The organism is Streptomyces sp. WAC05292 (assembly GCF_003949955.1).
Classification (GTDB): Bacteria; Actinomycetota; Actinomycetes; order Streptomycetales; family Streptomycetaceae; genus Streptomyces; species Streptomyces globosus.
Genome location: NZ_RPSE01000009.1, coordinates 1 through 51,724 on the forward strand (window position 1 = coordinate 1; position 51,724 = coordinate 51,724).

The 51,724-nt window shown below is 71.7% G+C and carries 48 protein-coding genes, 1 tRNA gene and 2 pseudogenes; 39 read left to right on the top strand and 12 right to left on the bottom strand.

The genetic code is table 11. The annotated features are described in order from the left end of the window. Nucleotides 1–522 (bottom strand): DUF6325 family protein (locus tag EF903_RS02060; RefSeq protein WP_260614709.1); only part of this gene is annotated, 522 nt, incomplete at its 3' end. Between the two features lie 95 nt (nt 523–617). On the opposite strand from EF903_RS02060, the gene EF903_RS02065 reads away from it, so the two are divergent. From EF903_RS02065 to EF903_RS02085, 5 genes are all read left to right on the top strand, one after another. After that, nucleotides 618–1,994, top strand: a complete 1,377-nt coding sequence (locus tag EF903_RS02065; protein ID WP_125540859.1) for an FtsW/RodA/SpoVE family cell cycle protein — start codon at nt 618–620, stop codon at nt 1,992–1,994. Continuing rightward, the gene (locus EF903_RS02070) at nt 1,991–3,457 is read left to right on the top strand and encodes a penicillin-binding transpeptidase domain-containing protein (RefSeq protein WP_125540860.1); all 1,467 of its coding nucleotides are present in this window, start codon (nt 1,991–1,993) and stop codon (nt 3,455–3,457) included. Before EF903_RS02065 ends, EF903_RS02070 begins: the two co-directional genes overlap by 4 nt. Nucleotides 3,458–3,650: 193 nt before the next feature. Continuing rightward, nucleotides 3,651–4,598 (top strand): diiron oxygenase, encoded by a 948-nt coding sequence (locus tag EF903_RS02075; protein WP_125540861.1) that lies wholly within the window; start codon nt 3,651–3,653, stop codon nt 4,596–4,598. Between the two features lie 41 nt (nt 4,599–4,639). Further along, a complete protein-coding gene (locus EF903_RS02080; protein ID WP_125540862.1) occupies nt 4,640–5,353 on the top strand; it encodes a TetR/AcrR family transcriptional regulator in 714 nt (237 codons plus the stop codon). Between the two features lie 43 nt (nt 5,354–5,396). Further along, entirely contained in the window at nt 5,397–5,666 is a 270-nt protein-coding gene (locus EF903_RS02085) for a hypothetical protein (protein WP_125540863.1), read from the top strand. Nucleotides 5,667–5,706: 40 nt separating this feature from the next. Here EF903_RS02085 and EF903_RS02090 read toward each other — a convergent pair whose 3' ends face one another. Further along, nucleotides 5,707–6,309, bottom strand: coding sequence for a hypothetical protein (locus EF903_RS02090; protein ID WP_125540864.1), 603 nt, complete (start codon nt 6,307–6,309; stop codon nt 5,707–5,709). A 191-nt stretch (nt 6,310–6,500) separates the two neighbouring features. Here EF903_RS02090 and EF903_RS02095 point away from each other — a divergent pair, with 191 nt between their 5' ends. Next, complete coding sequence (locus EF903_RS02095) at nt 6,501–7,316, top strand: nuclease-related domain-containing protein (RefSeq protein WP_125540865.1); 816 nt, start codon at nt 6,501–6,503, stop codon at nt 7,314–7,316. Nucleotides 7,317–7,323: 7 nt separating this feature from the next. Here EF903_RS02095 and EF903_RS02100 read toward each other — a convergent pair whose 3' ends face one another. Next, nucleotides 7,324–8,406, bottom strand: a complete 1,083-nt coding sequence (locus tag EF903_RS02100; RefSeq protein WP_125540866.1) for a Ku protein — start codon at nt 8,404–8,406, stop codon at nt 7,324–7,326. A gap of 31 nt (nt 8,407–8,437) precedes the next feature. Between EF903_RS02100 and ligD the strand changes: the two genes are divergently transcribed. Together ligD and EF903_RS02110 are read left to right on the top strand one after the other, a co-directional pair. Beyond that, complete coding sequence (ligD, locus tag EF903_RS02105; RefSeq protein ID WP_125540867.1) at nt 8,438–9,334, top strand: non-homologous end-joining DNA ligase; 897 nt, start codon at nt 8,438–8,440, stop codon at nt 9,332–9,334. After that, on the top strand, nt 9,334–10,221 hold the full coding sequence (locus EF903_RS02110) for an ATP-dependent DNA ligase (RefSeq protein ID WP_125540897.1): 888 nt from the start codon (nt 9,334–9,336) through the stop codon (nt 10,219–10,221). The genes ligD and EF903_RS02110 overlap by 1 nt, the downstream gene beginning before the upstream one ends. A 41-nt stretch (nt 10,222–10,262) precedes the next feature. Here EF903_RS02110 and EF903_RS02115 read toward each other — a convergent pair whose 3' ends face one another. Beyond that, the gene (locus EF903_RS02115) at nt 10,263–10,667 is read right to left on the bottom strand and encodes a DUF6479 family protein (protein WP_125540868.1); all 405 of its coding nucleotides are present in this window, start codon (nt 10,665–10,667) and stop codon (nt 10,263–10,265) included. A 131-nt stretch (nt 10,668–10,798) separates the two neighbouring features. On the opposite strand from EF903_RS02115, the gene EF903_RS02120 reads away from it, so the two are divergent. Next, nucleotides 10,799–11,122 carry a plasmid stabilization protein gene (locus EF903_RS02120; RefSeq protein WP_125540869.1) on the top strand — a complete coding sequence of 108 codons (324 nt, stop codon included), beginning with the start codon at nt 10,799–10,801 and terminating at the stop codon, nt 11,120–11,122. A 3-nt stretch (nt 11,123–11,125) separates the two neighbouring features. Here the strand turns inward: EF903_RS02120 and EF903_RS02125 are convergent, their stop codons facing one another. After that, nucleotides 11,126–11,524: an XdhC family protein gene (locus EF903_RS02125; RefSeq protein WP_125540870.1), complete on the bottom strand. Its 399-nt coding sequence runs from the start codon at nt 11,522–11,524 to the stop codon at nt 11,126–11,128. A gap of 143 nt (nt 11,525–11,667) precedes the next feature. Here EF903_RS02125 and EF903_RS02130 point away from each other — a divergent pair. The 3 genes and pseudogenes from EF903_RS02130 (at nt 11,668) to EF903_RS02140 (ending at nt 16,495) form a co-directional block, all read left to right on the top strand. After that, nucleotides 11,668–12,962, top strand: a pseudogene (locus EF903_RS02130) (phosphoribosyltransferase family protein). A 475-nt stretch (nt 12,963–13,437) separates the two neighbouring features. Continuing rightward, the gene (locus EF903_RS02135) at nt 13,438–14,013 is read left to right on the top strand and encodes a hypothetical protein (RefSeq protein WP_125540871.1); all 576 of its coding nucleotides are present in this window, start codon (nt 13,438–13,440) and stop codon (nt 14,011–14,013) included. Nucleotides 14,014–14,638: 625 nt separating this feature from the next. Next, nucleotides 14,639–16,495: a DUF262 domain-containing protein gene (locus tag EF903_RS02140; protein WP_125540872.1), complete on the top strand. Its 1,857-nt coding sequence runs from the start codon at nt 14,639–14,641 to the stop codon at nt 16,493–16,495. Between the two features lie 454 nt (nt 16,496–16,949). On the opposite strand, the gene EF903_RS02150 is transcribed toward EF903_RS02140, so the two are convergent. Next, nucleotides 16,950–17,327, bottom strand: a complete 378-nt coding sequence (locus EF903_RS02150; RefSeq protein ID WP_125540873.1) for a hypothetical protein — start codon at nt 17,325–17,327, stop codon at nt 16,950–16,952. Between the two features lie 77 nt (nt 17,328–17,404). Between EF903_RS02150 and EF903_RS02155 the strand changes: the two are divergent. Next, nucleotides 17,405–18,001 (top strand): annotated as a pseudogene (locus EF903_RS02155) (transposase); the annotation flags it as partial. A gap of 439 nt (nt 18,002–18,440) precedes the next feature. Here the strand turns inward: EF903_RS02155 and EF903_RS02160 are convergent. Continuing rightward, nucleotides 18,441–18,512 (bottom strand) — tRNA-Arg (locus EF903_RS02160). 105 nt (nt 18,513–18,617) lie between these two features. Between EF903_RS02160 and EF903_RS02165 the strand changes: the two genes are divergently transcribed. The 25 genes from EF903_RS02165 (at nt 18,618) to EF903_RS02285 (ending at nt 44,461) form a co-directional block, all read left to right on the top strand. Then, the gene (locus tag EF903_RS02165) at nt 18,618–19,085 is read left to right on the top strand and encodes a response regulator (protein ID WP_125540874.1); all 468 of its coding nucleotides are present in this window, start codon (nt 18,618–18,620) and stop codon (nt 19,083–19,085) included. Nucleotides 19,086–19,166: 81 nt separating this feature from the next. Beyond that, nucleotides 19,167–20,135: an ArgS-related anticodon-binding protein NrtL gene (gene nrtL / locus EF903_RS02170; RefSeq protein WP_125540875.1), complete on the top strand. Its 969-nt coding sequence runs from the start codon at nt 19,167–19,169 to the stop codon at nt 20,133–20,135. Nucleotides 20,136–20,154: 19 nt separating this feature from the next. Next, on the top strand, nt 20,155–21,546 hold the full coding sequence (gene lysA, locus EF903_RS02175) for a diaminopimelate decarboxylase (RefSeq protein ID WP_125540876.1): 1,392 nt from the start codon (nt 20,155–20,157) through the stop codon (nt 21,544–21,546). A gap of 125 nt (nt 21,547–21,671) precedes the next feature. Beyond that, nucleotides 21,672–22,964, top strand: coding sequence for a homoserine dehydrogenase (locus EF903_RS02180; protein ID WP_125540877.1), 1,293 nt, complete (start codon nt 21,672–21,674; stop codon nt 22,962–22,964). Between the two features lie 6 nt (nt 22,965–22,970). Then, the gene (gene thrC, locus EF903_RS02185) at nt 22,971–24,041 is read left to right on the top strand and encodes a threonine synthase (RefSeq protein ID WP_125540878.1); all 1,071 of its coding nucleotides are present in this window, start codon (nt 22,971–22,973) and stop codon (nt 24,039–24,041) included. 377 nt (nt 24,042–24,418) lie between these two features. Continuing rightward, entirely contained in the window at nt 24,419–25,345 is a 927-nt protein-coding gene (thrB, locus tag EF903_RS02190; protein WP_125540879.1) for a homoserine kinase, read from the top strand. A gap of 424 nt (nt 25,346–25,769) precedes the next feature. Next, a complete protein-coding gene (gene rho / locus EF903_RS02195; RefSeq protein ID WP_125540880.1) occupies nt 25,770–27,839 on the top strand; it encodes a transcription termination factor Rho in 2,070 nt (689 codons plus the stop codon). 235 nt (nt 27,840–28,074) lie between these two features. Beyond that, nucleotides 28,075–29,175 (top strand): LCP family protein, encoded by a 1,101-nt coding sequence (locus tag EF903_RS02200; RefSeq protein WP_125540881.1) that lies wholly within the window; start codon nt 28,075–28,077, stop codon nt 29,173–29,175. A 169-nt stretch (nt 29,176–29,344) separates the two neighbouring features. Then, a complete protein-coding gene (gene rpmE, locus EF903_RS02205; protein WP_030153765.1) occupies nt 29,345–29,563 on the top strand; it encodes a 50S ribosomal protein L31 in 219 nt (72 codons plus the stop codon). A gap of 109 nt (nt 29,564–29,672) precedes the next feature. Further along, complete coding sequence (gene prfA, locus EF903_RS02210) at nt 29,673–30,758, top strand: peptide chain release factor 1 (protein WP_125540882.1); 1,086 nt, start codon at nt 29,673–29,675, stop codon at nt 30,756–30,758. 48 nt (nt 30,759–30,806) lie between these two features. Then, nucleotides 30,807–31,652 carry a peptide chain release factor N(5)-glutamine methyltransferase gene (prmC, locus tag EF903_RS02215; RefSeq protein ID WP_125540883.1) on the top strand — a complete coding sequence of 282 codons (846 nt, stop codon included), beginning with the start codon at nt 30,807–30,809 and terminating at the stop codon, nt 31,650–31,652. 46 nt (nt 31,653–31,698) lie between these two features. Beyond that, nucleotides 31,699–32,346: an L-threonylcarbamoyladenylate synthase gene (locus tag EF903_RS02220; protein ID WP_125540884.1), complete on the top strand. Its 648-nt coding sequence runs from the start codon at nt 31,699–31,701 to the stop codon at nt 32,344–32,346. Further along, entirely contained in the window at nt 32,343–33,029 is a 687-nt protein-coding gene (locus EF903_RS02225) for a protein-tyrosine-phosphatase (RefSeq protein ID WP_390335492.1), read from the top strand. Before EF903_RS02220 ends, EF903_RS02225 begins: the two co-directional genes overlap by 4 nt. 79 nt (nt 33,030–33,108) lie before the next feature. Continuing rightward, nucleotides 33,109–34,338, top strand: coding sequence for a serine hydroxymethyltransferase (gene glyA, locus EF903_RS02230; protein WP_125540885.1), 1,230 nt, complete (start codon nt 33,109–33,111; stop codon nt 34,336–34,338). 105 nt (nt 34,339–34,443) lie between these two features. Continuing rightward, on the top strand, nt 34,444–35,778 hold the full coding sequence (locus EF903_RS02235; RefSeq protein WP_185902495.1) for an MraY family glycosyltransferase: 1,335 nt from the start codon (nt 34,444–34,446) through the stop codon (nt 35,776–35,778). A 275-nt stretch (nt 35,779–36,053) separates the two neighbouring features. Then, nucleotides 36,054–36,491 carry a hypothetical protein gene (locus EF903_RS02240; protein ID WP_125540887.1) on the top strand — a complete coding sequence of 146 codons (438 nt, stop codon included), beginning with the start codon at nt 36,054–36,056 and terminating at the stop codon, nt 36,489–36,491. A 210-nt stretch (nt 36,492–36,701) separates the two neighbouring features. Further along, the gene (atpB, locus tag EF903_RS02245; RefSeq protein WP_162793326.1) at nt 36,702–37,538 is read left to right on the top strand and encodes a F0F1 ATP synthase subunit A; all 837 of its coding nucleotides are present in this window, start codon (nt 36,702–36,704) and stop codon (nt 37,536–37,538) included. A gap of 75 nt (nt 37,539–37,613) precedes the next feature. After that, nucleotides 37,614–37,865: an ATP synthase subunit C gene (locus tag EF903_RS02250; RefSeq protein ID WP_018535366.1), complete on the top strand. Its 252-nt coding sequence runs from the start codon at nt 37,614–37,616 to the stop codon at nt 37,863–37,865. Nucleotides 37,866–37,903: 38 nt separating this feature from the next. Further along, nucleotides 37,904–38,449, top strand: coding sequence for a F0F1 ATP synthase subunit B (locus EF903_RS02255; RefSeq protein WP_125540888.1), 546 nt, complete (start codon nt 37,904–37,906; stop codon nt 38,447–38,449). Further along, nucleotides 38,446–39,261 (top strand): F0F1 ATP synthase subunit delta, encoded by an 816-nt coding sequence (locus EF903_RS02260; RefSeq protein ID WP_125540889.1) that lies wholly within the window; start codon nt 38,446–38,448, stop codon nt 39,259–39,261. Before EF903_RS02255 ends, EF903_RS02260 begins: the two co-directional genes overlap by 4 nt. A gap of 128 nt (nt 39,262–39,389) precedes the next feature. Beyond that, complete coding sequence (gene atpA / locus EF903_RS02265) at nt 39,390–40,976, top strand: F0F1 ATP synthase subunit alpha (RefSeq protein WP_125540890.1); 1,587 nt, start codon at nt 39,390–39,392, stop codon at nt 40,974–40,976. Between the two features lie 20 nt (nt 40,977–40,996). After that, the gene (locus EF903_RS02270) at nt 40,997–41,914 is read left to right on the top strand and encodes a F0F1 ATP synthase subunit gamma (protein ID WP_125540891.1); all 918 of its coding nucleotides are present in this window, start codon (nt 40,997–40,999) and stop codon (nt 41,912–41,914) included. Nucleotides 41,915–41,926: 12 nt separating this feature from the next. Continuing rightward, nucleotides 41,927–43,363, top strand: a complete 1,437-nt coding sequence (atpD, locus tag EF903_RS02275) for a F0F1 ATP synthase subunit beta (RefSeq protein ID WP_399419958.1) — start codon at nt 41,927–41,929, stop codon at nt 43,361–43,363. A 149-nt stretch (nt 43,364–43,512) separates the two neighbouring features. Continuing rightward, a complete protein-coding gene (locus EF903_RS02280; protein WP_114054201.1) occupies nt 43,513–43,887 on the top strand; it encodes a F0F1 ATP synthase subunit epsilon in 375 nt (124 codons plus the stop codon). Between the two features lie 127 nt (nt 43,888–44,014). Beyond that, nucleotides 44,015–44,461 (top strand): DUF2550 domain-containing protein, encoded by a 447-nt coding sequence (locus tag EF903_RS02285; protein ID WP_125540893.1) that lies wholly within the window; start codon nt 44,015–44,017, stop codon nt 44,459–44,461. 171 nt (nt 44,462–44,632) lie between these two features. On the opposite strand, the gene EF903_RS02290 is transcribed toward EF903_RS02285, so the two are convergent. From EF903_RS02290 to EF903_RS02300, 3 genes are all read right to left on the bottom strand, one after another. After that, nucleotides 44,633–46,447: a glycoside hydrolase family 18 chitinase gene (locus EF903_RS02290; protein ID WP_125540898.1), complete on the bottom strand. Its 1,815-nt coding sequence runs from the start codon at nt 46,445–46,447 to the stop codon at nt 44,633–44,635. Nucleotides 46,448–46,655: 208 nt separating this feature from the next. Beyond that, nucleotides 46,656–47,309: a response regulator transcription factor gene (locus tag EF903_RS02295; RefSeq protein ID WP_125540894.1), complete on the bottom strand. Its 654-nt coding sequence runs from the start codon at nt 47,307–47,309 to the stop codon at nt 46,656–46,658. Beyond that, the gene (locus EF903_RS02300) at nt 47,306–48,526 is read right to left on the bottom strand and encodes a sensor histidine kinase (protein ID WP_125540895.1); all 1,221 of its coding nucleotides are present in this window, start codon (nt 48,524–48,526) and stop codon (nt 47,306–47,308) included. Before EF903_RS02300 ends, EF903_RS02295 begins: the two co-directional genes overlap by 4 nt. Before the next feature lie 200 nt (nt 48,527–48,726). Here EF903_RS02300 and EF903_RS02305 point away from each other — a divergent pair, with 200 nt between their 5' ends. After that, nucleotides 48,727–49,323, top strand: a complete 597-nt coding sequence (locus tag EF903_RS02305) for a hypothetical protein (protein WP_125540899.1) — start codon at nt 48,727–48,729, stop codon at nt 49,321–49,323. A gap of 7 nt (nt 49,324–49,330) precedes the next feature. Here EF903_RS02305 and EF903_RS02310 read toward each other — a convergent pair whose 3' ends face one another. Together EF903_RS02310 and EF903_RS02315 are read right to left on the bottom strand one after the other, a co-directional pair. Then, on the bottom strand, nt 49,331–49,858 hold the full coding sequence (locus EF903_RS02310; RefSeq protein WP_125540896.1) for an NADAR family protein: 528 nt from the start codon (nt 49,856–49,858) through the stop codon (nt 49,331–49,333). A gap of 128 nt (nt 49,859–49,986) precedes the next feature. Further along, a complete protein-coding gene (locus EF903_RS02315) occupies nt 49,987–51,675 on the bottom strand; it encodes a beta-1,3-glucanase family protein (RefSeq protein ID WP_260614715.1) in 1,689 nt (562 codons plus the stop codon). Nucleotides 51,676–51,724 lie beyond the last annotated feature (49 nt).

Consider the following 51,724-nt stretch of genomic DNA (forward strand, 5'->3'; position numbering starts at 1 on the left):
CGACAGCACGCGCCCCGTCCATGTCACCCCACCCCGAACCACGCCCCCCCACGACGACCGACACGCGCCCGTCGAGGGCCGCAAAGGCGCCCAGGTGACCTTCGTCGCCGCCGCAGACCGTGACGAAGTCGTCAAGGTCGCCCCCAGCCGTTCGGCCGGGATGCGGACCGAGCCCGCGATCCGGCCGCCCGCCGCGCGGACGGCGATGGCCGCGTCCTCGGCCCACACGTGCTCGACGACCAGGAGGAGGGCGCAGCTGCCGCGTTCGAGGAGGTCCGCGGCCTCCTTGACGTCCTCCGGGCCGATCAGCGGGGCCGCCTCCCGGTGGGCGAGCAGCCCGTGCAGTTCGACGTACTCGTCGAACTCGGCGGCCATCACCTCGCCCTGCGCCGTCTTGGTCGCCACCAGGCCGTCGATCAGCCGCACATTGCCGGTCTTGCGCAGCCCCAGCACCGCCTCCACCGCCGGCACGCGCAACTGCTCCTCGGGGAAGGCGAGGACGATGAACTCCACAGGTCCCATGTGCCGAGGCTCCCAAGTCCGACCGTTCATGACTATTCGTCGGCACACTATGGCATAAGCGGACATGTCACCCGTTCACTTGCTACGTTTCCCGTATGACCGCTCTGACGGCAGAGGTGGCGGAGCCCGCCCCGCCTCCGCCTCCCGGCGCCCGCGCACCCCGGGGCAGGGGGGCCGAGCTGATGCTCCTCGCCGGGGCCGTCGCGATCTCCGTCCTCGGCCACCTCCACGTCGGCTTCGCGCTGACCGGCGCACCGCCGCCCGGCGCCGACCGCTACGCCGCCGGGCTCGCCTGCGCCGCCCTGCTCGCCCACCTCGCCGTCCGCTTCCGGGCGCCGTACGCGGACCCGCTGCTGCTGCCGATCGCGTTCCTGCTGAACGGGCTCGGGCTGGTCCTCATCCAGCGCCTCGACGCCACCACCCCGCACCACCTGGCGGCCGCGGACCAGCTGCGGTGGTCCGGGCTCGGGGTGGTCCTGTTCGTCGTCGCCGTGGCCGTGCTCCGCGACCACCGGGCGCTCCAGCGCTACGCCTACCTGGCGGTGGCCGCGGGCCTGGTGCTGATGCTCGTCCCCGTGTTCTTCCCGCCGGTCAACGGGGCGCACATCTGGATCCGGTTCGGGGGGCTGTCGTTCCAGCCGGGGGAGTTCGCGAAGATCCTGCTCGCGGTCTTCTTCGCCGCCTACCTCGCCGCGAACCGGACCGCGCTCGCCCTCACCGGCCGCCGCCTGTTCTGGCGGCTGCGGCTCCTGCCGGGCCGCGCCCTCGGGCCCGTCCTGGCGATCTGGCTGCTGAGCGTCGGCATGCTCGTGCTGGAACGGGACCTCGGGACGTCCCTGCTCTTCTTCGGCCTCTTCGTCATCATGCTGTTCACCGCCACCGGGCGGACCGGCTGGATCGCCATCGGGCTCGCCCTCGCCGCGCTGGGGGCCTACGCGGTCGGCGCCCTCGAACCGCACGTCCACAGCCGGGTCGAGGACTGGCTGAACCCCCTCGCCTCCATCGAGCGCGGCGAAGGCCCCGGCCAGCTCGCCCAGTCGCTCTTCGCGTTCGGCGCCGGCGGCCTGCTCGGCGCCGGCCTCGGACACGGCCAGTCCTTCCTCATCGGATTCGCCGCCAAATCCGACTTCATCCTCGCCACCGCCGGCGAGGAACTCGGCCTCGCCGGCCTCACCGCAATCCTGCTGCTGTACGGGATCCTCGTGCACCGCGGCTTCCGCGCCGGGCTCGCGCTGCGCGACCCCTTCGGGCGGCTGCTGGCCACCGGCCTCGCCTCGATCATCGCGCTCCAGGTGTTCGGCATCGCCGGGGGAGTGACCGGCCTGATCCCGCTCACGGGCATGGCCATGCCCTTCCTGGCGCAGGGCGGCTCGTCCGTCGTCACCAACTGGATCACCGTCGCGCTGCTCGTCCGGCTGAGCGACAGCGCGCGCAGGCCGCTGCCGGACGAGGGGGCGGAGGCCGACGGGTGATCCGGCACATCCGCTGGTGCGCCTGGTTCTGCGCGCTGCTCCTCGCGGCCCTGCTCGCCAACGCCGCACGCGTGCAGGTCTGGGAGGCCGCCGCCTACCGTGACAACCCGGGCAACAAACGGCCCGCCGTGGAGCGGTGGGCCCAGCCGCGCGGCGACATCCTGGTCGAGGGGCGGCCCGTCACGGGCTCCCGGGACAGCCGGCAGCTGCTGCGCTGGGAACGCACGTACGCGGACGGCCCGCTGTACGCGCCGGTCACCGGGTTCGCCTCCCAGACGTACGGGACGAGCCTGCTGGAGCGCGCCGAGGACGCCCTCCTCGCCGGGACCGACCCGGGGCTCACCGCCTTCCCCCTCTGGTACGACCTGGCCCGCGGCCGGCCCGCCGGCGGGAACGCGGAGACCACGCTCGTGGCGGCCGTCCAGCAGGCCGGGTACACCGCCCTGGAGGGCAAGCGGGGTGCGGTCGCCGCCCTCGAACCGGTCACCGGGCGGATCCTCGCCCTCGTCAGCAGCCCCTCCTACGACCCCGGTGAGCTGTCCGGAACCGGCGCGGCCGTCACCGCGGCCTGGACCCGGCTGAACGAGGACCCCGCCCGGCCCATGCTGAACCGGGCGCTGCACGAGACGTACCCGCCCGGATCCACGTTCAAGATCGTGACGGCGGCCGCGGCGCTCGACGCGGGCATCGTCACCGACGTGGACGCGCCGACCCGGACCCCCGACCCCTATCCGCTGCCCGGCACGCGCACCCTGCTCCCCAACGCGGCCTCCGGCTGCGAGGACGCCTCCATGGCCGACGCGGTGCGGTGGTCCTGCAACACGGTGATGGCCCGGATCGGCGTCCGGGTGGGGCTGCGGGGCATGGCGGAGGCGGCCCGCCGGTTCGGGTTCAACGACGCGGGGCTGCGCGTGCCCGCCTGGGTGTCCCGGTCGAACTTCGACACCGACATGAGCCCCGACCAGCTCGCCCTCTCCTCCATCGGGCAGTTCAACACCAAGGCCACCCCGCTCCAGATGGCCCGGGTCGCCGCGGCCGTCGCGTCCGGCGGGGAACTGCCCGCCCCGTACCTCGTGGAGCGCGCCACCCGCGCCGACGGCACCCAGATCCGCACCGGCGGCCGCCGCGGCGGATCCGGGCGGGCCATGACGCCCTCGACGGCCCTGCGGCTGCAGGAGCTGATGGCCGGCGCCGTCGAGGACGGCACCGCGCGCAACGCGGCCATCGCCGGAGCGGTCGTCGGCGGCAAGACGGGCACCGCCCAGCACGGCGTCGGCAACGCCGGCACCCCGTACGCCTGGTTCATCGGCTGGGCCAAGGCCGAGGGCGAACCCCTGCCGGGGGTCGCGGTCGCGGTGGTGGTCGAGGACGCCTCCGGGGACCGCGGCGACATCAGCGGCAACAGCGCGGCCGCGCCGATCGCCCGCGCGGTGATGGAGGCGGCCCTCCGGGCCGGTCCGTGACCACTTTCGGCACGGGAGGCGGGCGTTGGCGGCGCCCCGAGTGGTAGACGCATCGTCAACAAGTCGTGCGCAGGGGATTGACGGCCTTGCTGACAGGCAGTCTCATAACTGGTGGCCGCCGCGCGGCGATTCCGACCGGCGACGACCGACGACGACGACCGCCGCCAACCCAATCAGGGCGAGGTGCCCCGCCATGACGACCACCACGACCACCGACGGCACGGACCACGGCCGGGTCCTCCAGGACGCGCTCGGCCTCCTCAAGGACCGCGAGCAGATCGCCGCGCGGCTCCTCGAATCCTCGGCCAAGCACTCCTTCGACCCCGACACGGAACTCGACTGGGACGCCCCCCTCGTCGACGGCGCGTACTACTGGCCCCCGGAGCTGCTGTCGCTGTACGACACCCCGCTCTGGAAGCGCATGGGCGAAGAGCAGCGCATCGACCTCTCACGGCACGAGGCCGCCTCCCTCGCCTCCCTCGGCATCTGGTTCGAGATCATCCTGATGCAGCTCCTCGTCAGGCACATCTACGACAAGTCGCTGACCAGCAACCACGTCCGCTACGCCCTGACCGAGATAGCCGACGAATGCCGGCACTCGATGATGTTCGCCCGCATGATCCAGAAGGCCGGAGCCCCCGCCTACCCCGTCTCCCGCCTCAACCACAACCTCGCGCGCATCCTGAAGACCGTCTCCACCACCCCCGGCTCCTTCGCCTGCACCCTCCTCGGCGAGGAGATCCTCGACTGGATGCAGCGCCTCACCTTCCCCGACGAGCGCATCCAGCCCCTCGTCCGCGGCGTCACCCGCATCCACGTCATCGAGGAGGCCCGCCACGTCCGCTACGCCCGCGAGGAACTCCGCCGCCAGATGCTGACCGCACCCCGCTGGGAGCAGGAACTGACCCGCATCAGCTGCGGAGAAGCCGCCCGCGTCTTCTCCCTCGCCTTCGTCAACCCCCAGGTGTACGAGAACGTCGGCCTCGACCGCCGCGAAGCCGTCGCCCAGGTCAAGGCCAGCGGCCACCGGCGCGAAGTCATGCAGACCGGCGCCGGGCGGCTCACCGACTTCCTCGACGACATCGGCGTCCTGCGCGGAGTCGGCCGCAGGCTGTGGCGCAGCTCCGGCCTCCTCGCCTGACCGCCCCCCGGACGGCGGCCCCCGGAAGCTAACCTGCGGACATGACCGCACCCGCGTACCGCCGGCTGAGCGTCGAGGAGCGGCGGGCCCAGCTCCTCGACGCGGCCCTGTCGCTGTTCGCGCACCGGGCACCCGAAGACGTCTCGCTCGACGGCGTCGCCGAGGCCGCCGGCGTCTCACGGCCCCTGGTGTACCGCTACTTCCCCGGCGGCAAGCAGCAGCTGTACGAAGCCGCGCTCCGCTCCGCCGCCGACCGGCTCGACCAGTGCTTCGCCGTACCGCAGACCGGTCCCCTCACCCGCCGCCTCGCCCTCGCCCTCGACCACTACCTGGCGTTCGTCGACGAGCACGACACCGGCTTCGCCGCCCTCCTGCAGGGCGGCAGCGTCGTCGAGACCTCCCGCACCACCGCCACCGTCGACGGCATCCGCCGCTCCGCGGCCCAGCAGATCCTCCTCCACCTCGCCGTGCCCGCCCCCGGGCCGCGGCTGCGCATGATGGTCCGGACGTGGATCACCGCCGTCGAAGCCGCCTCCCTCATATGGATCGACGAAGGCAAACACCCCGACGCCGCAACCCTGCGGGACTGGCTCGTCGACCAGTTCATCGCCCTCCTGGCCGCCACCGCCGCCACCGACCCCGAAACCGCCGCAGCCGCCCGCGCCGCCCTCGCCCTGGAAGAGGCGGACGGGCCGGCCGGGATCCTCGCCCGACGGGTCATCCCCGTCGTCTCCGAGGCCGCGCACCTGCTGTGAGCCGGGCGGGGCCGGGCCCGAAAGGGTGGGGGACACTGGAGGCGTGAGAAGCGAACCCACCCCCTTCGAGGGCGGCCCGATGGACGGCCGGGTCCTGCCCGTCCTCGTCGGCCCCACCGGCCACCCGCCGAAGTGGTACGAGATCCCGGTCCCGGCGGCCGACGGCGGCGACCCCGCAATCCTGCTGTACGAGCGCGTGCCCGCCGGGTACAGCAGGCGGCTGGGGCTGCAGAAGGGGTGGAAGTACGACTACCGGCCGGGCGGCGAGAAGCCGAAGCTGCGCTGGCCGTGGAGCAAGCCGACGGCGCGGTAGGGCCCGCCGGGCCTGCCGGTGCTCTGCGGACAGGTCCGCGTCAGTGGTCCGTGCGGCCCCGGCGGTGCATCGCGAAGGCCAGGCCCGCGGCGCCGACCGCCGCGATGCCGCCGCCCGCCGCGAGCAGCAGCAGCCCGTCGCCCGGCTCGTCGGCCAGGGTGTGCAGCCGCAAGGTTCCGGACGTCCCCGCGGCGACGACCCGCCCGTCCCGGACGCCGGTCTTGTGGGCGGACCCGTCCGCGTCCCCCGCCCCGCTCGCGGGCCGCGTACTCGCAGCCGTCGCCTGGTGCGCCGTCGCCGCCCCGCCGCCGACCCAGGAGTCCAGCCGGCCGTCCGGCCGCAGGGCCGCGTGCAGCGCACCCGTCCCCCCGATGTCCGTGACCCCGTTCCGGCTGGTCAGCACCGCGGCCTTGGCCCCGCCGGCGTCCAGGATCTCCGCCTGGTACGCCTCCCCGGCCCGGTAGACGTTCGCCCGGGACACCCCGTCCGCGAGCGCCACGCTCCGCAGGAGGGTGCGCGGGCCGGCGGACTGCGCCGCCGACGCGGCCGGCAGCCCCTCCGCCAGGGCGGAAGCCGTCGGCAGGGCGAGCAGCCCTGCGGCGCATGCGGCCACGGCTGCGGCACGAACGGGACGCCTGCTCAAGGGACTTCCTTCCGGGGTGGGGAACCGGTATCGACGTGCCCACCCTAGGAACCGGCCGTTGCGGTACCGCGATGAGCACGTAACAGCCACCCGACGGAGAGCCGTAGATGCCGTTACACAACCGAGAAGTCCTCCGGGGGATTGCCACCGGACGCCCCGGCTGCTCCCATGAACGGCGGGGGGTGAAGCCGATGCCCGAACCCGTGCCCGCACGGCTCACAGTGCTGCCGAGCGGCCGCCCCGGCCGCGGCCGGCTCTACGTGAACCTGCCCGACGGCAGGGCGGTGGCCTGGTACGACCGCCAGGCCAACCGCATCAGCCTGCTCGCCGACCGGCACCGCGAAGCGGTCCTCGCCGCCCTGAGGCCCTACCTCACCGGGGCCCCGGCCGTCGGCCCGCCTCCCGTGCCGACCGCCGCGGCGTTGCGCCGCCTCGCGCTGCCCCCGGACCGGGACCTCGCCCCCAACCGGCCCGGCGAGGCCCTCCTCGGTGAACTGGCCTTCGGCTCGCCGGGCGGTCGGGAACGGCACCGCATGCGGCAGGCACTGGGCGCGCAGCAGCGCATGGGCGACCGGCTCGACAGGCTCGAAGGGGACGGGTGGCGGGTGCTGCACTGCGTGCCGGTGAGGGGGCTCGGCCCGATCGACCACCTGGTGATCGGGCCGGGCGGGGTGTTCTGCGTGCGGACCGTCGCGGCGCGGCGGCAGCGGGTCGTCGTCGGCGACCTCCTGATCGGCGTCGGCCGGTTCGAACCGCGTCCGGAGCCCCGCTGGATCCGCCGAGCGGCCTCCGCCGCGGCCGGTGCGCTCGGGACGCAGGTCGGGGCGGCGCTGGCAGTCGTGGACGCCTCCCGCGTCGACGTCGCGCCCACCGTCCGCGACATCCGCGTACTGGAGCCGGCCACCGCCCCGGCCGCGTTGGCGGCGGCTCCGGCGACGCTCAAACCCCCGGACGTGGAGGCGCTGTTCGGGCTCGCGCGGGACGTCCGTACCTGGCGGGGGTGGTGAGCAGGCGTCACGCCGAGCTGCGCTTCCTCGGGGCCGCCTTCTTCGCCGCGGTCGTCTTCCCGCCGGCTGCCGTCTTCGCAGCCGACTTCGTGGCAGTGGACTTCGCGGCCGTTGACCTCGTGGCGGACGCCTTCGGCTCGGACGCCTTGGCCGTCGACTTCTTCGACGTCGACTTGCGCGCCTTCTCGGTCTCCGACCGGGAGCGGGAGGCCGTCGACTTCTTGCCGCCGACGGCCTTCGGGGCCGCCGGCGCCGTCTTGCGGGTGCGCCGCATCGGCGTGACGTCCGCCTCCTCCTGCGGCGCGCCCTCGCGGGAGGCCTTCGCCGCCTTCACGCTCTTCTCCAACGCCGCCATCAGGTCGATGACCTTGCCGCCCGCCGGCTGCACCTCCGCCTCCGACGGCGGTTCGAACGCGCCGCCCGCCTTCGCCTCGATCATCGCCTCCACGGCCTCGCGGTACTCGTCCTTCAGCGAGGACATCTCCACCTCGCCGAGCGTCGCCATCAGCGCGTCCGCCAAGTCCAGCTCCGCGTCCCGCACCGCCACGGACGACTCGGGCGCCACCCCCTCCGGCCGGCGGATCTCGTCCGGCCACAGCAGGCCGTGCATGGCGATCACGTCGTCCACCACGCGGAGCATGCCCAGGCGCTCGCGGCCGCGCAGGGCGAACTTGGCGATGGCGACGCGGCGGCTGCGCTTCAGGGCCTCCCGCAGCAGGGTGTACGGCTTCGCGGCCGTCGCGCCGTTCGCCGCCAGGTAGTACGCCGCGTCCATCTGGAGGGGATCGATCTCGTCCGCCGGGACGAAGGACACGATCTCGATCGTCTTCGCCGTGGAGATCGGCAGCTGGGCCAGGTCCTCGTCGGTGATCGGGATGATCGAGCCGTCCGCCTCCTCGTAGCCCTTGCCGATCTCGGCGCCCGACAGCTCCTCGCCGTCCAGCTCGCACACCTTGCGGTAGCGGACACGCCCGCCGTCCTCCAGGTGGATCTGGCGGAACGAGATCGCATGGCTCTCGGTGGCGTTCACCAGCTTGATCGGGATGCTGACCAGGCCGAAGGAAATGGCGCCGTTCCAGATGGATCGCACGGTTCCTCCCGTTTCGTGGCAATCTCATCGTATGACGCCGATCACCATGGTGGAGGGGCGCCGCATCTCGCTCAGCAACCTGGACAAGGTCATCCACCCCGAGACCGGCTTCACCAAGGGCGAGGTACTGCACTACTACGCCACCGTCGCGAAGTTCCTGCTGCCCCACATCAAGGACCGGCCGGTCTCCTTCCTGCGCTATCCGGACGGCCCGGAGGGGCAGCTGTTCTTCACGAAGAACCCGCCGCCCGGTACGCCCGAGTGGGTGAAGACGGCGCCGGTGCCCCGGTCCGACGACCCCTCCGCCGAGCAGATCGTCGTCTCCGACCTGCCCTCCCTTATGTGGGCCGCCAACCTCGTCGTGGAGTTCCACGTCCCGCAGTGGACCGCCGACAGCCCCGGCATCGCCAACCGCCTCATCCTCGACCTCGACCCCGGCGCCCCCGCCACCGTCGTCGAATGCTGCGCCGCCGCCCTCTGGCTGCGGGAACGGCTCGCCGCGGACGGACTGCGCGCCTGCGCCAAGACGTCCGGGTCCAAAGGGCTCCACCTGTCCGTGCCCCTCGACCCCGTCCCGTCGGAGCAGGTGTCGGCCTACGCCAAGGCGCTCGCCCAGGAAGCGGAGCGGGCGCTGCCGGAGCTCGTCGTGCACCGCATGGCGAAAGCGCTGCGGCCCGGGAAGGTCTTCGTCGACCACAGCCAGAACGCCGCCGCCAAGACCACCGCCGCGCCCTACACACTGCGGGCGCGGTCCCGGCCCACCGTGTCCGCGCCCGTGTCGTGGAAGGAGGTGGAGGGCTGCCGCAACCCTGCCGACCTGGTGTTCCTCGCCGACGACATCCTGCCCAGGATCGAACGGGACGGCGACCTGTCCGCCGTGCTCCTCGACCCCGCCGCCGCCCACCGGCTGCCCGGAGCACGGCCGTGATCCGTGTCGCCCTCGCCGCGTCCGTGCGCACCCTGCCCCGGGGCGCCGGCCTCGCGTACGAGCCCAAGTTCGACGGGCACCGCCTCGTCGTGATCCGGAACCCGGAGGGGGTGGTGCTCCAGGCGCGATCCGGGCGGATCGTCAGCGGTGCCTTCCCCGACCTCGTCGCGGCCGCGCTGCGGCTGCCCGCCGACACCGTCCTCGACGGGGAAGTCGTCGTCTGGAACGCCGGGCGCACCGACTTCGCCCTCGTGCAGCGGCGGGCCGCCGCGGCGACCGCCGCCCGGGCCGCCGTGCTCGCGCAGAGCCACCCCGCCTCGTACGCCGCCTTCGACGTCCTGGAACTCGCCGGGCTCGACGTCCGGGCCCGGCCCTACGAGCGGCGCCGCGCCCTCCTCGTCGACCTGCTGCTGCCCCTCGGGCCGCCCCTGCAGCCCGTCCCCATGACGACCGATCCGGAACTGGCCGCCACCTGGTACGAGACGCTCCCCGCCAGCGGCATCGAAGGGCTCGTGGTCAAACGGCTCGACCAGCCGTACCCGGCGGGGCGGCGCGGCTGGCAGAAGCTGCGGCACACGGAGGTCCGGGACGCCGCCGTGGTCGGCTACACCGGGACGGCGCGCAGGCCGCGGGCGCTGGTGCTCGTGCTGCCCGTGGGGGACGAGACGCCCGTCGTCTCCAGCCCGCTGTCGGCCGGCCTGCGCGGCGAGGTCGCCGCCGAGCTCGCCACCCGTGACGCCGCGGCCCCGGCGGTGCGCACGGCCACCGCCGCCGGGGTCGGCGACGTCGCCTACCGGGTGCTCGACCCGCCGCTGGCCGCCGAGGTGCGGCACACCTCCGCCCGGCACCCGCCGCCCGAGGTCCTGCGGCTGCGGACACAGCTCTGACCTGCGCCCTTGCGGGGCGCAGGTCAGAGGGGTCCGGAGGGTCAGGCGTGGGCGCCGCGGCCCGAGTCCGGCGGGGAGCCCGGCTGCGGGTGCGGGCCCGGGCCGTCCGTGCGCTGGTAGCCCGACTCCCGGCGCTTGCGCACCTCGTCCGGGTGCTCGGACGCCGTCGAGCCGAAGTTCCCGTAGCCCTGCATCTCGTGCGGGCGCAGACCGCCCTCCGGGATGTCCACGGGATCGCGCTCCTCGCGGACCTCGTGCACCGCCCCGCCCTCCGGCAGGTGCGGCTGGGTCTCGGCCTCCGGCGGCGGCGGCTCCTTGGCGCGGACCCGCTGACCCAGCTTGAAGCCGGCGAGCAGGAAGCCGACGATCAGGAGGCCGACGAAGAAGAACCAGACGATGTCGCTGAGAGTCGCGTCGACCGCGAGGTGGCTCAGAGTCGTTTCCATGTGAGTCATTTTCCCGGATTTCTCCCGATTCACCCGGGGAAAAAATATTCCCGCCGGGCCGAATGCCCTCGAAACAGCCGGGTATGCGCCGCGGGCGATCGCCCGCACCGGTCGCGGAGAGGAGCCGTGCCATGCCCCGCGGATCGTCCCCCAAGCGCGAACGCCAGTACGAGCACATCAAGGAGGGCGCGGTGGAGCGCGGCATGCCCGAGGACCGGGCCGAGGAAATCGCCGCCCGCACCGTCAACAAGGTCCGAGCCCGGGAAGGCGAGGCCGAGACGGCAAGCCGGCTGTCCCTGGAGGACATGTCGCCGTCCCGGCGCGGCGGCCTGCACTCCCATGAGGGAGCACAGGGGCCGACGTACGCCCAGCTGTACGAGGAGGCCCGGCGCCGCAACGTCCGCGGCCGCTCCGACATGAACAAGGCGCAGCTCAAGCGGGCCCTCGGGAAATAGCCCTCAGCGCAGGGGTCCGTCCGTGTCACGGAGGTGGCGGACGCCGCGCCCGGCCAGGGCTGCGAGGATCTCCGTCTCGGCGGGCGTACGGGCGCCCAGGTCCAGCCCGATCGGCCCGTGCACCCGCGCCGGCTCCGCCTCCGGCACACCCGCGGCCCGAAGGCCGTCGCGCCGCCGGGCCGTCTTCCGCGACCCCAGCGCCCCCACGTACGGCACACCCGGCGCCGGCGCCGCGTCGAAGACGCCCCCGTACAGCGAGCCGGCACACTCCCCGCGGGCGTCCGCCAGCAGGGCCCCGGCCGGCTCCCGCGGGCCGAAGCCCTGCTCGGCCACCGGGCGGGCCAGGGACGCCGCCCGCCCCTCGGCCGTCCACCGCTGCGCCGTCTCCGCCAGTCCGCGCATCGCGCTGCTCCCTCCTCGTCGTCACAGCGCCGTCGTGGCCGCCGGGGCCGCCAACCCAAGCACGCCGCCACCGGGCCGGGCCGGCACTTGCGGATCGCCCCCCGATGGGGTTCCGTCGAAAGGGAGAGGCCCAGCGAGAACCCATGCTCTTCACCGACCGCGACGACGCGGGACGACGACTCGCCGAAGCGCTCAGGGCGTACGCGGCGCAGGACCCCGTCGTACTCGGCCTCCCCCGGGGCGGAGTCCCCGTCGCCTACCACGCGGCCCGCGCCCTCGGCGCCCCCCTCGACGTGGTCGTCGTCCGCAAGCTCGGCGTGCCCTACCAGCCCGAGCTGGCGTTCGGGGCGATCGGCGAGGGCGGCGTACGCGTCATCAGCGACGACATCGTCCGCCGCGGCCGGATCAGCGAGGCCGACATCGCCCGCGTCGAACGCGCCGAACAGGGCGAACTCCGCCGCCGCGCCGACCGCTTCCGCTCCGGCCGTACCCGCGTCCCCCTCGACGGCCGCACCGCGATCGTCGTCGACGACGGCATCGCGACGGGCGCCACCGCGGCCGCCGCCTGCCAGGTCGTACGGGCCCAGGGCGCGCGCCACGTCGTGATGGCGGCGCCGGTGGCCGCACCCGACGCGGTCGCCCGCCTCGCGGAGTTCACGGACGAGGTGGTCACCCTGTCGGCGCCGCCCGCGTTCTCCGCGGTGGGCCAGTGGTACCGCGACTTCGACCAGACCCCGGACGAAGCGGTGGTCGCCCTCCTGGCCAGGGCGGCCGCCGAAAGGACCGGCGAACCATGAGGCAGCAGACCGACCCGACCCCCCTGGTGATCGACGCGGCGGGCCTCCTGCTGGAAGGCGACGTGGCCCTCCCGCCGAACGCCCCCGCGGTGGTCCTCTTCGCGCACGGCTCCGGCAGCAGCCGCCACAGCCCGCGCAACCGGCAGGTCGCCGAAACCCTCGTCCGCGCCGGCCTCGGCACGCTCCTCTTCGACCTCCTGACCCCGCAGGAGGAAGGGGACCGCGCCCGCGTCTTCGACATCCCGACCCTGGCGAGCCGCCTCACCGCCGCGACGGCCTGGGTGCGCGCCCGCCCGGAAGCCCCTCCCCACCTGGCGTACTTCGGGGCGAGCACGGGCGCCGCCGCGGCCCTGACGGCAGCCGCCGCCCCGGACTCCCCGGTCTACGCGGTGGTCTCCCGCGGCGGCCGCCCGGACCTCGCGGACAACCTCCCCGCCGTCCGCGCCCCCACCCTCCTGATCGTCGGCGGCGACGACACCCAGGTCCTGGCGCTGAACCGCGAAGCCCAGTCCCGCCTCCGCTGCGAAAGCCGCCTGGAGGTGGTGGAGGGCGCCACCCACCTCTTCGAGGAACCGGGCGCCCTGGAGGAGGTCTCCACCCTGGCCACCACCTGGCTCACGACCCACCTCCCGCGCCGCTAGGAACGCAACCCCGCGGAACCGACGAACTCGGCCCAGACGCCAGGGGAGACGGACGTGCATGGTGTGTGCTCCCGCGGCGACTTCGACGCAGTCTCCCGAACCACTGCTGCCGTAGCTGCTCCTGAACAGGCCAGTTGGTGCGTGCTCGCCCGCTGTTGAGCCCGGTGGCCGGCCGGCCGGAACCGTCATCGGCCGGATCCGCAACCCCCGCAGCGGTTCAGCGCCGCGGTGATCACCAGATGAGTCGGCATACCCTTCCCCGCTCTGCGCGGTGGGCTCCCCGTCGTAGCTCGTCAACCTGCATGTGCTTACGGCGCACCACCCTGACGGTGCCACCGTCGCCAAGCGGATGTGCGCTTTCCGACCCGACTCCGAGAACCGAGTGCTATATCCGATGCAGGGCACACGGGCGTGGCCGGTTCCACATCGGCTCGAAGTCTCCGAGAGGTGCTCGGTCCGGCACGGGAGAACGCACTTGATAGCACTCGGTTCCACCCTCACCCTGAAGCACGCCCGCAGCTACGTGCCCAAACAGGGCTCCACGACCTCGGGCGTGCAGGGCGCGGGCTTCGCCACCGAATGGCACCTCGAAGCCGCCGACCGCCCGCGGCTGACCATCCACGACACGCGGTGGGACAACGGTGAGAGGGACGTGGTCCTCCAGCAGGTTCAGTTGTTACCGGAGATGCCCGCCGCCTTGGCCAACCTGCACGGCCGACACCGGGCCGGAGTCGCCGAGGTGTCGGCGGAGCGCCGTCGGATCACGGCCTTCCTCTCTCTGCCCCAGCCGGACGGGAGACCGCGCCAGAAGCGGGCCCTCACCACGGCACAGCTGGCGGAAGGCTGCGGGAGAACGCTGCTGTGCGCATTGGTGGCACGCCCCGGCGTATCACTGTCGCCCTCCTTCGATCCGGCGGACCCGCAGGACATCGAGCGCTTCCAGCATGCGGTCGTCTTCGAGGACGAGGACCGGGAAACACCCGTCGTCGCCTACGTACTCACCCGGCTCATGCCGACGCTGCGACACACCGGCTGGGTCGGCGACGAATGACGGACCTGCTCGCGCGGGCATCGGCAGCCCTGCGCACCTCGCGTACCGCTTCGTTCGTCCTCCAGGAAATCTCACTTACGGGGGCCGCGCGGCCGGGGTGAACATCGCCACGCCGCTGCTCCTCGATCTGGACTCGTTTATCGCCCGGACCGAAGGACGTGGCGCCCCGCTGGAACCAAGGGCGGTCGAGGCCGTCCTCGGCCTGCTCGCGCTGTGCGAGGCGCGCCGTCGGACCGGCTTGCCCTAGCCCACTGAGGAGCTGGCGGCGGAACTGCTGCACACTCCTCTCCCGCTCTACGTGAGTGCCACCGCGGAGGAGCACCCGGACTACGTGGCGGCGCTGGTCGCGCTGGCCGACCACACCCGCGAGGCGGGCCGGCTCACGCGGACTGATGACACACAGTGTCAACTGTCTTGCCCACGGACGGGTAGGACACCTCCCTGGTTGTCACCAAAAATGACCAAGGAGGAGGTTGAAGCACAGAAGCTCAGGCAGTGTGGGAGATGCAAGTCATGGGCTTGTGGGCCGGCGGGGACAGGAGTGGGGCGGACCTGCACGCTCCCCGTCCGCCTGGGCCCGGCGACCGAGCGCCGACGGACGTGTTGTGCTGCACAAGGAGGATATGTGGCGACCGAGACCTTCAGCATCGACAAGCGGCCCTTGCGGGATCTGCTGGGGCAGGTCGAGGCGGGGAAAATCCAGTTGCCTGAGTTCCAGCGTGGCTGGGTCTGGCCCTGGCCCAACATCGCGAGTCTGCTGGCCTCGGTGTCTCTCAACTACCCGATCGGAACAGTTATGTTGCTCGAGGGCGGCGGGGGCGTCCGGTTCAAGTACAGGCCGATCGAGGGGGCGGTCCCGAGCGAGCAGGTGCGACCGGAGTCGCTGGTTCTCGACGGGCAGCAGCGGCTCACCTCGCTGTTCCAGTCGCTTGCGATGGACAGCCCGGTGGAGACTCAGGACGAGCGCAAGCGCCGGGTGAGTGGCTGGTTCTACGTCGACATGGTGAAGGCACTCGACGAGAACGAGGACCGTGAGGAGGCGATCCGCTTCATCCCGCCCTCTCGCAAGGTGATCAATTTCCGAGGCGAGGTCCTGGAGGATTACTCGACACGGGAGTTGGAATACCGGCACCGCATCTTCCCGCTGCGCAATCTATTTGACAATTCCTGGGGTGACGGCTTCGCCCGCCACTGGGGATTCGCACCGGAAGCGATGGAGCTTTGGTATGGATTCCGGGACGGCTTCATCCGGTCATTCGACCTCTATCACTTCCCCGTCATCGAACTTGGCAAGGGCACTCCGCGACAGGCGGTTTGCCAGGTCTTCGAGAAGGTCAACACGGGCGGAGTCACTCTCACCGTCTTCGAGTTGTTGACGGCGACATATGCTGCTGACGAGTTCGATCTGCGGCGTCACTGGCATGAGTGCCGGTCCGCGTGGGAGGCGCCCGAATACGCCATCCTGCGGGATGTCTCGAACACCGACTTCCTTCAGGCGGTCACTCTCCTCGCCACCGCCGAGCGACGGCGTCGAGAGGAAGAGGCCGGTACGGACGAAGAGCGCCTGCCGCGGATCGGCTGCAAGCGCAAGGACATGCTCGCACTGGGCCTAGAGGACTACCGGCGATACGCGCCCGACATCGTCTCCGGCTTCAAAGCTGCGGCCAAATTTCTGCGCCAGCAGTTCGTCTTCGATACGCGCTTCCTTCCGTATGGCACACAACTCATCCCGCTGGCCGCAATCTTCGCACTCGCAGGCAAGGGCGCGGAGACCGCAGGTGCACAGGAGAAGCTGGCTCGCTGGTACTGGTGCGGAGTGTTCGGTGAGTTGTACGGCGGTACAACCGAGACCCGATTCAACCTCGACCTCCCGGACGTCGTGGACTGGATTCACGGATCGACGCTCGAACCTCGTACGGTCACGCAGGCGCAATTCGCGGCGAGCCGCCTGCTGACCCTGCGGACCCGGCAGAGCGCCGCGTATAAGGGAATCTATGCGCTTCTACTCAAGGCGGGGGCTGCGGATTGGCGGACAGGGGAGAAAGCGGAGGTCAGCGTTTACTTCGACGAAGCAATGGACATCCATCACATCTTCCCGCAGGTCTGGTGCCAGAAGAACGGTTACGAGCGTTCCGTCTACAACTCCGTCGTCAATAAGACACCGCTGACAGCACGCACCAATCGGATCATCAGCGGCCATGCGCCGTCCGATTATCTGCAGCGGCTCGCCAAGGCGGCCGAGACCAGCCCAGAGGGTGTCGAGCAGCGCATCAGAACACACCTCGTGGACCCCAGGCTGATGGGGACCGACGACTTCGACGCCTTCTTCGAAGACCGTCGGAAGGTGCTTCAGGAACACATCGCCGCGGTGATGGGCAAGCCGGTGGTTGATGACCACATCCCGGGTCAGCGGCCTGAGGCGGCGATCCGAGCCACGGAAAACGGGCTGGAAGCCGGCGTCCCAGTTCCTGTGGAGTCGTGACACGCCGGTCCGCTGCTGCACGCCAAGCACCTGCTGCCTGGGACGGACTCCGAGAGAAGCCTGTCCCTTGTCGAACGGTCTGGTTGCCGCACAGCTCAGCGTGCGCGTGTACCGGCGGGAGCGTCATGTGGCGGCACCGGCATCGCTCTCCGGGGTGCTGACGGCCAAACAGGTCGATCACGTGCAGAGCGTTGCTCGTCATCGTCAGGCCTGGCGCCAGGTCCCGCCGGCGGCGACACCAAGGTTTGAGCACGTGGGCGTCTCCGATGCTCCCGCATGATCCTCGGGAGCATTGTCATCAACCCGTCTGTGCAGGCCGCGCGGCTTGGGCCTGCTCGGAGAGGAGTAGGCGTTCGATGCTCGTTTGCTCGCCTTACGCGCATTCGCCGCGCTCGGCTGCCAAGGGCTGTCCCGTAACTGCGGAGCGTGATGGCCTGCCCCGGCTGCGCGGACATCAGAGGAAGAGAAGCTCGACGTCTTTGGCGACGCAGACCCGCAGAACGATCGTCAGCTGTTGAGCCGCGTCGATGTGTGTCCGAGGGACGTCGACCTCATGCCGCCACTGGTCGACGATCGCCTCGAGCCGGGGCAGGAGCGCAGCGCATTCAATGGGCGAGAGCTCGCCTCCACCGTCGTCGGGGCGATCGAGGAGTGGTTCGAGCGAGGTGGAAACCTCACTCCAAGGGCGTTCACCGCCGAAGCCCCACATCCCATCGAGATCGAACCCTTCGGCTCGCGCCAGCTGCCGCCGGAACGCGGCGAAGCCGCTGTAGGACCAGCCGACGTCGGGACTGCTGGTGTCTCCGTCTCCTGGGAACAGAGTCAGCCCCACGTCGTTCTCCCTTGGATCGCCGAACAGGCAAAGGATCGGTCGACATCAGCGACGTATGCAACTGAGATGAACCGGCGGTGGCTGGTGTGATCACGGCGTCGGAGCCGTCTTGGATACTTCGGTTCGCCGGGCTGAACCCGCGCAACTTCGGCAAGCTCGTGACCGTCCTACGACGCGAGGGCGAGGGCGCGGTCCGCAAGGGCCGGCCGTGGAGCCTTCAGCTGGAGGACCGGGCGCCACTGGCGGCGGCGTACTGGTGCACGAACCTGACGATGCGGCAGCTCGGCCAGCTGTTCGGGGTGTCCAAGTCGGCGGCGGACCGGATCATTGACCACCTCGGGCCAATGCTCGCGTTCCAGCCGCGCAAGCGGTTCGCCAAAGACACGGTGCTCATCGTGGACGGCACCCTGGTACCCACACGCGACCACTCAATCACCCAGCGGTCGAAGAACTACCGCTACTCCACCAACCACCAGGTCGTCATCGACGCCGACACCTGCCTGGTCGTCGTGGTCGGCCGACCGCTTGCCGGGAACCGCAACGACTGCAAGGCATGGGAGGAGTCCGGCGCCAAGGCCGCCGTCGGCAAGACCCTCACGATCGCCGACGGAGGCTACCCGGGCACCGGCCTGGTCATCCCGCACCGCCGGGAGCGCGGCCAGACCGAGTTCCCATTCACGGGACAACCCTTGGGCCTGCGTCTCGGGCGGCGACCCGGTGAGCGCGAGCCGTGGTATCCAAATGGGCATAGAGATCCCGCCCGACTTCCTGCGCTCGGTCGTGGCGGTCCTCTGCCCGTTCGCGATCGGCGCGCTGGTTCTGCTCGCAGGTGACGCGCTAGCAGAGCAATGCCCACTCAGGGTTCCTCCGACGCCGACGAGCGCAACTGCAAGCGTGGTCACGTCCACGAGATCCCCGACCTCGCCCGATCATTTGTCCGTCGGCGGCGGGTCGTCAGTCTTCCCGCCCTCGAGGCCGTCCAAGAGTCCGTCCACGCCTCGTCCACGGACCGCGACATACGGCCGCTCCGGGCCGCACATGCCTACACATACGCGAAGACCCCGGCTTCAGCGTTGCCGCTGATGGCGGGGTCTTTGGGCACTTCCTGCGAAGTGCCCCCGGCAGGATTCGAACCTGCGCACACGGCTCCGGAGGCCGTTGCTCTATCCCCTGAGCTACGGGGGCGTGTCGTTCGCTGTGCGGCGACGGGTTGAACACTACCAGCTTCCGCGGGGTGATCAGAAACCGTTTCCGGGGGACGGGGGAGCGGGTCGCCCGGACGGGGTGGAAGTGGCGAAAACCCGGACGCGGGGGCCGCAGCCGACCTACTCTCGAGTTGTGCCAGGCGCCTCGGGCCGGGTCCTTGTCGTCGACGACAACAAGGTCATCCGGCAGCTGATCAAGGTCAATCTCGAGCTGGAGGGCTTCGAGGTCGTGACCGCGAGCGATGGTGCCGAGTGCCTGGACGTCGTGCACGAGGTGGCGCCCGATGTGATCACCCTTGATGTGGTCATGCCGCGGCTGGACGGGTTCGGGGCCGCCGCGCGGCTCAAGGCCGACCCGCGGACGCGGGACCTGCCCGTCGCCATCGTCAGCGCCTGCACCCAGTACGAGGTGGAGTCCGGTATCGAGGCCGGGGTCGACGCGTTCGTCGCGAAGCCCTTCGAGCCCGCCGAGCTGGTGCAGGTCGTGCGCCGGCTCGTCGAGCGGCGCGGCCCCCGGGAGCGCAGGGGCGCCGGGGCCGGGCAGCGGGGCTGATACCGGACGGTCGCCGCCCGGTCATTTCACATCGCGGAATCGGTCGCGGTGGGGCGGGAATTCTGGCCTAGGCTGGTTCCCGTGACCCCCGCCGACCTCACCCGCACCGTCGTGCGCGCCGTGCGCTGCGCCGTCGCGGACGGGGAGCTGCCCGAGGGGGCCGCCGTGCCCGAGCGGGTCGTCGTCGAGCGGACCCGGCCCGGCGGGGTGGGGGAGTACGCCACGCCCGTCGCCTTCCAGGTCGCCAGGGGTGCCGGTGGAGCCTCGCCCGTTGACGTGGCCCGGGTGCTGGCCGCGCGGCTCGGGCTCGAGGCCGGGATCGAGCGTGTCGAGGTCACCGGCGCGGGGTTCCTGAATTTCGTCCTGGGCGAGTCGGCCGTCGCCGGGGTTGTTGTCGACGCGGCCGGACGGGGCCGGCGGTATGCCGATGTCGCCGCCGGAGTCCCGCTGCCCGCCGGCGAGCTGCGGGAGTCAGCCGTCCGGGCCGCCGTGCGGCGGATCCGGCTCGCGCAGGGCGGCGCCTTGGACGGTGCTCCGTTCGACGTCGCGCCCGTTGCGCGGAAGGACGGGGACACCGTCGGTGCGTACGGGACCGACGCCGCCCTGTGGGCCGTGCTGCGCGTGCCCGCACACGAGACGCCCGCCTTCGGGCCGTGGCTGCTGCGGCAGGACGAGACCAGTGAGTTCTTCCGCGTCCGGTACGGCCACGACCGGGCCCGTGCGCTGGTGCGCAACGCCGCCCTGCTCGGGTTCGCGCCCGAGGCGGGCCCGGTCGGCGCCGACGCCGATACCGACGCCCTGCTGCGGGTTCTGCGCGATCACCCCCTCGCCCTGGAGGCCGCCGCGCACCACCGTGCGCCCGAGCGGCTCGCCCGGCACCTCGTCGAGCTTGCCGACGCCCTGCTCGCCTTCCAGTACGGCGTGCTGCCCCTCGGGGACGAGAAACCCTCGGCCGCCCACCGCGCCCGGCTGGCCCTTGCCGAAGCCGCCGGGGCGGTGCTGGCCGGCGGCCTGGCCCTGCTCGGCATCGACGCCCCCGACTGCCTGTGATCCGCGAAGAGAGACACCGATGAGCCGTTCCGCGCACCCCGCCGGGCCCCGCCACGCCGACGTCCTGCCCGAGGGCCACTACTCCCCGCCGCCCGCCGACCTCAACGCCCTCGACGAGAAGGTCTGGTCCCGGACCGTCCGGCGCGGCGACGACGGCACCGTCTCCGTCGGCGGCATCGAGGTCACCCGCCTCGCCGAGGAGTTCGGCACGCCCGCCTACTTCCTCGACGAGGAGGACTTCCGGGCCCGCTGCCGCGCCTGGGCCCACGCCTTCGGCCCCGACGCCGACGTCTTCTACGCCGGCAAGGCCTTCCTCTCCAAGGCCGTCGTCCGCTGGCTGAAGGAGGAGGGGCTCAACCTCGACGTGTGCTCCGGCGGCGAGCTCGCCACCGCCCTCGCCGCCGGCATGCCCGCCGAGCGCATCGCCTTCCACGGCAACAACAAGTCCGCCGCCGAGATCACCCGCGCCGTCGAGGCCGGCGTCGGCCGCATCGTCCTCGACTCCTTCCAGGAGATCGCCCGCGTCGCCCACACCGCCCGCGAGCACGGCGTCCGCCAGCCCGTGCAGATCCGCGTCACCGTCGGCGTCGAGGCGCACACCCACGAGTTCATCGCCACCGCGCACGAGGACCAGAAGTTCGGCATCGCCGTCGCCGACGGGTCCGCCGCCGAGGCCGTGCGCCGCGCCCTCGGCCACGACAGCCTGGAGCTCCTCGGCGTCCACTCCCACATCGGCTCGCAGATCTTCGACATGGCCGGCTTCGAGGTCTCCGCCCGCCGCGTCGTGCAGCTGCTGGCCGCCGTACGCGACGAGCACGGCGTCGAACTCCCCGAGATCGACCTCGGCGGCGGCCTCGGCATCGCCTACACCTCCGCCGACGACCCGCGCGAGCCCCACGAGATCGCCAAGGCGCTCCACGAGATCGTCGCCCGCGAGTGCGAGGCCGCCGGGCTGCGCGCGCCGCGCATCTCCGTCGAGCCGGGCCGGGCCATCGTCGGCCCGACCGCCTTCACCCTCTACGAGGTCGGCACCGTCAAGCCGCTGCCCGGGCTGCGCACGTACGTGTCGGTCGACGGCGGCATGTCCGACAACATCCGCACCGCGCTCTACGACGCCGAATACTCCATCGCGCTCGTCTCGCGGACCTCAGACGCCGAGCCGGTCCTCGTGCGCGTCGTCGGCAAGCACTGCGAGAGCGGCGACATCGTCGTCAAGGACGCCTACCTGCCGGCCGACGTGGCCCCCGGCGACCTCGTCGCCGTGCCCGCGACCGGCGCGTACTGCCGCTCCATGGCCAGCAACTACAACCACGCGCTCCGCCCGCCCGTCGTCGCCGTGCGCGACGGGGCGGCCCGGGTGATCGTCCGGCGCGAGACGGAGGAAGATCTCCTGCGCCTCGACGTCGGATGATGAAATAGATGTCTCACGTAATGGACCGAAGGTGGAAACTTGTGTCCATTGCGTGAGACTGGTCCAGACTTGACGCGCAATTCCGCGCGCCGGGTACCGAGGGAAGATCGAAAGGCGTAGGTCGAATGATGCGTACGCGTCCGCTGAAGGTGGCGCTGCTGGGCTGTGGTGTGGTCGGCTCAGAGGTGGCGCGCATCATGACGACGCACGCCGACGACCTCACGGCGAGGATCGGCGCCCCCGTCGAGCTCGCGGGCGTGGCCGTCCGCCGCCCCTCCAAGGTCCGCGAGGGCATCGACCCCGCGCTGATCACCACCGACGCCACCGCCCTGCTCAAACGGGGCGACATCGACGTCGCCATCGAGGTCATCGGCGGCATCGAGCCGGCCCGCACCCTGATCACCACCGCGTTCGAGCACGGCATCTCCGTCGTCTCCGCGAACAAGGCGCTCCTCGCGCAGGACGGCGCCGCCCTGCACGCGGCCGCCGGCAAGGCCGGGCTCGACCTCTACTACGAGGCTGCCGTCGCCGGCGCCATCCCGCTGATCCGCCCGCTGCGCGAGTCCCTCGCCGGCGACAAGATCAACAGGGTGATGGGCATCGTCAACGGCACGACGAACTTCATCCTCGACAAGATGGACACCACCGGCGCCGGCTACCAGGAGGCGCTCGACGAGGCGACCGCCCTCGGCTACGCCGAAGCCGACCCCACCGCCGACGTCGAGGGCTACGACGCCGCCGCCAAGGCCGCCATCCTCGCCGGCATCGCCTTCCACACCCGCGTCCACCTCGACGACGTCTACCGCGAGGGCATGACCGAGGTCAGCGCCGCCGACTTCGCCTCCGCCAAGCGCATGGGCTGCACCATCAAGCTCCTCGCGATCCTGGAGCGCGCCGCCGACGGCGAGTCCGTCACCGCGCGCGTCCACCCCGCGATGATCCCGCTCAGCCACCCGCTCGCCTCCGTCCGCGAGGCGTACAACGCCGTCTTCGTCGAGGCGGAGGCCGCCGGGCGGCTGATGTTCTACGGGCCCGGCGCGGGCGGCGCACCGACCGCCTCCGCGGTCCTCGGCGACCTCGTCGCCGTCTGCCGGAACAAGCTCGCCGAGGCAACGGGGCCCGGCGAGTCGGCCTACACCCAGCTGCCGGTCAGCCCCATGGGCGACGTCGTCACCCGGTACCACATCAGCCTCGATGTGGCCGACAAGCCGGGTGTCCTCGCCCAGGTGGCCACGTGCTTCGCGGAGCACGGCGTGTCGATCGACACGGTCCGGCAGCAGGGAAAGGACGGCGAGGCCTCCCTCGTCGTCGTCACCCACCGCGCGCCCGACGCCTCCCTCTCCGGGACCGTCGAGGCCCTGCGGAAGCTGGACACCGTCCGCGGTGTCGCCAGCATCATGCGTGTTGAAGGGGAGTAAGGACCCATGAGCAGCAATCGCACCCACCAGTGGCGCGGCATCATCGAGGAGTACCGGGACCGCCTGCCGGTGACGGACGCGACGCCGGTGGTCACGCTCCGCGAGGGCGGCACTCCCCTCGTCCCCGCGCAGGTGCTCTCCGAGCGCACCGGCTGCGAGGTGCACCTCAAGGTCGAGGGTGCGAACCCGACCGGGTCGTTCAAGGACCGCGGCATGACCATGGCCATCACCAAGGCCAAGGAGGAGGGCGCCCGGGCGGTCATCTGCGCCTCCACCGGCAACACCTCCGCCTCCGCCGCCGCGTACGCGGTGCGCGCCGGCATGGTCTCCGCCGTGCTCGTCCCCCGAGGCAAGATCGCGCTCGGCAAGATGGGCCAGGCCCTCGTGCACGGCGCCAAGATCCTCCAGGTGGACGGCAACTTCGACGACTGCCTCGACCTCGCCCGCGCGCTGTCCGACAACTACCCGGTGGCGCTGGTCAATTCCGTCAACCCTGTGCGCATCGAGGGCCAGAAGACGGCCGCGTTCGAGATCGTCGACGCGCTCGGCGACGCCCCCGACATCCACGTGCTGCCCGTCGGCAACGCCGGCAACATCACGGCGTACTGGAAGGGCTTCAAGGAGTACAAGGCCGACGGCCTGGCCTCCCGTACGCCCCGCGTGTGGGGTTTCCAGGCCTCCGGGTCCGCGCCCATCGTGCGCGGCGAGGTCGTCAAGGAGCCGCACACCATCGCCACCGCCATCCGCATCGGCAACCCGGCCTCCTGGGAGTACGCGCTGGCCGCGCGCGACGAGTCGGGCGGCTTCATCGACGAGGTGACGGACCGCCACATCCTCGCCGCGTACCGGCTGTTGGCCTCGCAGGAGGGCGTCTTCGTCGAGCCGGCCTCCGCCGCGTCCGTCGCGGGCCTGCTCAAGGCCGCCGAGGCGGGGCTGGTCGACCCCGGCCAGAAGATCGTGTGCACCGTCACCGGCAACGGCCTGAAGGACCCCGACTGGGCGGTGGCCGGCGCCCCGCAGCCCGTCACCGTCCCGGTGGACGCCGAGGCCGCGGCCGCCCGCCTCGGACTGGTCTGACGCGCCGCCCCCGGACCGGCACCGCCCGGTCCGGGGCCGGGTGAGGCCAAAACGGCCCCGCCCGGCCCCGAGTTGCCGGATTCCCGCCCCGCCGAAACGCCGCGCACCCGCCGCGGCGGCCCCGGCCCCGGCCGTCGAATCCGGCAACTCGGGCCGTACGGCACGAAAACCCGCGGCCCGCCGGTCCGGGGCGCGACACGCGTCGTGCGCCTCCCGTGCGCCCTATGTCGCGGGAGAACCTTCCTTCGATACGCTGTACCGACATCCGCCACCGCGCACATGACCGCGGTGCTGCCCAGAGGGCCTTCGGGTGTCGTACGTTCTCCAGTACATTCACAGCGAAGTTCTCGCACAGCCACAAGGAGTGTCATCGGACGATGGCCGGTCCAGCGTTCCGCGCCGCCGCCGTACGGGTGCGCGTCCCCGCCAGCAGTGCCAACCTCGGCCCCGGCTTCGACAGCCTCGGCCTGGCCCTGGGGCTCTACGACGACGTGGTCGTCCGGGTGGCCGACTCCGGCCTGGGCATCGACATCGCGGGTGAGGGCGCCGACACCCTCCCGCGGGACGAGAACCACCTGCTCGTACGCTCCATGCGCACCGCGTTCGACCTGCTCGGCGGACAGCCGCGCGGCCTCGAGGTGGTCTGCGCCAACCGCATCCCGCACGGCCGCGGCCTCGGCTCCTCCTCCGCCGCCATCTGCGCCGGCATCGTCGCCGCCCGCGCCGTCACCATAGGCGGCGAGGCCCGCCTCGACGACGCGGCCCTGCTGGAACTGGCCACCGAGATCGAGGGCCACCCCGACAACGTCGCCGCCTGCCTGCTCGGCGGCTTCACCCTCGCCTGGACCGACGGCGGCAGCGCCCGGGCGATCCGCATGGAGCCCGCGCGTTCCATCGTTCCGGTGGTCTTCGTCCCCTCCAAGCCCGTCCTGACGGAGACCGCGCGCGGCCTGCTGCCGCGCACCGTCCCCCACGTGGACGCCGCTGCCAACGCCGGCCGCGCGGCCCTGCTCGTCGAAGCCCTGACCAGGCGTCCCGAGTTGCTGCTGCCGGCCACCGAAGACCGCCTCCACCAGGAGTACCGGTCCCCGGCGATGCCCGAGAGCGTGGCACTCGTCAACCGACTGCGCGCGGACGGCATCCCCGCGGTCATCTCCGGCGCGGGCCCCACGGTCCTCGCGCTGGCCGACAACGACGCGGCCGACAAGGTCGCGCAGCTCGCGGGCGAGGGGTGGGCGGCCAACCGGCTGGCCCTCGACTCCGCGGGCGCGAGCGTACTCCCGCTGGCGGCCCAGGGCGGCTGACCGCCCCGGTGCAGCCGCCGGGGGCGGGCGGCCTGGGCAGGCCGCCCGCGCGGAAAGCGCGATTGCCGGTGATTGAGAGGGGGAATATCTGTTGGATCCGGTAGTGTTAGTCTCAAGTGCGCAGCCGAAGCCGTCATGGCCAGGCGCTCAGTGTCCCCATCCGGGACCACCTTTCTTCCGGGAGCCTCCCCGACTGCTTTGATCGCCGCCAGCAGTTTCGAGCACGCTCCGGAATCGGCGTGAAATTCCCACGCGTCCAGCTCGGGGGCCTCTCGCCGGAACCACCCAAGCACGTTTCTCTCCGCCGTACATCTACCGGCGGACCACCGCCCCGGCACGGTCCACACACGTAGGACTGCTGTCGGACAGCACAACCGGTCGCCGAGCCAGACAGGCCGACGTCCGCTCCAGGGAAGGACCCTTCGTGAGCGACACCACCGATCTGATGGGCGCTGCCGACACCAACGTCGACACCAGCGCCCCCGCCGCGGCCGCCGCGACGAGCACAGCCGGCCGGCGACGCCGCTCCGGCACCGGCCTCGAGGGCATGGTCCTGGCCGAGCTCCAGCAGGTCGCGTCGGGCCTCGGGATCAGGGGCACCGCGCGGATGCGCAAGAGCCAGCTGATCGAGGTCATCAAGGAGGCGCAGGCCGGCGGCGGTGCCGCCAAGGCCGCGGCTCCCGCCGCCGAGGCCAAGCCGAAGCGCCGCGCCACCAGCAAGGCCCGTACGGGCGAGGCCCCCGCCGAGGCGCCGGCCGAGAAGCCCGCCGCCGCGGCGCAGATCGAGATCCCCGGCCAGCCGGCCGGCGGCGCCCGCACGGGCGAGGCCGAGCGCGCGGCGGACGAGGCTCCTGCCGGCGAGCGCCGCCGCCGCCGTGCCACGGCGCCCTCCGGCAGCCCGGAGGCCGCGGCTCCCGCGGCCACCGTCGTCGTCGAGGCGAAGACCGAGACGGCCGCCGCAGCGCCGGCCGAGACCAAGGCCGAGGCCGCCACCGCGGTGTCCGCCCCCGCCCAGGAGGGCGAGGGCCGCGGCCGCCGCGACCGCCGTGAGCGCGGCGACCGCCAGCGCGACCGCCGCGAGCGCGGCGCCAAGGGCGACGACCAGGGCCAGGGCGGACAGGGCCAGGGCCAGGGCCAGGGCGGCGGCCGCGGTGACCGCGACCGCGACCGCGACCGCCAGCAGGGCGGCCGCGGCCAGGGCCAGCAGGGCCAGCAGGGCCGGCAGGACAACGGACCGCAGGACGACTTCGACGACGAGGGCGGCCGCCGGGGCCGCCGCGGCCGCTACCGCGACCGCCGGGGCCGCCGCGGCCGCGACGACTTCGCGCCGGGCGAGCCGCAGGTCGCCGACGACGACGTCCTGATCCCCGTCGCCGGCATCCTCGACATCCTCGACAACTACGCGTTCATCCGGACCTCGGGCTACCTGCCCGGCCCGAACGACGTGTACGTCTCCCTCGCCCAGGTCCGCAAGGCCGGCCTGCGCAAGGGCGACCACGTCACCGGCGCCGTCCGCCAGCCCAAGGACGGCGAGCGCCGCGAGAAGTTCAACGCGCTGGTGCGCCTGGACTCCGTCAACGGCATGGCGCCCGAATCGGGCCGCGGCCGACCGGAGTTCCAGAAGCTGACCCCGCTCTACCCGCAGGACCGGCTCCGCCTGGAGACCGACCCGGGCGTGCTGACGACGCGCATCATCGACCTGGTGTCGCCGATCGGCAAGGGCCAGCGAGGCCTGATCGTGGCCCCGCCGAAGACCGGCAAGACCATGATCATGCAGGCGATCGCCAACGCGATCACCACGAACAACCCCGAGTGCCACCTGATGGTCGTCCTCGTCGACGAGCGTCCGGAAGAGGTCACCGACATGCAGCGGTCGGTCAAGGGCGAGGTCATCTCCTCGACCTTCGACCGCCCGGCCGAGGACCACACCACCGTCGCCGAGCTGGCCATCGAGCGCGCCAAGCGCCTCGTCGAGCTGGGCCACGACGTGGTCGTCCTGCTGGACTCCATCACCCGCCTGGGCCGCGCGTACAACCTCGCGGCGCCCGCCTCCGGCCGCATCCTGTCCGGTGGTGTCGACTCGACCGCGCTGTACCCGCCGAAGCGCTTCTTCGGTGCCGCGCGCAACATCGAGGACGGCGGCTCGCTGACCATCCTGGCCACCGCGCTGGTCGACACCGGCTCGCGCATGGACGAGGTGATCTTCGAGGAGTTCAAGGGCACCGGCAACATGGAGCTCAAGCTCGACCGGAAGCTCGCCGACAAGCGGATCTTCCCCGCCGTCGACGTCGACCCGTCGGGCACCCGCAAGGAGGAGATCCTCCTCAACAGCGAGGAGCTCGCCATCGTCTGGAAGCTGCGCCGGGTGCTGCACGCGCTCGACTCGCAGCAGGCCATCGAGCTGCTGCTCGACAAGATGAAGCAGACGAAGTCGAACGCCGAGTTCCTGATGCAGATCGCCAAGACGACCCCTGCGGGCAAGAACGACGACTGACGGCCGCACCCGCGCCGTACCGGGACCGCCCCCGCCGCACTCCGCGGCGGGGGCGGTCCGCGTTCACCGGGGCCCAGCGGGGTACGCCCGCCGTGCGACCTTCACCACATCCGCGGCCTTCGCGCATTCCGGCCCGCCGCAGCGTGGAACCCCGCGGAGCGCTGCTCCGTCTGTGTCAAGGGGGCGCGCAGCGGCCGGGCGGCGGCCGCGACCGCACCCCAGGACTGAGGAGAGCATGAGCGAGGAGAGCAGCGGCCCGAAGCGGCACCGCGCCGGATCGCGGCGGCGGAAGCCGGCCGGGCGGCGCAGGGGCCTGGCCGTCGCCGCGTGGACCGCAGCCGGCGTGGTCCTGCTGGGGGGAGCGGGCCTGGGCTGGTTCTGGTTCAAGCTGAACGGGAACCTCCACACCGTCGACATCGACCAGGCGCTGGGCTCCGACCGCCCGCAGAACATCGACAACGGCTCGATGGACATCCTCGTCCTCGGCTCGGACTCCCGCGGCGGCGCGAACTCCGCGTACGGCCGCGACGACGGCGGCGCGGCCCGCTCCGACACGGCGATGATCGTCCACCTGTACGAGGGCCACAAGAAGGCCAGCGTCGTGTCGATCCCGCGCGACACCATGGTCAACCGGCCGCCCTGCACCCTGGCGAACGGCAAGACCGACCGCGGCCGGCAGCGCGAGCAGTTCAACGAGGCCTTCTCGATCGGCGGCGCGGCCTGCGTCGTCAAGACCGTCGAGAAGATGTCCGGGATCCGCATGGACCACTACATCGAGGTCGACTTCACCGGCTTCAAGAGGATCATCGACACCCTCGGCGGCGTCGAGATCACCACCAGCAAGCCCATCAAGGACGCCGACAGCCACCTCGACCTCCCCGCCGGCACCAACCACCTGGACGGAGAACAGGCCCTCGGCCTGGTCCGCACCCGCAAAAGCGTCGGCGACGGCAGCGACCTGGGCCGAATACAGCTCCAGCAGGCCTTCATCAAGGCCCTGATCAAGCAGGTCAAGGGCATCGGGATCTTCGACAACCCCAAGCGGCTGATGGATCTCGCCGACACCGGGACCAAGTCGCTGACCACGGACAAGGCGCTCGGCGACGTGAAGTCCCTGCTCGGCTTCGCGCAGAGCCTCCAGGGCATCGACGCGCAGAACATGCAGATGATCACGCTGCCGGTGGGCCCGGACCCGTACGACACGAACCGCGTCGCCCCGCTCGCCAAGGAGTCCAAGACGGTCTGGGACGCCCTGCTCGCCGAGCAGCCGATCCCCGCCGAGGCCACCGCCGCCTCCGCCGGCGACAAGAGCAAGGCCGCCGAGATCGTCCGGTAGACCGCTCCGCGGGGGTGCGGAATACGCCGGCCGCCCCGCTCGTTGAGGGGGGCGTTCCCGGAATTTTGACAGGCAGCCCGGTCCTGGCAGACTGGTCTGTCGGCCCCGGTTCACGCAGTGCGCAATTCCGCCCCTGCGACCCGGCGCCCTCCCGAAACTAGGAGACACCTTGAAGCGCGATGTTCACCCCGAGTACGTCGAGACCCAGGTCAGCTGCACCTGCGGCGCGTCGTTCACCACCCGTAGCACCCTGACCGAGGGCACCATCCGTGCCGAGGTCTGCTCCGAGTGCCACCCGTTCTACACGGGCAAGCAGAAGATCCTCGACACCGGTGGCCGTGTCGCCCGCTTCGAGGCCCGCTTCGGCAAGGCTGCCGGCTCGAAGTAGCGAGCCCCCGGCGCCGGACCCCGGCTGCACCCCGTCCAACGGGGGCGGCCGGGCCGGCGCCTTTGTCGTCCCGCAGCCCGTTTTCGTACTTTCACCCCAGGAGCCCCCGATGTTCGAGGCGGTCGAGGAACTGGTCGGCGAGCATGCCGACCTCGAGAAGAAGCTCGCCGACCCTTCGGTCCACTCCGATCAGGCCAATGCGCGCAGGCTGAACAAGCGCTACGCGGAGCTGACCCCGATCATCGCCACCTACCGGGCGTGGAAGCAGACCGGCGAGGACATCGACACCGCGAAGGAGTTCGCGGCCGACGACCCCGACTTCGCCGCCGAGGTCAAGGAGCTGGGCGCGCAGCGCGAGGAGCTCACCGAGAAGCTGCGCCTGCTGCTGGTCCCGCGCGACCCCAGCGACGACAAGGACGTCCTTCTGGAGATCAAGGCGGGCGCCGGCGGCGACGAGTCCGCCCTGTTCGCCGGCGACCTGCTGCGCATGTACCTGCGCTACGCCGAGCGGGTCGGCTGGAAGACCGAGATCATCGACTCCACCGAGTCCGAGCTCGGCGGCTACAAGGACGTGCAGGTCTCCGTCCGCACCAAGGGCGGCAACGGCGCCACCGAGCCCGGCCAGGGCGTGTGGGCCCGGCTGAAGTACGAGGGCGGCGTCCACCGCGTCCAGCGCGTCCCGGCCACCGAGTCCCAGGGCCGCATCCACACCTCCGCCGCCGGCGTGCTCGTCACCCCGGAGGCCGAGGAGGTCGAGGTCGAGATCAACCCGAACGACCTGCGCATCGACGTGTACCGCTCGTCCGGCCCCGGCGGCCAGTCCGTCAACACCACCGACTCGGCCGTGCGCATCACGCACGTCCCGACCGGTGTGGTCGCCTCCTGCCAGAACGAGAAGAGCCAGCTCCAGAACAAGGAGCAGGCCATGCGCATCCTGCGGTCCCGCCTGCTGGCGGCCGCCCAGGAGGCCGCCGAGCAGGAGGCCGCGGACGCCCGCCGCAGCCAGGTCCGCACCGTGGACCGCTCCGAGAAGATCCGGACGTACAACTACCCGGAGAACCGGATCTCGGACCACCGGACCGGGTTCAAGGCGTACAACCTGGACCAGGTGCTCGACGGCGACCTCGACGCGGTCATCCAGGCCTGCGTCGACACGGACTCGGCGGCCAAGCTCGCCGCCGCGAACTCCAACTGACCCGTCCCCCGCCACCCCCCCCGTACGACAGCAGCCCGGAGGACCAGCGTGAACTTGCTGCTTGCCGAGGTGGCCCAGGCCACCCAGCGGCTGGCCGCCGCAGGCGTGCCCTCACCGCGCTTCGACGCGGAGGAGCTCGCGGCCTTCGTCCACGGCGTCAAACGGGGGGAACTGCACCACGTCAAGGACGCGGACTTCGACGCCCGCTACTGGGAGGCCGTCGCCCGCCGCGAGGCGCGCGAGCCGCTCCAGCACATCACCGGGCGGGCCTTCTTCCGGTACCTGGAGCTCCAGGTCGGACCCGGGGTGTTCGTGCCCCGGCCCGAGACCGAGTCGGTCGTCGACTGGGCCATACAGGCCGTCCGGGCGATGGACGTCGTCGAGCCGCTGATCGTGGACCTGTGCACCGGCTCCGGCGCGATCGCGCTCGCCATGGCCCAGGAGGTGCCGCGCTCGCGCGTGCACGCGGTGGAGCTGTCCGAGGACGCGCTGCGCTGGACCCGCAAGAACGCCGAGGGCTCCCGCGTCACCGTCCACCAGGGCGACGCCCTGGAGGCCCTGCCGGAGCTCGACGGGCAGGTCGACCTGGTGATCTCCAACCCGCCGTACATCCCGCTCACCGAGTGGGAGTACGTCGCCCCCGAGGCCCGCGACCACGACCCGGAGATGGCGCTCTTCTCCGGCGAGGACGGCCTCGACACCATCCGCGGCATCGAGCGGACCGCGCACCGGCTGCTGCGGCCCGGCGGGATCGTCGTCGTCGAGCACGCCGACACCCAGGGCGGCCAGGTCCCGTGGATCTTCGCCGAGGAGCTGGGCTGGGCGGACGCCGCCGACCACCCCGACCTCAACAACCGCCCGCGCTTCGCCACCGCCCGCAAGGCCCGGCCGTGAGCGCCCCCCGACCCGCCCCCGCCACGCCGCACGAGGAGGCCCGCTGATGGCCCGGCGATACGACTGCAACGACGCGACGGACCGCAGGACGGGCCTGCGCGAAGCCGCCTCCGCCGTGCGCCGCGGCGAGCTCGTCGTACTGCCCACGGACACGCTGTACGGCATCGGCGCCGACGCCTTCAGCGCGGAGGCCGTCGGCGACCTCCTCACGGCCAAGGGCCGCGGCCGCGGCATGCCCACCCCGGTCCTCATCGGCTCCCCGAACACCCTGCACGGCCTCGTCACGGACTTCTCCGAACAGGCGTGGGAGCTCGTCGACGCCTTCTGGCCGGGCGCGCTGACCCTCGTCGCCAAGCACCAGCCGTCGCTGGCCTGGGACCTGGGGGAGACCCGCGGCACCGTCGCCGTGCGCATGCCGCTGCACCCCGTCGCGATCGAGCTGCTGACCGAGGTCGGCCCGATGGCGGTGTCCTCGGCGAACCTGAGCGGCCACCCGGCCCCGGAGGACTGCGACGCGGCCCGCCGGATGCTCGGCGACTCCGTCTCCGTCTACCTGGACGGCGGCCCGACGCCCGGCATCCAGCCGTCGTCGATCGTCGACGTCACCGGGAAGGTTCCCGTCCTGCTGCGCGAGGGCGCGCTGTCCGCCGGGCAGCTGCGGGAGGTCGTACCCGACCTCGAGGTGGCCCCGTGAGCCCTCAGGGGCGTGGCATAGCCGGCGGCGGCGTCCCCGCGGCCGCCGCCGGGCGGCCCGCGGCGGGGGAGCCGGCGGGCCCGGACACCTTCCGCATCCTCCACGTCAGCACCGGCAACGTGTGCCGCTCGCCCATCACCGAGCGGCTGAACCGGCATGCGCTGGCGCACCGCCTGGGGCAGGTTCCGGCCAGCGGTCTGATCGTCGAGAGCGCCGGCACCTGGGGCCACGAAGGCGCCCCGATGGAGGCCAACGCCGCCGCCGTCCTCGCCGACTTCGGCGCCGACGCCACCGGGTTCACGGGCCGCGAGCTCCTCGACGAGCACGTCATCCGGGCCGACCTCGTCCTGACCGCCACCCGCGACCACCGGGCGCAGGTCATCTCCATGGGGCACTCCGCCGGCCTGCGCACCTTCACCCTGAAGGAGTTCACCCGCCTCGTGCGGGCGATAGATCCGGCCACCCTGCCCCCGCTCGACGACGGCGTCGCCGAACGCGCCCGGGCCCTCGTCCGGGCGGCGGCGGCGCTGCGCGGCTGGCTGCTGGCCCCCTCTCCGGACGCGGACGAGGTCCACGACCCGTACGGTGCGCCGATCACCTTCTTCCGCTCGATCGGCGACGAGATCAACCAGGCGCTCGACCCGGTCGTGACGGCGCTGACGGGCGTCGCCGCGCCGCGCTGAGCCGCCCGCGCCCCGCAGGGCGCGACGGGCCCCGCGGGCCTACAGTGGCGGTACCCGGGTATCCCACTGGAGTCGCGCCATGAGCGTCATCACCCCGCCCTCGGACCTGCTGCGGCAGCAGGATCCGCAGATGGCCGACGTGCTCGCCGGGGAGGCGCAGCGGCAGGCCACCACGCTGCAGCTGGTCGCCGCCGAGAACTTCACCTCGCCCGCCGTGCTGGCCGCGCTCGGCTCGGCGCTCGCCAACAAGTACGCCGAGGGCTACCCGGGCAACCGGTACCACGGCGGCTGCGAGTACGCCGACCTGGCCGAGCGGACCGCCGTCGAGCGGGCGCGGGCGCTGTTCGGCGCCGAGCACGCCAACGTCCAGCCGCACTCCGGCTCCGCCGCCGTGCTCGCCGCGTACGCGGCGCTGCTGCGGCCGGGGGACACCGTCCTCGCGATGGGCCTGGCCTACGGCGGACACCTCACCCACGGCTCTCCGGCCAACTTCTCGGGCCGCTGGTTCGACTTCGTCGGCTACGGGACCGACGCCGAGACCGGGCTGATCGACTACCACCAGGTGCAGCAGCTGGCGCGGACCCGCCGGCCGAAGGCCATCGTCTGCGGCTCCATCTCCTACCCGCGGCACCCCGAGTACTCGGTGTTCCGGGAGATCGCCGACGAGGTGGGTGCCTACTTCATCGCCGACGCAGCCCACCCCATCGGGCTGGTGGCCGGCGGGGCCGCGCCGAGCCCGGTCCCGTACGCCGACATCGTCTGCGCCACCACGCACAAGGTGCTGCGCGGCCCCCGCGGCGGGATGCTCCTGTGCGGCGCCGAGTTCGCCGAGCGGATCGACCGGGCGGTGTTCCCGTTCACGCAGGGCGGCGCGCAGATGCACACCATCGCGGCGAAGGCCGTCGCCTTCGGGGAGGCGGCCCGCCCGGCGTTCACCACGTACGCCCATCGGGTGGCGGCCAACGCGCGGGTGCTCGCGGAGGCGCTGGCGGACCGCGGATTCGCCGTCACGACCGGCGGCACCGACACGCACCTGATCACCGCCGACCCGGCCGCGTTCGGCGTCGACGGCCCCGCGGCCCGGGGCCGGCTCGCCGCGGCGGGCATCGTGCTGGACACCTGCGCCCTGCCGTACGGGGACCAGCGCGGGATCCGGCTGGGCACGGCCGCCGTGACCACGCAGGGCATGGGCGAGCCGGAGATGGCGCGGATCGCCGGCCTGCTCGCCGAGGCGCTGCGCGGGGAGGCGGCGGGCGTGCGCGCGGAGGTGGCCGGCCTGGTGCGGGGCTTCCCGCCGTACGGCCGGTGAACGCGGCCGGACGGAGCCGGCCGCAACCGCGGACCGGACCCCTCGCGTCCTCGGCAGGGGGTACATCACGGCTAATGTGTGGGGCTGAGATGGCCGGCGATACATCTGGGGCAGCCCGTGCGTGAATATCTGCTGACGCTTTGCGTCACGGTCGCGGTGACCTACCTGCTCACCGGGCCCGTTCGGAAGTTCGCCATCGCGGCCGGGGCGATGCCCGAGATCCGCGCCCGCGACGTCCACCGCGAACCCACGCCGAGGCTCGGCGGCATCGCGATGTTCGGCGGTCTGTGCGCGGGCCTGCTGGTCGCGGACCACCTGCCGAACCTGAACGGCGTCTTCGAGCTGTCGAACGAGCCGCGGGCGCTGCTCTCCGGGGCGGCGCTGATCTGGCTGATCGGCGTCCTCGACGACAAGTTCGAGATCGACGCCCTGATCAAGCTCGGCGCGCAGATGATCGCCGCGGGCGTGATGGTCATGCAGGGCCTGACCATCCTGTGGATCCCCGTCCCGGGTGTCGGGACGGTCGCGCTCACGCAGTGGCAGGGCAACCTGCTGACGGTCGCGCTGGTGGTGATCACCATCAACGCGGTGAACTTCGTCGACGGCCTCGACGGCCTGGCCGCGGGCATGGTGTGCATCGCCGCCGCGGCGTTCTTCCTGTACGGGTACCGGATCTGGTTCGGCTACGGCATCGAGGCGGCGGCGCCGGCGACCCTGTTCGCGGCGATCCTGATGGGCATGTGCCTGGGCTTCCTGCCGCACAACATGCATCCGGCCCGCATCTTCATGGGCGACTCCGGGTCGATGCTGATCGGCCTGGTCCTCGCCGCCGGCACGATCTCGATCACCGGGCAGGTGGACCCGGACACCATGGCGCTCTTCGCGGGCGGTGAGCGCAACGCGACGCACGCGATGCTGCCGGTCTTCATCCCGCTGCTGCTGCCGCTGACGATCATCGCGATCCCGATGACGGACCTGATCCTGGCCATCGTGCGGCGCACCTGGAACGGCCAGTCGCCGTTCGCCGCGGACCGCGGACACCTGCACCACCGGCTGCTGGAACTGGGCCACTCGCACAGCCGCGCCGTACTGATCATGTACTTCTGGTCGGGCCTCTTCGCCTTCAGCGCGGTGGCGTACTCGGTGCACTCGGCCTCGATGTGGATCGTCTTCGTGATCGCCCTGCTCAGCGCCGTGGGCCTCGTCCTGCTGCTCCTGCCGCGCTTCACGCCGCGCGCCCCGCGCTGGGCGGAGTTCCTGGTGCCGCCGCGCTACCGGCACGCGGAGCGGGCCGCGGAGGCGGCCGCGCAGGACGCCTCGGGGCGGGAGCCGGAGCCGGCCCGGCCGGTCGCGGTGGGCGTCTCCGGCGTCAACGGCGCGACAGCGGTGGGCCCCCGTTCGCGGTTCCCCGAGCGGCGTAAGGCCGGATCGGCGCGCTGACGGCGCACCCGCAATTCGGAATCGAAACGCCTTTACCACACGAAACGGCCGCCCGTCGTGCACACACGGGCGCGTTAGCTCTCATGTGTGACAGTGAGCACACGGAGCAGGTAAAGCTCTCATCAAATAGTTTGTGATACCGTTCACTAAACCCGGCGACAGTGCCGAAGGGTCGTAGTGCGACGGTCCCTCGGCCCGAGCGTTCTGCTCGGACCGGGCTTTACGCTCGTCCCGTACGAGTCCCGTACCCCACCACCACGCGGAGCTACCCCGCCATGCGGTCTGATGACGTCCGATCCCTGCTGCAAACCGCCGTACCCACCGCTGCCGCCGGCGTCGTCGCCGCGATCGTCAGCGGCGTGGTCGCGGGCGGCAAGGGGGCCATCGGTGCGCTCGTCGCCACGCTGGTGGTGATCGCGTTCATGGGTGTCGGCTTCGTCGTACTGCAGCGCACGGCCCGGTCGTGGCCGCATCTGTTCCAGATGATGGGCCTGGCCCTCTACACGACCCAGATCCTGCTGCTGTTCGTCTTCGTCGCCGCGTTCCGGGACACGACGCTTTTCAACCCCAAGGCCTTCGCCATCTCGCTGGTCGTCGCGACGCTCGTCTGGATCGCCGCGCAGACCCGCGCCCACATGAAGGCCAAGATCCTTTACGTCGAGCCGAACGCCGACAAGGGTGACAAGCCCGAAAACACGGGGTCCTCGTCGTGAAGGGTAGGGGCGGGATAAGTGGTCGTTCGAGATGCTGCTATCGTCCGGTGCCGTGTGCGGCATCGCGGGCGCGGGCATCTGAGCTGACGCCTGCTCAATCGCGAGGCTCAATGCCTGCCGGCCGCCCCCACATCCGTAAGACCAGTCCCGTGCCGACCCGCGGCCCTGCGCCGCGCCGACACAACGAGGTTGCCGTACCTATGCGCCACGCTGAAGGAGCCCGCGGTGAGTGCTGACCCGACGCAGGTGCTCGCCTTCGAGACCGATTGCCACATCTTCGACGGCTGTGGCTTCCCGGCTCCTGGCCTGCACTCGTTCCTGTTCGAGCCGATCTTCGGCGACGCGGACAGCAGCGTCTACTTCAACAAGACGATGCTGCTGGCCCTGCTCGGGTCCGTCATCATCCTCGCCTTCTTCTGGGCGGCCTTCCGCAAGCCGAAGGTGGTTCCCGGAAAGCTGCAGATGGTCGCCGAGGCCGGCTACGACTTCGTCCGCCGCGGCATCGTCTACGAGACCCTCGGCAAGAAGGAAGGCGAGAAGTACGTCCCCTTCATGGTCGCGACGTTCTTCTTCGTCTGGATGATGAACCTCTGGTCGATCATCCCGGTCGCCCAGTTCCCGGTGACCTCCGTCATCGCCTACCCGGCCGGCCTCGCGCTCGTCATCTACGTCATGTGGATGTCGGTCACCTTCAAGCGCCACGGCTTCATCGGCGGCCTGAAGAACCTGACGGGCTACGACAAGTCGCTCGGCGGGATCCTGCCGCTGGTCATGCTGATCGAGTTCTTCTCGAACGTCCTGGTCCGCCCCTTCACCCACGCGGTCCGTCTCTTCGCGAACATGTTCGCCGGTCACACGCTGCTGCTGCTCTTCACGATCGCCAGCTGGTACCTGCTGAACGGCATCGGCATCGCCTACGCGGGTGTCTCGTTCGTGATGGTCATCGTGATGACCGCCTTCGAGCTCTTCATCCAGGCTGTCCAGGCCTACGTCTTCGTGCTCCTGGCCTGCAGCTTCCTCCAGGGCGCCGTCGCCGAGCACCACTGACCGGCCCCACCCCCAAACCATCAGACGTCCGGTGGCCAACCCCCACCGGTCCATGAAAGAGAAGGAAGAACCGGCATGTCCGCTCTCGCGCAGACCCTCGCCGCTGGCGTCGAAATCAAGGGCAACCTCGGCTCCATCGGCTACGGCCTCGCCGCCATCGGCCCCGGCGTCGGCGTCGGCATCATCTTCGGCAACGGCACCCAGGCCCTGGCCCGCCAGCCCGAGGCCGCCGGCCTGATCCGCGCCAACCAGATCCTCGGCTTCGCCTTCTGTGAGGCGCTCGCCCTCATCGGTCTGGTCATGCCGTTCGTCTACCCGACCTCCTGATCGCGGTAGCGAACACCCTTTAGACGGAAGGCACTGATGTGAACCCTCTGGTTCAGATTGCGGCTGAGGAGCCCCAGAGCCCCCTCATCCCGCCGATCCCCGAGCTGGTCATCGGTCTGATCGCCTTCGTCATCGTCTTCGGCTTCCTCGCCAAGAAGCTCCTCCCGAACATCAACAAGGTTCTGGAAGAGCGCCGCGAGGCCATCGAAGGCGGTATCGAGAAGGCCGAAGCCGCTCAGACCGAGGCCCAGAGCGTGCTGGAGCAGTACAAGGCCCAGCTCGCCGAGGCCCGGCACGAGGCCGCTCGCCTGCGCCAGGAAGCGCTCGAGCAGGGCACTGCGCTCAAGGAAGAGCTGCGCGCAGAGGGCCAGCGGCAGCGTGAGGAGATCATCGCTGCCGGCCACGCCCAGATCGAGGCCGACCGCAAGGCCGCCTCGCAGGCGCTGCGCCAGGACGTGGGCAAGCTCGCCACCGACCTGGCCGGCAAGCTCGTCGGCGAGTCCCTCGAGGACGCCGCCCGCCAGAGCCGCACCATCGACCGCTTCCTCAGCGAGCTTGAGGAGAAGGCCGAGGCTGCCCGATGAACGGAGCGAGCCGCGAGGCACTGGCCTCCGCGCGCGAGCGCCTCGACGCGCTGACGGACAACACGTCCGTCGACGCGGCGAAGCTCGCCGGTGAGCTGGCTGCCGTCACCGCGCTGCTCGACCGTGAGGTCTCGCTGCGCCGGGTCCTCACCGACCCGGCGCAGCCCGCCGAGGCCAGGGCCGAGCTGGCGCAGCGCCTGCTCGCCGGCCAGGTCGGCGGGGAGACCCTCGACCTGGTCACGGGCACGGTCCGGTCCCGCTGGTCCCAGTCCCGCGACCTCGTCGACGGCCTGGAGCAGCTGGCCGACACCGCCGACCTCACGGCGGCCCAGCAGAGCGGTGCGCTCGACGGCGTCGAGGACGAGCTGTTCCGGTTCACCCGGATCGTCGCCTCGAACCCCGAGCTGCGCGCCGCGCTGACCGACCGGACGGCCACCGCCTCCGCCAAGGGCGAGCTGCTGCGCAGCCTGCTCGGCGGCAAGGCCCACGCCGTCACCGAGCGGATGGTCACCCGTCTCGTCACGCACCCGCGTGGACGTAGCCTGGAAGGGGGCCTCGAGGCCCTGTCCAAGCTCGCCGCCGAGCGCCGTGACCGCGTGGTCGCCACCGTGACCAGCGCGATCCCGCTCAGCGACGCGCAGCGCGCGCGTCTCGGCGCGGTGCTGGCCAAGCTGTACGGCCGCCAGATGCACCTGAACCTGGACGTCGACCCCGAGGTCGTCGGCGGGATCGTGGTGCAGATCGGCGACGAGGTCATCGACGGCAGCATCGCGAACCGCCTCGCCGAGGCGGAGCGCCGCATGGCCGGCTGACCGGCCACAAACAGAACGAAGATTCCTAGCGGCCCGGTTGGGCCGTGCAGAACTTGCAGAAGATTCCTGGGGGTCGCCCCCAGACCCCTATGAAGCTTCAGGCCCAACAAGGAGAGCAGGGAACCCAGATGGCGGAGCTCACGATCCGGCCGGAGGAGATCCGGGACGCACTGGAGACTTTCGTCCAGTCGTACAAGCCGGACGCGGCCTCGCGCGAGGAGGTCGGCACGGTCAGCGTTGCCGGTGACGGCATCGCGAAGGTGGAGGGCCTGCCCTCCGCCATGGCGAACGAGCTGCTGAAGTTCGAGGACGGCACCCTCGGCCTCGCGCTCAACCTCGAGGACCGCGAGATCGGTGCGATCGTCCTCGGCGAGTTCAGCGGCATCGAGGAGGGCCAGCCGGTGCAGCGCACCGGTGAGGTGCTCTCCGTCGGCGTCGGCGAGGGCTACCTCGGCCGTGTCGTCGACCCGCTCGGCAACCCGATCGACGGTCTCGGCGAGATCGCGACCGAGGGCCGCCGCGCCCTCGAGCTGCAGGCCCCGGGCGTCATGCAGCGCAAGTCCGTGCACGAGCCCATGGAGACGGGTTACAAGGCCGTCGACGCCATGACGCCGGTCGGCCGCGGCCAGCGTCAGCTGATCATCGGCGACCGCCAGACGGGCAAGACCGCCCTGGCCGTCGACACGATCATCAACCAGCGCGACAACTGGCGCTCGGGCGACGTGAACAAGCAGGTCCGCTGCATCTACGTCGCCATCGGCCAGAAGGGCTCCACCATCGCTTCCGTGCGCGCCGCGCTGGAAGAGGCCGGTGCCCTGGAGTACACGACCATCGTCGCCGCCCCGGCGTCCGACCCGGCCGGCTTCAAGTACCTGGCGCCCTACACCGGCTCCGCCATCGGCCAGCACTGGATGTACCAGGGCAAGCACGTCCTGATCGTCTTCGACGACCTGTCGAAGCAGGCCGACGCCTACCGCGCCGTGTCGCTGCTGCTGCGCCGTCCGCCGGGCCGCGAGGCCTACCCGGGCGACGTCTTCTACCTGCACTCCCGCCTGCTGGAGCGCTGCGCCAAGCTGTCCGACGACATGGGCGCCGGCTCGATGACCGGTCTGCCGATCGTCGAGACCAAGGCGAACGACGTGTCGGCGTTCATCCCGACCAACGTCATCTCCATCACCGACGGCCAGTGCTTCCTGGAGTCCGACCTGTTCAACGCCGGCCAGCGCCCGGCCCTGAACGTCGGTATCTCGGTCTCCCGCGTCGGTGGCTCCGCGCAGCACAAGGCCATGAAGCAGATCTCCGGCCGCCTCCGCGTGGACCTCGCCCAGTACCGCGAGCTGGAGGCGTTCGCCGCCTTCGGCTCCGACCTGGACGCCGCGTCGAAGTCCTCCCTGGAGCGCGGCAAGCGCATGGTCGAGCTGCTCAAGCAGGGCCAGTACCAGCCGATGCCGGTCCAGGAGCAGGTCATCTCCATCTGGGCGGGCACCACCGGCAAGATGGACGACGTCCCGGTCGAGGACATCCGCCGCTTCGAGTCCGAGCTGCTCGAGTTCCTGCGCCACAACCGCAAGGACCTCCTGACCTCGATCCGCGAGGGCGGCAAGATGTCGGACGACACCCTCCAGTCCGTCGCCGACGCCATCGCCGACTTCAAGAAGCAGTTCGAGACCTCGGACGGCAGGCTTCTGGGCGAAGACGCTCCGGCCGGCAAGTAACGACGGAAGGGACCTGACTCATGGGAGCCCAGCTCCGGGTCTACAAGCGTCGCATCCGATCCGTTACCGCGACCAAGAAGATCACCAAGGCGATGGAGATGATCGCCGCCTCGCGCATCGTCAAGGCGCAGCGCCAGGTGGCGGCCTCCACGCCGTACGCGACCGAGCTCACCCGTGCGGTGACCGCGGTGGCGACCGGCTCCAACACCAAGCACCCGCTCACCACCGAGGCCGAGTCCCCGGTGCGCGCGGCGGTGGTGCTGCTCACGAGCGACCGCGGTCTGGCCGGCGGCTACTCGTCCAACGCCATCAAGGCTGCGGACCGGCTGACGGAGCGGCTGCGCGGTGAGGGCAAGGAGGTCGACCACTACATCGTCGGCCGCAAGGGTGTCGCCTACTACAACTTCCGCGAGCGCAAGGTCGTGGAGAGCTGGACCGGCTTCACCGACAGCCCGAGCTACGCGAACGCGAAGGCCGTCGCCGCCCCGCTGATCGAGGCCGTCACCAAGGAGACGGCCGAGGGCGGCGTGGACGAGCTGCACATCGTCTACACGGAATTCGTGTCGATGATGACGCAGAACGCGGTGGACAACCGGATGCTGCCGCTCAGCCTCGAGAAGGCGTCGGAGGAGACGGCCGGCAAGGGCGAGATCCTGCCGCTGTTCGACTTCGAGCCGTCGGCGGAGGACGTCCTCGACGCCCTGCTGCCGCGCTACGTCGAGAGCCGCGTCTACAACGCGCTGCTGCAGGCCGCTGCTTCCGAGCACGCCGCCCGCCGCCGCGCGATGAAGTCGGCGACCGACAACGCCGGTGAGCTGATCACCAGCCTCACCCGGCTTGCCAACGCGGCCCGCCAGGCCGAAATCACCCAGGAAATCAGCGAGATCGTCGGTGGCTCCGCAGCCCTGGCCGACGCGAACGCGGGGAGTGACAAGTAAGTGACGACGTCTATCGATAACGCAGTGGCTGCCGCCACCGGCCGCATCGCGCGGGTCATCGGCCCGGTCGTCGACGTGGAGTTCCCCGTCGACGCGATGCCGGAGATCTACAACGCGCTGACCGTCCAGGTCGCCGACCCGGCCGAGGAGGGCTCGCTCAAGACGCTGACCCTCGAGGTCGCGCAGCACCTGGGTGACGGCATGGTGCGCACCATCTCCATGCAGCCCACCGACGGCCTGGTCCGCCAGGCCGTGGTCACCGACACCGGCAACGGCATCACCGTGCCCGTCGGCGACGTCACCAAGGGCAAGGTGTTCAACACCCTGGGCCGCGTCCTCAACGAGGACGAGTCCACGGTCGCGAACGCCGAGCGCTGGCCGATCCACCGCAAGGCCCCGGCCTTCGACCAGCTCGAGTCCAAGACCGAGATGTTCGAGACCGGCCTGAAGGTCGTCGACCTCCTCACCCCGTACGTCAAGGGTGGAAAGATCGGTCTGTTCGGTGGTGCCGGTGTCGGCAAGACCGTTCTGATCCAGGAAATGATCATGCGTGTGGCGAAGCTGCACGAGGGCGTTTCCGTCTTCGCGGGTGTCGGTGAGCGCACCCGTGAGGGCAACGACCTCATGGTCGAGATGGAGGAGGCCGGCGTTCTCGACAAGACCGCGCTGGTCTTCGGCCAGATGGACGAGCCCCCGGGCACCCGTCTGCGCGTCGCCCTGGCCGGTCTGACCATGGCGGAGTACTTCCGCGATGTGCAGAAGCAGGACGTGCTGTTCTTCATCGACAACATCTTCCGCTTCACGCAGGCCGGCTCCGAGGTCTCCACCCTGCTCGGCCGCATGCCCTCCGCGGTGGGCTACCAGCCGAACCTGGCCGACGAGATGGGTCTCCTCCAGGAGCGCATCACCTCGACCCGCGGTCACTCGATCACCTCGATGCAGGCGATCTACGTCCCCGCGGACGACCTGACCGACCCGGCCCCGGCGACCACCTTCGCCCACCTCGACGCGACGACGGTGCTCTCCCGTCCGATCTCCGAGAAGGGCATCTACCCGGCCGTGGACCCGCTGGACTCCTCGTCCCGCATCCTCGACCCGCGGTACATCGCCAAGGACCACTACGAGGCCGCGACCCGCGTCAAGGGGATCCTGCAGAAGTACAAGGACCTCCAGGACATCATCGCGATCCTCGGCATCGACGAGCTCGGCGAGGAGGACAAGCTCGTTGTCCACCGCGCCCGCCGCGTCGAGCGCTTCCTGTCCCAGAACACCCACGCGGCGAAGCAGTTCACCGGCGTGGACGGTTCGGACGTCCCGCTCGACGAGTCGATCGCCGCGTTCAACGCGATCTGCGACGGCGAGTACGACCACTTCCCCGAGCAGGCCTTCTTCATGTGCGGTGGTCTCGAGGACCTGAAGAAGAACGCCAAGGAGCTGGGCGTCTCCTGATCCGGGACGGCCGGGGCGGGGCGCGCACCCGCCCCCGGCCGAACCGATCGCACGGAGAGGGGCGGGTGCGTCCCGTCCCTCTCCGCACGCCCATTAGAATTCATCCAACACCCGGCGAACCTGCCGGGTGGTGACCCGAGGAGCCAACCTTGGCTGCTGAGCTGCACGTCGAGCTGGTCGCGGCGGACCGCAGTGTCTGGTCCGGCGAGGCCACCCTGGTCGTCGCCCGCACCACGTCCGGCGACATCGGCGTCATGCCCGGTCACCAGCCGCTTCTCGGCGTGCTGGAATCGGGCCCGGTGACCATTCGCACCAGTGACGGCGGTACGGTCGTCGCCGCGGTGCACGGCGGTTTCATCTCGTTCGCGGACAACAAGCTGTCCCTGCTGGCCGAGATCGCCGAGCTCGCGGACGAGATCGACGTCAAGCGTGCGGAGCGGGCGCTGGAGCGCGCCAAGTCGGAGGCGGACGCCGCCGCCGAGCGTCGCGCCGATGTCCGGCTGCGTGCGGTCGCGGGGCACTGAGTCCCGCACCGAACAGGTTTGTGATCTCAGCCGCGGCTCGTTCCGGAACTTCTCGGGACGGGTCGCGGCTGAGGCGATGTACGTCCGTTTTACTTGCGGTAGTCGATGAGCGAGGAGGTCGGTGAAGATGCTCCTCGCTCTGCTTGTGAGCGGCCTGGTCGTAGCCCTGGTGGTGATCGGCCTTTTCGTGTTCGGGCTGCGCCGCCGGTTGATCCAGCGCTCCGGCGGCACCTTCGACTGCAGCCTGCGCTGGGACGTCTCCGACAAGCACGACGTCTCCGGCAAGGGCTGGGTGTACGGGGTGGCCCGCTACAGCGGTGACCGCGTCGACTGGTTCCGCGTCTTCTCCTACTCCCCGCGGCCCCGCCGGCTGCTGGAGCGGGGGTCGATCGAGGTCGTCGCCCGCCGCGCCCCGGAGGGCGAGGAGGAGCTGGCCCTGCTGTCCGACGCCGTCGTGCTCGGCTGCACCCATCAGGGGGTGCGCTTGGAGCTGGCGATGAGCGAGGACGCCCTGACCGGTTTCCTGGCCTGGCTGGAGGCGGCTCCGCCCGGCCAACGGGTGAATGTCGCGTAAGAACTCCCTGCCCTCCCCCAGGTGAAGTCCGGGGGAGGGCGAACGCCGCCTGACGTGCCGCCGCCCTCCCCGGGACTGACTGCTCCGGGAAGGGCGGCGGTGTCTTCGGGGCAGGGCCGGGGACGGGGGGCGGATCCCGTCCCCGGCCCGGCGCTCATCGGGTGCCGGGGGTCACTTCAGGCCGGAGTGGACGGCCGAGGCGAGCTCGCCGTTCGCGGTGTCGCCGCTGAACTCCCAGTAGAAGGCGCCCCTGAGGCCCTGCTGCTTGGCCCAGGCCATCTTCCCGGCGATGGTGGCGGGGGTGTCGTAGCTCCACCAGTTGGCGCCGCACTTGGCGTAGGCGGTGCCGGCGACCGTGCCGGTGGCCGGGCAGCTGTTCTTGAGGACCTTGTAGTCCTCGATGCCCTGCTCGTACGTGCCCTGCGCCGGCCCGGTGGCGGTGCCGCCGGGGGCGTCCTGGGTGACGCCGGTCCAGCCGCGGCCGTAGAAGCCGATGCCGAGGTTCAGCTTGCTGCCCGGGACGCCCTTGGCCTTGAGCTTGGCGATGGCGTCGGCGGAGTTGAAGCCGGCCTGCGGGATGCCGGCGTACGAGGTGAGCGGGGAGTGCGGGGCGGTGGGGCCCTTCGCCGCCCAGGCGCCGAAGAAGTCGTACGTCATGACGTTGTAGAAGTCGGTGTACTGCGCGGCGCCCGCGTAGTCCGCCGAGTCGATCTTGCCGCCGTCGGAGGCGTCGGCGGTGATCGCGGCCGTGACCAGGTTGTTCGCCCCGAACTTGGCCTTCATGGCCTTCATCATGTTGGTGAACGCGGTCGGGCCGGAGGTGTCGCAGGTCAGGCCGCAGGCGTTCGGGTACTCCCAGTCGAGGTCGATGCCGTCGAAGACGTCGGCCCAGCGGGGGTCCTCCACCAGGTCGTAGCAGGACTGGGCGAAGGCCGCCGGGTTGGCCGCGGCCTGCCCGAAGCCGCCCGACCAGGTCCAGCCGCCGAAGGACCACAGCACCTTGATGTGCGGGTACTGGGCCTTCAGCTTGCGCAGCTGGTTGAAGTTGCCGCGCAGCGGCTGGTCCCAGGTGTCGGCCTTGCCGTCGACGCTCTGGTCGGCGCCGTAGGCCTTGTCGTAGTCGGCGTAGGCGTCGCCTATGGTGCAGCGGCCGCCCTGGACGTTGCCGAAGGCGTAGTTGATGTGCGTGATCTTCGCGGCGGTGCCCGAGGTGACCAGGTTCTTCACGTGGTAGTTGCGCCCGTAGACGCCCCAGTTGGTGAAGTAGCCGAGCTTGACCTTGTCACCCGGGTCCGGCGGGGTGGTGCCGCCCGGGGTGGTGACGGTCAGGGTGCCCGAGGAGGGCCCGGTCTGGCCCGCGGTGTCGCGCGCGGTCACGGAGTACGTGTACGCCGTCCCCTTGGTCAGGCCGGTGTCGGTGTACGAGGTCCCGGTGACCGTCGCGACCTTCGCGGAGCCCCGGTAGACGTCGTAGTCCTTGACGCCCTTGTCGTCGGTGGCCGCGGCCCAGGACAGGGCCGCCGAGGTCTCGGTGACCGTGCCCGCGGTGGGGGTGCCGGGCGCCGAGGGCGGGTTGTCGCCGGGCTGGGAGGGGCCGCCGTCGCAGGGGGCGCCGTTGAGCTTGCAGCCGGTCGGGGCTCCCGAGCCGCTGCCGTTGAAGCCGAAGGTGACGCTGGCGCCGGGCGCGAGCGTGCCGTTCCAGCCGACGTTCTTGGCGGTCCAGTGGTCCGCGGAGTTGGTGACCGAGGCGTCCCAGGCCGAGGTGACCCGGGTGCCCGAGGGGAAGTCCCACTCGACGGTCCATCCGGTGAGGGTGGTGGTGCCGGTGTTCTTCACCGTCCACCTGCCCTCGAAGCCGGAGCCCCAGTCCGAGGCCTTCGTGTACGTCGCCGTTGCGGACGGGGCGGCCTGCGCGGGGCCGGCCAGGGCCACGAGCCCGGCGGCCGGCACGGCGAAGGCGGCCACGGCCGCGGCGAGCCTGCGCATCAGACGGGTGGTGCGGGGTGGGGGTGCTGTGCTCAAGGGTGCTCCTCCGTAGGTCCGTCGCCGCCGCGGGGCCGGCTGCGACTCGGGGGTGGGACCTGCGCCGCCCGTGAGCGTCCCTGGCACGGCACGCTCACCACAGTTGCCGCGAGCGTAGAAAGGTCTGGACCAACCGTCAAGAGGTCCAGACCACAACGGAGTTGGAGGCGGGCTAGAGTCCCAGCTCCTGCGCGAGGACGGCCGCCTGCACCCGGCTGCGCAGCTCCAGCTTCCCCAGCAGCCTGCTGACGTGCGTCTTCACCGTCGCCTCGGCCATGGACAGCCGCACCGCGATCTCCGCGTTCGACATGCCCTCGCCGAGGCAGCCCAGCACCTCCCGCTCCCGGCGCGTCAGGGACTCCACCGCCGCGGCCCGCTCCGGCGCCACCGCGGCCTTCGCCTTGCGCGGCGCCGCGAACTCGGCGATCAGGCGCCTGGTCACCGCCGGGGAGATCAGCCCCTCGCCGCGCGCCACGGTCCGCACGCCGGCGATCAGCTCGGCCGCGTCGGCGTTCTTCAGCAGGAAGCCGGCCGCGCCCGCCCGCAGTGCCCCGAAGACGTACTCGTCGAGGTCGAACGTGGTCAGGACCAGGACGTCGGCGAGGCCCTCCGCCACCACCTGCCGCGTCGCCGACACCCCGTCGAGCCGGGGCATCTGCACGTCCATGAGGACGAGGTCCGGGCGGAGCTCCCGGGCCAGCCGCACCGCCTCCTCGCCGTCCGCGGCCTCGCCGACGACCTCGATGTCGCCCGCGCTGCGCAGGATCAGCACCAGCCCCGCGCGCACCGCACTCTGGTCCTCCGCCACCACCACCCGGATGGTCACCCGGTCACCGCCTTCTCCTCCGCGGGCAGGACCGCCCGCACGCGCCAGAGCGGGCCCTCGCGGCCCGCCGTGAACTCCCCGCCCAGCAGCTCCGTCCGCTCCTGCATGCCGATCAGGCCCGCCCCGGAGCCGGGGGCGCGGCGCGGGGGCCGGTCGGCGCAGGGCGACTCGACCGCCACCGTCAGCAGCCCGCCGGTGCGGGCCACGCGGACCCGTACCGTGCCCGGGGCGGCGTGCTTGAGGGCGTTCGTGAGCGACTCCTGGACGATCCGGTACGCCGCCAGCTCCACGGGGGCCGGCAGCGGATCCGGCCCGGGCCGCCGCTCGTCGCACAGCTCGAACTCCAGCCCGCTGCCGCGGCCGTTGACACGGGCCTGCGCCACCAGGGCGTCGAGCCCGTCCAGGGTGGGCGTCGCGACGGCCTCCTGCTCGGCGCCCGCGTCCCGCAGCAGCCCGATCAGCCGGCGCATTTCGGCCAGCCCCTGAACGCTGTTCTCACGGATCACCCCGAGGGCCTCGCGGCTCGTCGCGGGGGAGTCGATGGAGAGGGCCGCCGTGGAGTGGATGGCGATCGCGGACAGGTGGTTGGCCACCATGTCGTGCAGTTCGCGGGCCATCCGCGCCCGCTCGGCGACCACCGCCTGGGCCCGGTCCATTTCGGCCAGCAGCGCCGTCTGCTCGGCGCGCAGCCGGGCGGCGACCGCGGCCTCGCGGTGGTTGCGCAGGGTCGCGCCCGTCAGCGCCGGGCCGAAGCTCACGATGCCGGTGACCACGCCGATCATCAGGGCCTGCGGGGTGCGGAGCCAGGCCACGGCGATGATCGTGACGGCCACGGTGACCAGGCCGGTCGAGACCGGCAGCCGCCGGGCCATCGGGGGCCTGCCGTAGAGGGCGGCCGCGTACACCAGATCCGTGAAGATCATGATGGTGCCGAAGTTGCCCACGGTGAACTGGTCCGCGATCACCGCGAGGGTGCCGACGCCCATGATGAGGTGGGGGCAGCTGCGCCGCACCAGCTCCAGCGGGCCGATCACCAGCAGCGGCACCAGGGCCGCCCAGGCGGGGAAGAAGTGCCGGTTGTTCGTGGTGTAGATGCCGAGCGACCACAGCAGCACCCCGCCGAGCACGCTGACCACCGCGAGGAGCACGTCGTCGCGGTGGGGTCGGGGGATGCGGCGGGTCCGCTCGGGGTCGGCCGGGGCCTCGGTTGCGGTCACGGCCCCATCCAACACGCTCCGGGGCCCCGAGACCTCGCCGCCGGGGCGTATCGCGCGGGGCGGTCCACTACGCCGAAGGATGCAGTCCCGGTTCACCTGCGGAGACGACGAACCGGGGCGGACTGCGGGAGAGGCTGGGACCAGGTGCCGGACGGTCGTCGGCCGCCGCACCGCCGAACCCCCAGCGAATGGAGAAACCCGTGCTCGTCGCCCTGATCGTCGCCTGCGAGGTGGGCTTCTGGGTGCTGCTCGCCGCCGGCCTCGCCCTGCGCTACCTCGCGAAGATGCCCCGGCTCGGGGCGGCCGTCCTGCTGTGCGAGCCGCTGCTGGAGCTGGTGCTGCTGGTGGTCTCCACGATGGACCTCAAGAACGGCGGGGAGCCGTCCTGGAAGCACGGCCTCGCCGCCCTCTACATCGGCTACACGGTGGGATTCGGCCACTACACCGTGAAGTGGCTCGACCGGCACGCCGCCCACCGCTTCGCCGGCGGTCCCAAGCCCCCCGGCCCCGCGTACGGCAGGGAGCGCGCCCGCCACGAGGCGAAGCTGTGGCTGCGGACCGTGGCCGCCGGCGCCGTCGCCCTCGGCCTGCTGGAAGCCGCGATCCTGTACGTCGGCGACGCGGGCGACACCTCCAGCCTGCGCGGATGGCAGTTCGGCGCCCTGCGCGCGGTCGCCATCCACGGCATCGTCGCCGCCACGTACTGGATCTGGCCCCGCAAGGCCCCGGCGGCCGCGACCCCGGACGTGCCGGAGGCCGAGGCCGACCCGGTGCTCCCCGACCGACGGGAGGCCTGAAACACCTTCAGGCTCTGTCTCCCCGGCCAGCGTCGGGGCCTGCCTGACGGCCCCGGCCGTCCCGGGTGGCCGGCCGCCACCCGGAGTGGTCGCGACCTTCGGCGCGGAGCTGGTTTCGGGTGCGCATCAGGATCCGGCCGAGCATGTTCCTGCCGGTCCCGGTCCTGCCGCGGCCCCAGTAGTGGTCGGTGCCGGTGTCCTCGACGATCTCCTCGTCGACGGTCGACAGCAGGATGCCGCGGATGTCCGCGTGCGCCCGGAACTTGGCCGCCACGGCACGGCGCATCACGTCGTCCTTGACGCGCTCCCAGTCCCGCCGCAACGGCCTGGACGGGTCGCGGCCCAGCTCGGCGGCACGCAGCGGCGTGCGAGCGCGGCGGATGAGGTCGGCATGGCGGGTGCCGGTGAACTTCTGTGCCTGGAAGTAGTGCTCCGAGGTCGGCCACACGTGCCCGTCGAGTTCCAGGCCATGTGCGGAGAAATTGGAGAAGCAGCCGTACGGGACTTCGTCCGCACCGTGGAAGTAGATCGTCATCCAAGCCTCGTCGCAGTTGCCGGACAGCGCACGCTTCCAGGCCCTGGCCGCGCTCGCAACCGGTTTCGCCCCCACCCCCACGGCCTTCCACTCCTCCGCCGCCCCGGTGGACGCTGCCGGTCACAGCACTAGGCGAAGGAGAACCAGTTGACGTTGACGAAGTCGGAGGACTGGCCACTGTCGAAGGTCAGATAGACGTCGTGGGTACCGGTGGTGCGGCGGATGTCGGCGGGGACGGTGCGCCAGGCCTGCCAGCCGCCGGTGTTGGCGACGGCGAAGCCGCCGACCGGGGCGGCCGTGGGGCTGCCGAGGCGGACCTGGACCAGGCCGCTGACTCCGCCGGCGGCTCCGGAGGCGACGCGGGCGGCGAAGCGGGTCGCGCCGGCGGAGCCGAAGGCGACGGCCGAGAACTTGATCCAGTCGCCGTTGGACAGGTGGCCGACGGCGGATCCGCCGCCGCTGTCGGAGCAGGCCTCGACCCGGGCTCCGGACTGGGCACTGAACGCCTCGGCCTGGATGGTGGTGAAGGCGCCGACCCCGCCGCCCGGGACGGTGGCGGTCGGCGTCGGGGCCGGTGTGCCGCCGCCGGCCACACCGCCGACCGTGATGGTCCAGCGGCCGGGGGTGCCGGACTGCACCTTCCCCTCGAAGTCGACTCCGGCCGGGTGCACGTCGTCGTACGGGAAGGCGTACCCGAGATGGTCGGGGGTGGTGTGGTGCAGGATGCGGGCGTAGTGGTTGGTGCGCGGCCGGGCGTAGAAGGCGGCGGGCTTCTCGGCGGTCGGCTGGTGGGGGTTGTCCAGCAGGGTCGTGCGGTTGAAGGCGGCGGCGAGCCGGGCGCTGAGATTGCCCATCAGGTCGTTGCCGGTGGTGAAGGGCGCGTCGCTGCAGGAGAAGATCGAAAGGGTGGACGGCTTGGCGAAGCCGCCGACTCCGGGGAAGGCCAGGACGTCGCCGGACACCCGGCCGGTGACGGTTCCCCAGGTGGACTGGGTGTCGATGCGCAGGTCGGTGGAGCGGTACTTGCTCCACACCTCGTCCACGTAGTCGTCGAAGTAGCCGCGGAACAAGGAGCTGTCGCCTCGGATCGCCAGGTTGGGGCTGAGTACGCGCACGTCGCGGCCGCCCGCGGTGACGATCAGCCGGCTCCAGTCGCCGCCGTCGGCGGCGGACTGGGCCCGCAGCGCGGCGGCGACCCGGGACAGTCCGTCGGCGGGCAGCCCGTGCACCGTCTGGGTGCCTTGGCCGGTCTCCAGCCGGAAGGCGATCGGCAGCGAGACCATGTCGACGAACGTGATGTTGGCGTACAGCTGGTCGCTGTTGAAGGTGAACTCGCAGAAGTCGTGAGCGACGCCCGCGTTGGGGTCGGAAGGGTTGCTCACCGACGGCAGGGCCAGACCGCCGCCGCGGTTCACCAGGAAGGTGAGCTTCGCGCCGACGGAGAAGTAGACACGGCCGCTGTCCAGGCGCGGCAGCGTCACCCTTCGGGCCCCGGCGCCGGACGCGCCCAGCGGGATGGCGCAGTCGACCCCGAGCGGGGTCTGGTCGGCGGCCGGAGCCGGCGGGTGGTACAGGCTGGAGCCGTCGGCCCGGATGAAGGCCCAGGTGCCGCCGGCCGCGGGGTCGCGGCCGAGCACGTAGGCGTACACCGCGTTGTTGCCGGTGGTGTTCACCAGGTCCAGGGGGAGCGTGGTGGCGGTGGACGCGTTGGCGCTCCTCTCCAGCCAGGCCGCCGCGGCGGGAACGGCCACGGCCAGGCCGGCTGTCACGGCGAGGAGTTTCCTGCGGGGCATGGTGCGCTGGTGGCGAGCCGTCACGGTGGGGGTCCGTTCTGCGTGAGGTCGGGCGGGGGGAGCGGTCGAACGC

Excerpts from the sequence above, each read along its gene's own strand:
- EF903_RS02065 (WP_125540859.1), top strand. The coding sequence starts at position 618 with ATGACCGCTCTGACGGCAGAGGTGGCGGAGCCCGCCCCGCCTCCGCCT.
- EF903_RS02075 (WP_125540861.1), top strand. The coding sequence starts at position 3,651 with ATGACGACCACCACGACCACCGACGGCACGGACCACGGCCGGGTCCTC.
- EF903_RS02080 (WP_125540862.1), top strand. The coding sequence starts at position 4,640 with ATGACCGCACCCGCGTACCGCCGGCTGAGCGTCGAGGAGCGGCGGGCC.
- EF903_RS02095 (WP_125540865.1), top strand. The coding sequence starts at position 6,501 with ATGCCCGAACCCGTGCCCGCACGGCTCACAGTGCTGCCGAGCGGCCGC.
- ligD (WP_125540867.1), top strand. The coding sequence starts at position 8,438 with ATGACGCCGATCACCATGGTGGAGGGGCGCCGCATCTCGCTCAGCAAC.
- EF903_RS02115 (WP_125540868.1), bottom strand. The coding sequence starts at position 10,667 with ATGGAAACGACTCTGAGCCACCTCGCGGTCGACGCGACTCTCAGCGAC.
- EF903_RS02120 (WP_125540869.1), top strand. The coding sequence starts at position 10,799 with ATGCCCCGCGGATCGTCCCCCAAGCGCGAACGCCAGTACGAGCACATC.
- EF903_RS02125 (WP_125540870.1), bottom strand. The coding sequence starts at position 11,524 with ATGCGCGGACTGGCGGAGACGGCGCAGCGGTGGACGGCCGAGGGGCGG.
- lysA (WP_125540876.1), top strand. The coding sequence starts at position 20,155 with ATGAGCCGTTCCGCGCACCCCGCCGGGCCCCGCCACGCCGACGTCCTG.
- EF903_RS02180 (WP_125540877.1), top strand. The coding sequence starts at position 21,672 with ATGATGCGTACGCGTCCGCTGAAGGTGGCGCTGCTGGGCTGTGGTGTG.
- thrC (WP_125540878.1), top strand. The coding sequence starts at position 22,971 with ATGAGCAGCAATCGCACCCACCAGTGGCGCGGCATCATCGAGGAGTAC.
- thrB (WP_125540879.1), top strand. The coding sequence starts at position 24,419 with ATGGCCGGTCCAGCGTTCCGCGCCGCCGCCGTACGGGTGCGCGTCCCC.
- EF903_RS02200 (WP_125540881.1), top strand. The coding sequence starts at position 28,075 with ATGAGCGAGGAGAGCAGCGGCCCGAAGCGGCACCGCGCCGGATCGCGG.
- prfA (WP_125540882.1), top strand. The coding sequence starts at position 29,673 with ATGTTCGAGGCGGTCGAGGAACTGGTCGGCGAGCATGCCGACCTCGAG.
- EF903_RS02220 (WP_125540884.1), top strand. The coding sequence starts at position 31,699 with ATGGCCCGGCGATACGACTGCAACGACGCGACGGACCGCAGGACGGGC.
- glyA (WP_125540885.1), top strand. The coding sequence starts at position 33,109 with ATGAGCGTCATCACCCCGCCCTCGGACCTGCTGCGGCAGCAGGATCCG.
- EF903_RS02240 (WP_125540887.1), top strand. The coding sequence starts at position 36,054 with ATGCGGTCTGATGACGTCCGATCCCTGCTGCAAACCGCCGTACCCACC.
- EF903_RS02250 (WP_018535366.1), top strand. The coding sequence starts at position 37,614 with ATGTCCGCTCTCGCGCAGACCCTCGCCGCTGGCGTCGAAATCAAGGGC.
- EF903_RS02260 (WP_125540889.1), top strand. The coding sequence starts at position 38,446 with ATGAACGGAGCGAGCCGCGAGGCACTGGCCTCCGCGCGCGAGCGCCTC.
- atpA (WP_125540890.1), top strand. The coding sequence starts at position 39,390 with ATGGCGGAGCTCACGATCCGGCCGGAGGAGATCCGGGACGCACTGGAG.
- EF903_RS02270 (WP_125540891.1), top strand. The coding sequence starts at position 40,997 with ATGGGAGCCCAGCTCCGGGTCTACAAGCGTCGCATCCGATCCGTTACC.
- EF903_RS02285 (WP_125540893.1), top strand. The coding sequence starts at position 44,015 with ATGCTCCTCGCTCTGCTTGTGAGCGGCCTGGTCGTAGCCCTGGTGGTG.
- EF903_RS02290 (WP_125540898.1), bottom strand. The coding sequence starts at position 46,447 with ATGCGCAGGCTCGCCGCGGCCGTGGCCGCCTTCGCCGTGCCGGCCGCC.
- EF903_RS02310 (WP_125540896.1), bottom strand. The coding sequence starts at position 49,858 with ATGACGATCTACTTCCACGGTGCGGACGAAGTCCCGTACGGCTGCTTC.